Raw genomic sequence first — 57,671 nt, forward strand, 5'->3', positions numbered from 1 at the left:
GCAGAATGTCATGGTCATGGTGTTCAAATTAATACTTATACGGTTAATGAAACAGAGCATATTCAGATGATGATTGATGCGGGTGTTGAGCGAATTATAACGAATTATGTGGAAAGAGCCTTGGATTTAATATAAGTTCTAGCTAAAAAGAACCCTTCTGGATATCCAGAAGGATTCTTTTTAAAATCCAGGCTTTTTAGGGTGTTTGTCAACAATTGCTTGGTTATTTTTTAAAGCCTGTTCACCCTTTGGAGTGAGGTGATAGCCTCTCGTCTTAGTTAGGATTGCTAATTCTGTCTCGGAATATTCTTGCCGCACCGCTTTAAGGAGTTCTTCTTTCTTTAATTTAGAAAAGCCTGAAATGTTCTTGTCTTTGAGTAGTTTCTTCAAAAAAGGTGCTGTTTCATAGATTAAAGACTCCTTTGCAGAAAGAATACGGACATACTCTTGTTCAACTAACCAGTCAATATCATGACCATCAATGCCATAGTCATATTCAAAGTATTTAGTAATCCAATGTCCTACGGTATAAGTTCCATGACTGACACGCTATAAAAGAATAATATGACCTGGTAGAAGACCTTCTTCAGTTCGAACCATATTTCGCTTTGCAACCAAATGACTCGATTTCAATTCGATTTCGGCTAGCCATTTATCTATGTCACGTTCTGGTGAAATATAAGGAAATTCAGCATGGTTTTCATAGATTTTTTTTACTCTAGTAATTGCTTCTGGGCTCCCTTGCATTTGTATAGGGTGTTGTGATTTCATTAAACATCACCTTTGCTGATTGAATGTATAAAAAGACTATAGCTAAAAGCCACTTTTATTTTGCACAGTTTGACATAAGTTATTCTTACTAGCTGGTATCACGTATATATTTAATGTCAGATGGATTAAATTAAGAATGAGGAATGCATTTAAGGGGTGGATCATCAGTTGATGGTCCACCCCTTAATTGTGAATGCTTATTCTTTATCGGATAAGCCTTTTTTTAATCCATCAACGGCATCTTTAGCGTCTTCAATACCTTCTTTGACGGTCCCTTTAACTTTTTCTGCCATTCCTTCAGACTGTAATTCTTTATTATCAGTTACTTTTCCAACGGCTTCTTTAACGCTACCTGCTAATTTTTCCAATTTTGCATTTTTCTTCTCTTCTGACATAATAAATGCCTCCTTTATAGTATCTTTCCCAAATCATATAGGTTCGGTATTTTTTTTTCAAATTCTTTGACTCAAGGATTCAATATTTTTTTGATGAGTTTAATTAGTAAAAGGGTAAAAAGATAGAATACATTATTGATTCATAGTACTCGCAATTTCTTTGTTCACTAAAAGAACATTAACCGTTTCTTCGCCTAATAGGCCAAATAGTTGCTTTTCAGTATGATGAGAAATAATCTGTTCTATTTGATTAGCCGAGATACCAGATGCTTTTTCAATGCGAGGCACTTGAATCATCGCAGCTTGTAGAGAAATATGAGGATCTAAACCAGAACCGGAAGCTGTTAAGAGATCACTCGGAATATCCTTAGCTTCAACCGAAGGATTCAATTCAAGAAACTTCGCCATATCGAGGGAAACACGATTGGTTAAATTAGGATTAGATGGAGCGTAATTAGCAGAGCCAGAGGATAGGCCTATGAATGCTTCTCCATTTAGGTAGACTGGCTTACCACTCTCATCTTCTTTATAGACGTTATAATGATAAGCAGAAGGACGCCCCCATAAAAAATAGTTTTGAGTAAATTCTTGACCAACATTTTCAACGCCTATAACTTTTCCATCTACTTCAACAGTGCTACCTGAAGCTTGATGAGGGAATATAAGGGATGCTAGGCCTGTTAAGGTGAGGGGAAATAATAATCCACACATGACCATCATCACTAAGGTCAGTCCTATACTTTGACGAAAAGTTTGCCAGAATGACTTTATTTTTTTATTCATTTTTAACCTCCTAAATACCAATACCAAACAAGAGTGGACTTATTAGAATATCAATTAATTTAATACCAATAAATGGTGTGATGACGCCACCCAGACCATAAATCAGCATATTTCTGGCTAATAATTTTCCTGAGCTCATTGGTCGATAGTTAACACCTCTCATCGCTAAGGGTATTAAGCATGGAATAATGAGAGCGTTAAAGATTAAAGCTGAAAGAATAGCACTTTGAGGTGTAGCCAAATTCATGATATTAAGCACACTCAATTGTGGAATTGCAATCATGAACATAGCTGGGATAATAGCAAAATATTTAGCAATATCATTGGCTATAGAGAAGGTTGTCAAACTTCCTCTCGTGATTAATAATTGTTTCCCAATTTCAACTACCTCAATAATCTTAGTCGGATCGGAGTCTAAATCAACCATATTGGCAGCTTCTTTAGCCGCTGTTGTTCCACTATTCATCGCTAAACCAACGTTCGCTTGAGCGAGAGCAGGGGCATCATTGGTCCCGTCTCCAGTCATCGCAACGATTTTACCTTCTGCTTGTTCTTTTTGAATGACTCTAATTTTATCTTCTGGTTTACATTCAGCAATAAAACCATCAACTCCAGCTTCTTTAGCAATAGTTGCTGCTGTTAATGGGTTATCACCGGTACACATGATGGTTTTAATGCCAATGTCGCGTAAACGTTCGAAACGTTCTGCCATTCCTTCTTTCACCGTATCTTTTAAATAAATAACACCTAAAATTTTGTTGCCTTCACACATGACTAAGGGAGTTCCACCCAGACCGGATATGCGTTCTACTAAAGCATTTAAATCTTTTGGAATTTGCCCCCCTTGGTCTTTAGCGTAAGTGACAATTGCATCCATTGCTCCCTTACGCAATGATTGACCACTGTTTAAATCAACACCACTCATACGACTTTGAGCCGTAAATGGGACAAATTCTGCGCCTGTTTCATCTTGACTGTCATCGCCAAGTTGTCTAGCGAGCTCGAGCGTAGATTTCCCTTCAGGGGTATCATCATGCAAACTAGTTAAAGCCGCGCAACGAAGTGCTTCAGGTAATTTTATCCCTTCAACAGGGACTATTTCCGCAGCTAGACGGTTACCATAAGTGATTGTTCCTGTTTTATCTAGAATCATAGTATCAACATCTCCACATGATTCCACTGCTTTACCAGACATAGCAATCACATTAAAACGAGTGACACGATCCATACCAGCAATTCCAATTGCTGAGAGAAGACCACCAATAGTGGTTGGAATTAAACAAACCGTCAAAGCAATTAAGGTTGAAGTAGGAATTGATATTCCTGAGTACAATGCAATCGGGTAGAGAGATACAATCACAATTAAAAAAATAATGGTTAAGGAAACTAAGAGCGTGTTTAAGGCGATTTCGTTGGGTGTTTTCTTGCGAGAAGCCCCCTCTACTAAACTGATCATACGGTCCAAAAAACTATTTCCGGGTTCAGAGGTAATTTGAATTTTAAGCCAATCGGAAACTAAGGTTGTACCACCGGTAACTGAACAGAAATCGCCACCCGATTCTCTAACAACAGGAGCAGACTCTCCCGTAATTGCGGATTCATCGACTGAGGCGACTCCTTCGATTACTTCACCATCACCGGGTATGACCTCACCAGCTGAAACAAGAACAATATCTCCTTTATTTAACTGATTGGATAAAACTATTTCTTCAGAACCATCCTTAAGTAACCGTCTGGCTTCGGTAGCTTGTTGAGTTGCTTTAAGTGAAGCTGCTTGAGCTTTCCCTCTACCTTCAGCAATCGATTCGGCAAAATTAGCAAAGAGGATCGTAAATAATAGAATAAGGCTGACCAGTAAGTTATAAATTTGAAGGTTTCTATCATTAGTATTTTGTGAAAAAAAAGATGGGAAGAAAGTGGAAACAAGGGTTATGAAAAAGCCGATTTCGACGACGAACATTACTGGATTTTGAATCATATAGACAGGGTTTAATTTTTTAAAAGAGTCAATTAAAGCTGCCTGAAACATCTCTCTGGTAATTAACGTGTTACTTTTATGAGACATTAATTTTCCTCCTTAAACAAGAGTTAAGATAATAAAGTAAGGTGTTCAGCAATTGGACCTAAAACTAAAACAGGTAAGAATGTTAAGGCCGCAAATATATAAACAACCATTACTAATATGAAAGCAAATGAAATAGTAGTGGTTTGTAAACTTCCTGAAGACTGATTAATAAACGGTTTATGCATTAAAGATCCGGCAATTGCGAGTTGAATAATAATTGATAAGTAACGACCAAAGAACATGACTATCCCTGTGGTTAGATTCCAAAAAAGGGTATTATCGCCTAAACCTTCAAAACCTGATCCATTATTAGCAGTAGCTGAAGAAAATTCATAAAGAATTTGAGATAGTCCGTGATATCCAGGATTAGAAATTGCCTCTCTGCCCCAATTTGTACCAATAGCTAAGGCAGTAAAACTAAGAATTAATAGAGGATGAATGATAATGCAAAGAGCGGTTAGTTTCATCTCGCGTCCTTCAATTTTTTTGCCGAGGTACTCTGGGGTACGGCCAATCATTAAACCACAAATAAAGACGGAAAGAATGGCATATAGAACCATATTCATTAAACCAACACCTTTTCCGCCGAAAACGACATTTAACATCATATGTAATAAAGGAACCAAACCACCTAAAGGCGTTAGTGTATCATGCATATTATTAACAGTCCCTGTCGTAAAGGAAGTTGTAGTAGTGGTAAACAAGGCAGATTGGGCGATTCCAAACCGAAGCTCTTTTCCTTCCATGTTTCCCATGGCTTGATCTAATCCCAATCGGGCTAGGACGGGATTCCCTTGACTTTCAGCCCAGAAACAAAGAACTAAACCTAATGTGAATAGAATACCCATGGCAGTAAAAAGACTAAATCCTTGTTTACCAAATGCTCTATGAATGAAGGATGGTTTAACAGTTTGGTTGATAGGATTTATTTGATTGGTTGATTTGTTTTCGCTTACCATTTTTCCAAATGTAATAACACAAGCGCCTGGTAATAGCATCATGGAATAGAGTTCAATTAAGTTTGAGATAAGAGTTGGATTTTCAATTGGAGTAGCTGAATTGGCCCCTAAGAATCCTCCACCGTTCGTACCTAAGTGTTTAATTATTTCTAAAGCGGCCACCGGTCCCATTGCAATCACTTGTTTGCTTCCTTCCAATGTGTCTACTATTAAATTACCACTGAAATTTTGTGGCACTCCTTGCCAAACAAGTAACAAGCCACCGAGTATTGAAAAGGGGATCAAAATACGGGTAGTAATTCGAACCATATCGACATAGTAGTTACCCATATTATCTTTGGAATGACCTGCTAGTCCACGAATAAACGCTATACAAGCGGCATAACCACTAGCAGCAGAGACAAACATCATGAAAATTATAACCGTCATTTGTGATAAATAAGAGAGTCCGTTTTCACCAGCATAATGCTGTAAATTGGTATTTGTCATAAAACTGATAACCGTATTAAAAGAAAGCGACGGTTCCATTCCTTCAATTTGATTGGGATTAAAAATTGCCATACCCTGAATTCTCAAAATAAGATAGGTTAATAAAATCATGACTGCGTTTGTTTTAATTAAATTTACAGCATAACTTTTCCAATTCATGGAAGTATGAGGAGAGATGCCTGCCAATTTATAAATCCATCGATCGACGTAGTCAAAGACAGGATCAGCGAATGTCTTTTTTTGACTTGCAATACGGTACAGATAATTGCCTACCGGAATGACCAGCAGCAAATAAATGAATAAGGTAGCTATCATTTGCCACATTTTAAATTCCTCCTAATCGTTAGAACTTTTCTGGATTGACCAGAGCATAAATGAGATAAACAAAAAGTAAGATAATAATAACAATAAGAGCGATCAATTGAATTCCTCCTTAATCTAACCGATTAATTTGCCTTTGACACCAATTAATAAGTTGGATTAGGACAAATGTAGAAAATGTTAGAATGATAATCATTAAAAGATCATACATGAGAATTCCTCCTTAATATTTTACATTTATTAGTTTACTGCAAAGGTTATAAAGGTGATCTTAGTGCTTGGTCGATGAGATTAAGATTGTATAAAGGTCCTGTATAAGAAATCTGTACAATAAAGAAAAAAGTAATTTCAGAAAGGTGGTTGCTAACCTCATGCTAACCATCCAATCAAAAATTACTTTTTATCAGGTGAATATCAAGTATATCAATTTATCGTTTAATCATACGGTAACCAACACCAATATGCGTTTGAATATAAGCAGGATCAGAAGGATTTTCCTCTATTTTCTTTCTTAAAGTTGCCATAAAGACTCTTAATGAGGGAATATCTGCCTCGAAGCTACTGCCCCACACTTCTTTTAAAATATAATTATGTGTAAGAACTTTCCCAGTATTTTTAGCTAATACGGTGAGCAATTTATATTCAATAGGGGTTAAATGAATTTCCTCTTCATTCAGATAGGCACATCCAGCAACGTAATCAATTTTTAAATCGCCATTTTGATAGTGAGTGACTGGTGCTTGAGAATTACTATCTTCTGTTTGACTTCTTCTTAGGGCGACACGTAAACGGGCGAGAAACTCTTCAATACTAAATGGTTTAGTGAGATAATCATCGGCACCTGCATCGAGAGCCTCAACTTTATCAAGATCTTCGCTACGAGCACTTACAACAATTATCGGTACTTTACTCCACCCTCTCACCTTGCGTATAATTTCGATGCCGTCCATGTCAGGTAGTCCTAAGTCAAGAATAATGACATCGGCATTATAGGAAACAGCATCTAAAAGAGCTTCGGCCCCTGTTTTTGCAGTATGATATTGGTATGCTTGAGTGTCTAGGGTAGTACGTATCAAGTTAGTGATAGCAGGATCATCTTCGATAACTAAAATTTTAGGTTTAATCATTTTTTATGTGAACCTCCTCTAAAGGCAAAGTAAATGAAAAAATGGTTCCATTAGGTTGATTATCCTCAACCCCGATCTCACCTCCATGTGCTTCAATAATCGACTTGCATAAACTTAAGCCAAGACCTAAGCCCCGCCGGCTATCTGATTGGCCTAGATCAGCCGTGTAAAACATATCAAACAAATGAATCTTTGCTTGATCAGAAATGCCAGGTCCATCATCAGCAAGTTCAATTTGAACCAGATTGTCAACTTTTTTGGCAGATAAAATAATGGATGAACCGGACTGTGTATATTTAATTGCATTATTAATTAAATTGACGAGGACTTGAACAATTAAGCGTGCATCCATTTTTGCCACCAATAATTCATCCGTTAACTTAACTGAAAAATGATGATCTGAGATATTCCGATCAATGTGGGTAATGGCTTCATGAACAACATCTTCAATTAATTCTGCATTCAGAGTAATATTCATTGTTCCATTATCAAGTTTAGTGATGGAAAGGAGATTTTCTGTCAAATTAATGAGCCACATCGCATCATCATAAATACTACTATATAGATTTTGTTTTTTCTTCTCTTCTAATTGAAGGGTTTGATCCATTAAAACCGAGGCATTACCACTGATACTAGTCAAAGGCGTACGTAAATCATGCGAAATTGATCTTAGAAGATTGGAGCGTAATCTTTCTCTTTGTGTTTCAATCTCAATCGCTTGTTTTTCTTCTATTAAATGACGTCGCTCAAGCATTAAACCACAATCATTTAAAATGGACACGATTAGGTTTTTTTCGAAAACACTCAGAACGGGATAATACTTTATTGGGATACCAATTATACCCAGGGCTTCTTGACTACCACGAACCGCCATATAGAGGTTTTGGGCATGGGATAAAGTATTAGTTGTTGCGCCCGCGTGTTTGTTATTCTTAATCACCCAATTAGCGATAGCTAACTCATCTTGGTTGAGGGGTCCAATTATTTTCCCAAGGCCTGGTTGGTTTGTTTCAGAAAATTGTAAAGTAGATTCATTCTGGGTCAAAGCATAGAGAATAGGACGATTAATTAATTCAGCTATTTGACTAGCTGCAATCTGAATAATTTCAAATTCATGCTGTCCGTCGGCTAATTTTTGGTTACTATTCATAATAATTTCCATATGGTAAGCTCTTTGGGCAGATTGCTGGGCTTGTTTTTTGACTCGGGTTGCGAGTGAGCTAGAAAGAACACTAGCGACAAGCATAATCAGAAAAGTAACCGGGTAATCGGGAGCGTAAGCTTCTAAAGTAAATCGAGGAACAGTGAAGAAATAATTAAAGGAAATGACACTGAAAAGAGAGGCTAAGACCCCATACCAATGGCCTCGGGTCCAGACAGCTGTTAAGAGAACAGCTAGAATATAGACTGTGATAATATTTGCTTCCCGGAGTCCAACTTGGTAAAAACCAAAACTGATCAAGGTGGCTATAATATTCAGTCCAATTACTTTTACAAAGTCTTTCCAACTAAATTCTTGTTTAGTATTGCTGAATAATTTGAAGGATTGTCTTTGACGTGGTTGATCATCAGGAATAATGTAGATGTCTATATTGTCTACTAATTTATTTAATTTATCAGTCAAGGTTTTATGGCGCGTGAAGATGCGACCACTTTTATTATTTCTTCCCAAAACAATCTTGGTAATGCCACTAACTTTAACGTACTCTGCTATTTGAAAAGCAGGATCATCCCCATAAACTGTTGAAATTTGAGCACCTAATTGTTCAGCTAGACGCAAGTTATTTCTAAGTTGTTTTAGTTCTTCGGCTTTCAACGGTTTGTGATCAGAATCTTCAACATAAAGGGCAGTAAAATGGCTATGAAAGGCTTCCGCCATTCGAGCGGCGGTTCGAATGACTTTAGCATTACTCGGTGAGCTTGATATACAAACTAAAATATGATCGCTTGCGATATTGCTAAGAGGATTGCCTTGTTTTTGAGCGTGACGACTGAGATGATCCGCTGTTCGACGCATAGCAAGTTCTCTTAAAGCTCTTAAATTGTCACGTGAGAAAAAATGATTCAATGCCCTTGAAGCTTGTTCTTTTTTATAAATTTTCCCCATTTTCAAGCGTAAGATTAAGTCATCCGGTTCGATATCAATTAATTCAATTTGATCGGCTGCATCAAAGACGGAATCAGGAATCCTTTCATTAACTGCCACGTTGGTAACGGTGTCTACAACGTCTTTTAAAGACTCTAAGTGTTGAATATTCATAGTCGTGTAAACATCAATTCCAGCTCGCAGTAGTTCTTCGACATCTTGATAACGTTTGGTATGGCGGGACCCTTCAGCATTACTATGGGCTAACTCATCGACTAAAATAAGTTGCGGTTTGCGGTTTAACGCACCATCTAAGTCAAATTCTTTTAATGACAATCCACGGTAGGTTATCTCAATAGGCGACAAGCTTTCCAAACCATCCATTAATTTTAGCGTATCTGGACGGGTGTGCTGTTCAATATATCCAATGATAACATCAACACCTTGTTCTTTAGCGGAGTGAGCAGCTTGTAACATACTGTATGTTTTACCTACTCCGGCGGCATAGCCACAAAAGATTTTTAAGTGCCCTGGTTGGATATCGTTTATTGAATTATTTAATTGATAGCTAGCCTTTAAGTCTTGAACCATTTTTTCACCTACTTTCTTTATTCTCCTTATTATTTTACTTGATCTAGTGTTTTTAAAATATAAAAACTCTTTGAGCGGTATTAAGATTGTATAAAGATTCGGTCTTTATTTAATTTTAATACTGATCACGGTCCTTTAACACTATCTTATTAGCTGATAACTTATACTGAGTGTAGCTAATAGTAAAAAGGAGGTTGTTTAAAGTGAATCACTATCTATCAAACTATCCAAGACAGTCATCCTATTATCATAGAATGGATGGAATTAATTTTTCGAAGCGATTGAACATTCACTTTGCATTTATTATACAACTTGAGAAGAGCATGATCGCTTATTTAAAAACGCACCCCTTAATTTTAATATTTTTTATGGTAATTGGAATGCCGCTATGTATATTGTTAGCTGTCGCCACGGTTACAACTATTTTTTCTTTATTATATCTGTTTATCTTATAAAATTTATAAAGAGCTAGGGACTAAAGAGATAAGTCCCTATTTTTAATGGTATTCTTAAAGAATTACTTTTATGTTTTTTTAAATTGGAGTCCATCAGGATCATAAAGTAGTTTTTCAAGCGGACTTCAATTTTAAAAATCTATGTTTGATAAATTTTCTTTATAGGCCTGTTTGAAAAATAGATAGTGCTAACATTAAGTATGAACAATATAGTTTTCATTATATAATTAATTGCCTTATTTAGAATTGGATTCCATAAGTAAACTTATCGTATTAATGAAACTGAGTGTTATAATATAGTTAGCAAAGTTCTTTAAATTTTAGGAAAGGAAGCGATGTATGGATACAAAAAAAATTGAGGCAGTAATAAACAATTTTTATAAAGCTGTCTACTCAAACAATCGACAAGCGTTTTATGGAATGCTGGCCAACTCCTTTAAAGATCGAGTCAGTTTAGAAGAATTTAATCGCTACCGTCAATATCGCATGATCGATATTGGTCGACTTGAAAAAGTTGAAAAAATTCAAGAGGATGTCGATAAAATTCTAGTAACTTGCAAAATAAAAATTCGCGAAAACACAGTGACTCATGTTTATCATTTGATTGAAGAAAGGGGAGAATATTATCTAATACCAGATTCCTTTATGTTTGCTAAATAAATCAAGTAGAAAGGAAAGAATAGTATGAAAAAATTGATTAAGTTGCTGGTTACATTTTTGCTTACTTTAACGCTATTGGTACCATCTAGCCTTTCAATTTATGCTCAAACTTTATCAATGGAGGATACCCACTTAAGTTTAACTGAGAAAAAATCTTTAGACTTTGAAGTTGATTTCAAAGAAGAAATATCTTTAGACCAACTAAGTTTTAGTTTAGGTGACAAGCCTTTGAGTGAATGGAAAGCTTTCAATATGGAGACCGAAGCTTACGACTTAAAGCCTTGGATTCGGGTAGAAGATTTATCCATAGATGGTAATGTATTAAAAGGTAAATTAGTTAACTCGCTTCCTTATGGATTGGATGCGACTGATTTAAGACCTTATCCACGTTGGACTTTCGAAGAATTGTTAGGCACTTATCCTTTAGTTGTAAAGGATGAAGGTAGTGGGGCAAAAGCCTCAATCGATATTGAGATCCAGAATTATACTGGATTTCATAAATACGAAGAAATACAACCTGATTTGGACGCATTAATTGCGGCAGGAAATGAAAAAGGAGATCGTTTCTTTAAATATGAGTCGATTGGGCAGACGGATGAAGGACGAGAAATTCCCATGGTGATCGTAGCAAAAAATGAAGAAACCATTGATCATTATTTAAACAACACGCTGACCGAAGCTTTAAATGATCCTGCTAAACTAAGTGAAAAAATTGCACAAGACGACCCGACATCTTACCAAGTTCCAATTTTCATTAATAATACACATCCCGATGAATCACCAGGGATAGATGCTCAAATTGATTTGTTAAAAGACCTTTCCACTAAGGAGGAATTTATTTTTAATGGTCAGGAAAAAGATAGCTTGGAGAGATTAAAAGTAAGCGATGTGTTAGATAATTTTATTCTTATTTTCTGTGTAACATTAAATCCCGATGGTAAAGCTGAAAACCAAAGGGAAAATTCTCATAAGTTGGATATTAATCGAGATAATATCTACCAGACGCAAGCTGAAACAAAAGCTATGTCTGCAACTTTAGCGAAATATAATCCGTTAACTTTTATTGATTTACATGGATTTGTTCCGGAATTTCTTATTGAACCCACTACTCCTCCTCATGAACCAAATTTTGAGTATGATCTGCTCATGGGCGGCGAGATGGATCCTGATACTAAGGATGTTGTTGATGATAAACCAGGTGCGATAGGACATGCCAGAGCCATGGGAGATGTGGGTATTGCTAACTCTGACTATACGTCCTATATTATTCCAATGTTTGACTATGGAGATGGTTGGGATGATGCTTTCTTAGGGTATACGGCTGTATTCTCGCTTATTCATGGAGCGTTGGGTCATACAGTTGAAATTCCAGCTCAAAACCAACAATCCCTTTTAGCTGCTAAGCATGCCGTTTTAGGTTCCATAAAGTATGTTCTCGATAATAAAACCGTCCTCTATCAAAATCAATTAGAAATCTTTAGACGGGGTATTGAAAATGAAGATAATAAGGCTGTGGACTCGTGGCTTGTAAAGGCTGATGGGTCAGTTGGTGGGCGCCCTAGAGGAGAAAATGATAATTTCTTCCCAGATTACTATATTTTACCAATGGATAAAAGCCTACAAAAAAATGTTAATGAAGTTTATGATATGATCAGCTATTTCCTACGTAATGGTGTGAAGGTCTATCAATCTGACATAGAAGTGACATATAAGGATATTACTTATCCTGCTGGATCCATTGTGATTCCAATGAATCAAGCTAAACGTTCTCTTGCAAACGTATCCCTTTATCAAGGGACTGATGAATCTGATTGGGGAGCTATGTATGCAGAAATAGTCTTAAATTACCCTAAACTTCATGGCTTTGATAGTGTTGAAGTTAGACAAGCCGATCTTTTTGCAGATAAATTAACTGAAATAACAGAACCTTTATCAAAACCTGCCACAGATCAAAATATTGAATCGGATCAAGTTGTTATAAAGGCTAATAATAATGATGCTTTGATATTAGTCAATAAGATGTTAGCTGATGGAAAAGAAATACAAATTGTGAATGAGTCTAGTGACGAAATTGCAATGGGTGATTACTTGGCTAATACAGAAGACATGAAAGGTTATCTTGAAGGCCTTTTAGTAAACCTGGTAGAAAGCCCAGATTCAATTAAAGCGACTAAAGTAGAACCACCGAAGATCTATTTAACACCATCAAGCTCCAACTATGCCGAACTTGCTGATGAAACACGTTTTGTACTCAATCAATTAGGCTTTACCATTGTTGAAGATATTAAAGACGCTAACGTAGTAGTCGATTCATCAGGGGTATTTGAAAAAGATGCGCTTAAGGATAAGAATTATATTGGAATTGGTTCAATGGCCTTACAAGCAGTTAAGGATCAAGCACTTTATCCTTTAGAGATTCAAATGAATGAAGATGGTGGAGGAAATGAAGGTTTGCTCAAGGCGAATTATGACTTAACAAATCCTATTTCCGGCTCTTACCAAAGCGATGATATTGCTTATGTTTCATCAGGTAGCGTGATGAATCAGCCAAGACCTGAAGCAAAAATCTTTGCAAAAGTTGCCGATGATGATGATTTTTATCTTGAAGGTTGGTGGCCAGGACATGATTTTGTTCAGGGGCAAGTCTTAGGGTTTGCTGATTCAATGGAAGATCAAAATTTTGTGTTCTTCTCAACAGATGTAACGAATAAGGCGCACACAAGATACTTATATCGTTTATTAGCCAATGCAATTTATAGTATCAACTCTGAAAACTTTATAGAGGGAGAGGGCTTAAAGGTATCTGTTCCTAAGAAGGATATTCAGGTTGAAACGACTGAAGAAACAACCGAAGAACCTCGTTAATTGAAATTACTTACTAACTAAAAGCAATCTCAATAAGTATATCAATAAAAAAGAAGATTGAATGTCAGTAATATGACATTCGATCTTCTTTTTTTATCTTTGAAGCAAAACAATATTAGCAATAAAGTGATTGAGTATTATTAATCAAACTATTTCCATAATAAAAAGCACCCTTAAAGGATGCTTTGATATGATTAATTAAAGTTTAACAATATTGGTTGCTTGGTCGCCACGTGGGCCAGCTTCTACGTCATATGTTACTGTTTGACCTTCGTCTAAAGATTTAAAGCCGTCACCTTGGATGTTAGAGAAATGTGCGAATACGTCAATTCCATCCTGGCCTTCGATAAATCCAAACCCTTTGTCTGCATTAAACCATTTTACTGTACCTGTGTTCATAATGTAAATCCTCCTGTGTGCGTCTTAAGCACTTTGTATTGCAATAACAAAATAATTAAAAAGAAGATTTTACATTGTTGAATGAAAATGACTTAATTAACTTATTTCTTTACTACAAGACACAGTATGTTCCTTATTTGATGAATTGTCAACACTTATTTTAAAATATCAAAATTAACTGTTTAAACTTGCTATCTTTTGGAGGTCACAGTACAACTGAACCTCTAATTTTTGAGGGTAGATTTTCTGACACTCTTTTTCTAACTAAATAGAGTCATTATTCTCCATATTTAATGAAGTGTTTAAGATATTTATATATAGAAAAAAAAGAATACGGTATCACTATTACAAATACTGGAAGGGTTAAAAACCTAGTTTGAATACCATAAAAATCTAAAATATAAATGATTATTAAAAAGCTACCTACGAGTAAAGTAATAGACGAAGCTCCTAATGCACCTTTTTTTTGAATTTCAATCGGTTTGTCTTTAAAATTATTCCCAGCAACTATTCCATACCATTTTCCTCTTCTAAGTTGAATACCAATGATTATTAATAAAAGACCAATAATAATTAACAAGAACACCACTAGCACTTCCTTTTATCTTTAAATTAGCAATGTGTAAAATTTTTAAAATTCAATGTTCATAAACTTTCAAGTATATGAATAGAAGTTTTGTCACTCTGAATATACAAATAATTAACTCAAGATGGCAAAATAATTTTGTCAAGTAATATATAAAGCTGATTAGTGTATATCATCAAGAAATTTTAGAAGATATAACTCTTATTTTAAGAGAGAAATATTTGTTTTAATCGCATTTTTAGTTGGTTCTGGAGTTAATTTTTCTTTTCAAAAACAAATTAGCGCTAGAAACATTGATAAATCAAAATTTCTAGCGCTAAAATTGGTGTTAGTCAACACTACCTTCCAGCAAAAGGTTAGCTTTTTCCAGAGCTTCTGACAAGCTCTAATCGCTGGTATGACAGCATTCTAATTTTTCTGTGAATGCTGCGAAATTCTAGTGATTTTTGTCAATTGTAGTTAGTTTTGAGTTAGTTTTGAGTTAGTTTCAAACTGTTTTAACTAGAAAATTAGGATATTTTGGATGTTTTTAGTAAGAAAACTGCGAGCTGGAATAAATACTAAAACAATCAACCTGATTTTAATATCGACAAGCAATCCTAGAAGCCAATACTCTATTTTCAAAATAGCATATCGGCTTCTTTGTTTCTGATCATTCAGCAAGACTAATTAATCACTATTCGTTTATTAAAACTAAATCCTTGCACAGTTCTTTATATAGCTCATAATCTTCTGTATTCAATAACTCATATTTAGAATTTGAAAGTTCAATAATATTATCAAAACGTTCTTCTTTAAAGTCAGAAGTTGAAAATCCTATAGTAGAAACTATTAATTGACTATCTTTATCTGATTCTTCAAATATATACTTTAGTAAGGTATGTTTACTATCTCTATCAAGTTCTGCATTTGCAGGGCTATCTAAAACAATTGGTAAACGTATAGCATCCGGATTAAATTTATTTTTCACTTTCAAAAGATTAAAATACCAGACAATAGTATTTATTGGTTTATTACTTCCGCCTGCGCTTATATTAGAATCAAATTTTTTAAATTTATCAGAGTCCAGTTCTTCTAAGTTAAAATGAATTTTATCATTCAACATTAATTCATAATAAGTTTCATTTATTTTCTTTTTCAATTCTAAATATTCTTTCAAAATTTTTCTCTGTTATTTTAACGATTCCTGAGCCTGTTTCAAATTGACCTGACTGTTCCCAATATCCATAATCAGCTTATCTCTGACTTCCATTAATCCTTTATGCTTCAAAACATTACTAATTTCTTTTGAATTTAATGCTAATTTATCTTCATATTTTTTTAGAGTATCTAATAATTGCTGATATTTTTTTTCTTCTTTATAGATATTAGCCTCTACTTTCAAAGATTCTTTTTCAAGTTCGTTAGCTAAGAACAAAAAGTCCTCTTCATTGTTTAAAGTATTGATTTTCAATTCAAGATTATCAGTAATAATGGAGTGACACTTGGGACAAGTATGACTGTTTATCGTCTTTTTGTCTTTATCATTTTTTCTAATTATCTTCCTTAAATTGGCTAGTTCTTGCTTAACCTCATAATTATCATTTCGTTGATTAATCAATCTATTTTTAGTAAGCTGCAATGAATGTACAATTTTTTCATATTGGTTTTTCGTGCTATCAACTTCTTGTTGTAAAACATCAAAATTGGTAGGAAAGCTAACTTTATCAACAAGTTCGTTTTCAATTTTTTCAAGCATCTTATAAAATAGCTGGCTTTAATCATTATATCGAAAGCTATTGTTTCAGTAACATCTTTGTTTTCTCAAATCCAGAAAACCTAGATATGGGAGTGATGATTGAACTGCGTGGACAAGGCTGTCGAGAATATGAATTGGTACTAGAAGAACAAGAAGAAACTTGGACGACATTCTTTTGGCGGCTTTATCAATCGAATATTTTTGGTGAAGGTCTAATAATTGACACCAAAATTACACGAATTGATTTGGCTCTGGATGAACATCTATCTCTTCTTTATCCCAATTATGATTTATTTGAATTGAAAGAAAAAGTTGAACAAGGATTAGTCGATACCACTTTTCGCAATTTTGATTTTACAGGAGGAATTGTTGTTAAGAGTGGGCAGCGGCTCAACAAAGGACTCTCTCTTTACTTTGGTTCCAGATAGTCCCCATTTTATTTAAACTTTTACCAAAAAGATTATGAACTAGCAAAAAAAGAAGAAATCTCTGTTGATATGGCTCGGCAAAAATATGGCATTAAAAATCGTTATGAAATCCGTTTAGCTGACGAAAAAGCCTATCTCTTTGTTGAGTATTTACTTTCTACAGGAGAAACAATTGAATGGATCGTTAAAGAATTAATCGATACTGCCATTAAAGTATATGATTGTGACTCAAATGGACTGCGCACTCATTACAGTCAAAATTGGCGCATGGTCATTGAAAGCATGCAAGAATTGCGATTGACCATGAAGGGTGAAAAACCAAATTATGATAACGCGTTACGCTGGCTCTCAAACTATCTTGCTCCTACGCTAAAGAAAATTTGGATTATGGATCAAACATTTGGCAAAAATGAGTTAATGTCTAGAATTCAGCAAGCAGAGCTAAAAGAAAAAGATCAAGAAGAGCTGGCAAAACTTACAACAACAATAAAAGAATTATTGATACAAGAAGAAACTCAAACAACTACTTCCTCTTCTGTAACTGTTACACAAGAAGAAGTTGAACAACTATTAGCACAATTTTTATTTAATTGAGAGGTGAAACACATGATTGAATTATATATCGAAAATCTTCATACCAATAAAGGGCGATGGTTTGAACTACCGATTGATTGGGAAGAAGTCAAAGATAAAATTGAATTAGATGATGGACAGGAACATTTAATAACAGACTACATGGCACCATTTACCCTTTCTCACTATGAGAATTTTAATGAAATGAATGAAGTTGCAGAACAACTGGATGAGCATACTGGACACCAGCAATCCACTATTTAGGGGAACTTGTTGAATACGGATTTTTCAACGATATTTTAGATGCATTTGAACAAATTGATGAAATTCAAGTCTACTCTGACTGTTACTCCTATAAAAATTATGCAGAACAATTAGTGGATGATCTTGGCTATTTAGCTGGTGTTCCTGATTTAATCAAGTGGAATATTGACTATGAGGGAATTGGTGAAGATTTACGCCAAGATGGACGCCTCTATCAAGCAAACGACAATACTATTATTGAGGTATTGTCATGAATCAGGAATATCTCAAAGACGAACTCAAAAAATATGGCTTTTTCTATTTAGAAGGACAAATTCCTGAAAGACAAGCTCGGCAATTTCTTACTGTAAAAAAACTAACTCAACGAGAAAATCTGGTTTTTATTCCTAAAAAAGAAGTCTGTTTTGAACGAATTCTTTCTAACCACACTAGTCTTTATATTGAAGGGCTAGAGCGTTATAGCGATTCCGGTGTTTATCTTGGTTATTCGTATGATTTTTACAAAGCTACCTATCTATTCAATTCTCAGCCTAGTCGTTTAAAAATTTATGGTACTCAGCTTTCTGCAAAGGAACTCCTTTATTTGGTAAAGGGGTTCCCTTTTTTAATAATCGCAAAGGAGTAATTCAATGAAATTTATCAAAGAGAAAAAGAATCATCCCCCAGCTTTACCAAAAGAAGAAAAAGCCGCTAGTATCCGAACGACTCGTACCTTCTTTCTAATCCTAACGCTTTTGTTAATCAGCAGTGGTCCCTTTGCCTTTGTTAAATCTACCCAAATGCAAAGTCTTATTCGCAAAGAACAAACTTCATTAACTGAAACGATTCAGAAAGAATTAGCAAAAAATACAAATACATCTGTTACATCAGAATTGTATAAACAGCTTCTACAGCCTTTCATCACAGCTTACATTACTATTCCTACCGAGCAGCAAGCATTTGAAAAACGTTTTAATTCACTCCAAGAGACCTATTTCATGATCACTCTAGATGAAGAAAAGAATACAGGGACTGAACGAAAACTACTCTCTTCTAATTTTTATAATCTAGTCAACGAAAATGGACAATTAGTGGCTCAATACCGTATTGCTTATGAAATCAATGCTCCAGTTACAAAAGAACGTGATGTAAAGAAAAAGGAAGGTGATAAAGAAGTCGTTATCAAAGAAAAATATATTGATTACGAAAAAAATTGAAAATCGTGTGTTGTTAAATATCCCTTTTGTGCAATTAAAAAATCAATCGTTTAAAGTGACTGCATATCCTTATTTTACTCTTGAACCTTCACTAACTTCAAAAACTGAGCAAGCAAAAATGCCTGATATTTCTCAGTACCAACAAGTCGATAACAAAGAAGAAAAAGCGGTTATCAGTTTCATCCAGTCATTCCTTGATAAATATGTATCTGCTTCATTGGAAGATATGGCATTTATGATGAAAGAACCAGAAATTCTAACAGGTAATTATCAGATAAGCAATAGCCAAATTAAACCCTTCTTCAAAGACAAACAACTCTTTGCTTTTGTTACATTTGATGTTATTGATGGTGAAACAAAAATAGGACACAAGGAAACCATGACTTTATTGTTGAAGCAACGAGAAAACACTTATTTTATTGAAACCATTCATCATTATTTAGGAGGAATTTAAATGAAACAAAAGAAAATAGTACGCTCTCCTCAGCAAAGACAACTACTAACTGTCAAACTCACAACACTATTCAATAGCCTTTTATTCTTTTTCGCTCTATCTCCTGTCGCTTATGCTGATGCAAATGCTAAAGAAGCCAGTAACTATATCTTGAATGACTGGATTGCACCAATTTTTGGGGTAGTTGTTGTTTATTTAGTCATCAAAGAATTTCTAAATTCAAAATGGATTCAAGGTTTTGCAATCCTCTTTTTTGGCGGTATCATTTACGCTGTTATTAAAGACCCTACAGGCGTTCTTAATTCACTTTCTAATCTAAAAAGCTACTTTGGGTTATAGTCATGAATATAGAAAAATAGATATTAGACTATAGAGAGCCCTTCAATGCGCCCTATATGATCAGAGAAATTGCAAAAAATGTCCACTTACCTTTTGTCGTCTATGCACAGGACTTCACTGTTGCAACAGTCAGTTTTGCGATTGTGTTTAGTACTTTGTTGATACTTTTTGGAATGAATCAATTAGTTGTTATGATTTCTCTGGCGATTCCTTACGGATTAGTACAACTATTTAATCGAGTTGAGCCAGATGGAAAGAGAGCGGATATTTTTTTGAAAGATTATTTTCTTTATCTTCTGACCTTTGTATTTGGGTATAAATCACTGTATCATGAGCAACTTCACTCATTTAAACAAGAAAAAGTAATTTATGATCGCTGTACCGTTGAACAGGTTTCCATAAAAAAAGAAGGAGAAGTAAAAAAGAATACATTAGATGTTGACCAATTGAAACAAGAAATAAAAGAGAGTGTTGTTCCAGAACTAATCTATGAATTTGAATCTTTAAATGCAAGAGAAGAAGGCTTCTATGAATTGTTTGAAACAGATAATGAAGTATTACTAATGAAGAAAACACTTTTTCGACAATTTGCAGACGGAGTTATCCCGATGTCAGAAATTCCTAAATTAAAGGAACAATATCAGTCATTAATCAAGCAATCCATTCGTAAACGAATCACTAGACTATTATAGAAAGGTGGAAAAAATGAAGTTTAAACAGCCATTTCATAAGGTTTATCATAATTTATTGCTTACTACAGAAAATGAAGTTTGGGCATATTTTACTTGCCCTAGCGACTATGTCATTGGTCAAAATAAAGAAGTTCAAGAAAAACATAAACAAAAATGGAATCAATTTTTACAAAGCTTACGCCGTTTTGAGGACTTTGAATTATTTCTAAATCCGCATTCTTACAATCTTGGTGAGCGGTTAACAGCTTTCTCCGAAAATTTTGATGAACAAGCAAAATTAATGGGTGATAGTTTAGTTGATCGAACACTTTCCGAATTAGAAAATCAACTTCGAGTTCTCACAACGGAAAAATTTTATATTGGGGTTAAACTTTCTAGTTTATCTTCTGCAACAACCGTCAAAGGAAAAGCGATGGAAGTCGTTGACTATTACGCAGGAAAGCTATTATCCCTGAATCACTATCACCTAACTGTTGATGAAGATTTTTTTAAACGATACCGTTCAATAGAATCAGAAATTTTTCAACTTGTTGGAACGATTAATGGGCGTAGACTTACTGAACAAGAAGTGCTGCAAGCCTGTCGTTATCCCTATGTACGTGGAATGAAGACTTCCTTTGATCTTGATTTTGTGGAAAATAGCAGCTATTCATTAACAGATACTATCCTTGATCCTACAGAAGAACAAGGCTTATTAAAGCTAAGAAGCTCGGAAGGAACTAGCTACATTGCTCTGCTTCCTATTCATAAATTCGCCCCTAATTTGGCATTCAATCATATAGCAGAAGTGGTGCAAAGTCTCCCCTTTCCAGTAGAATTCCGACTCAAAGGGCATTTTGAACCCTTAAAAGGTGGTAGAGGATTAAAAGGAAAGTCCTCTCGTGCTGCCAAACGATTAAAAAATAGTGCAAAAGAGACAGTTTCTATGGGCGATTCCGAAATGAAATCCAGTCGCTTTAATCGTTATGCTTTGACCGACCTAAACAATAAAATAGACTTAAGAGTCCCTGTCATTAAATGGCTGGGACTTTTTGGTGTCTTTGGACAAACACCAGAGGAATGTCGTAGTCGGATTCGTACCATCATTTCTTTATGCCAATCTCGAAATGTTGAAATAGTCAAAGGCTTAGCCGATCAAGTGTTTCTCTTCCATCAATTTTTAGCTGGTAACAAACTAGGCCCTGAAAAAAATTGGCTTCACTACACCACAGTTGAAGGAATTAGTGAAATGTTATTGAGTGTTGAAAATCGGATTGGTGATAACGTAGGAATTCCTATTGGTATAGTCTCGGAATTGAAAAACACTCGAAACTTAACACCAAAAGAAGTTGCAAAAACGAGTCGAAAACCCATTTTCTTTAATCCATCTATTGGGAACCAAAATGATATCGCCGATAAAAAAGCCAATAGTCCGCACATTGCCATCACTGGTCCCACTGGAAACGGAAAATCCTACTTGGCAAAGTTTATTTTCTTCCTTTCAGTCTTAATGAATGGTAAAGGATTGTACGTTGACCCTAAATCTGAGTTCTTCGATTGGATTATGGAGGTTATCAATCATCCACTTTATCAAGAAAAGTATCCCGACACTTGTGCTTTCATTCAACAGCACTTCCACCAAGTGAGACTTGATCCAAATAAAACCAGTAACAAAGGCGTTCTTGACCCCTTCTGTTTTATTCCTAATCGAGTAGCTGCAAAAGATATGGCGCAAGACTTATTTGAAGAGCTTTATGATTTTACTAGTGCTAGAGAGAAAAAATCAAGATTGGCAATGCTAGAAGGAATCGAAACTGTATTAAAAAGAAGAGATCAAGGCGAACGAATAGGTTTACTTCATGTAGTTGACTTCATGCTGGAAAGTACACATGAGGAGGTACGAGATACAGCCAGTTTAATCAAGAAATCAGTACAAGGTTCTATTTTAGAATTAGCTTTTAGTTATGGCGAAAATGAAGGACTAAATCTTACGAACAAGGTGACTATTTTAGAAGTTTTGGGGTTAGAAATGCCTCGTGCAGAAACACTTAGCAGTGATTACAGTGCCACACAAAGAAAATCGGTCATGTTGATGATGTCTATTGGAAAATTCTGTGAACTTTTTGGTTTACGTGACCGAGAAGAAAGCACTGTTGTTCTATTTGATGAAAGTTGGATTTTTAATTCTTCTAAAAACGGTCGTGCGATTATCAAATCCATGCGCAGAGTTGGTCGAAGTTTTAACAATACCCTGATTATTGTCACTCAATCGGTTAAAGATACAGCCGAAGAAGATGATACAGGAAACTTTGGACGAATTTTTGCTTACGATGATAAAGATGAACGAGAAGATATTCTTCATCATTTAGGATTAGAAATCACTAATGAGAATATTGAGTGGTTAAAAAATCTACCAAAATATCATTGCCTTTATTTAGATTTACGAGGACATGTTGGTAAAATGCTTGTCTACTGTCCTTATGAAGAAATCCATCAAATGCTGCAAACGGTCAAAAAAAATACAAGTGCAGATGTGGAAACAACCTTTAGCGGTTAGAAAGGAGCTGCTATGTTACTAAAAGATTTATTTGATATTGACAGTTTCCAATCTTTTTTTGAAAAAGGCGGCTGGTTTAGCATCAATGAAAATTTACAAAGTGTGCTAAAAGCGTTGCTCAATATTGCCTTTGGCTTAATCAAATACCTTGTTCTGGCATTAGATTATGTGATAGACAAACTCTTTAGTTTAAATTTATTAGAAGGAGTATTACCAGATTTATTCTCTACTACCGGTGCTATTTACAACAAATTATTCAGTGTTGTAGGGATTCTCCTTTTTACATTTGTGATTGTCATTTCAGTGAAGGATTTTTTTGAAAAAGGAATCAGCAAGGCATTAATACGTTTTGGTATTTTCACCTTAATCTACGTTGGCAGTATGACCTTTTTTGCCGATGGTGCCAACAAAGTTCAAGAAGTGAATACCCTTTCTCAAAATGTGCAAGGACAGTTAGTTGATTTAACAAGTGGTAGTCTAACAAAAAACACTGGCAATATCTCAGAAAAGTTACTTGGATCAAATCAACAACTAGACGGAACAAGTAATATCCGAAATCTCATTTTTGATGAATTTGTTATTAAACCGTATGCTTTACTCAACTTTGGAAAAACAGACGTATCAAAAGAGGAATTTGAATCCTATCTCGTTAAAAGTGGCGAAACATTTGATCAAAAAAAGACAGACGAAATTGCAGATAAAATAAAAAAAGACTCCGAAAAAAATTCTTATCTCACCTCAGATCGTATGACCGAAAAAGTTGCTGTTTTATTAAATACATTTATTATGCTAATCGTGATTGGAACGGCTGTACTAATTATCGGAGTTGCAAACATTTTAATCCAGCTATTAATTTACGGCATCCTCTTTCTCTTTCCTTCAATACTATTTTTAGCTTTGATTCCAAATATGCACCATCTGTTAAAAAATGGCTTCATGTTATTAGGAACACTGTTTGCTTCAAAGATAGGGATTGGATTCGGTTTTGGTCTCTTGTTCTCTATTTTAAATTTGTTAGATACTTTTTTTGTTGTCACAAACATTGTCACTATGATTGTGGGACTGTTTGTCAAAGTTTTGTTGGGGCTATTTATCTGGAAGAATAAAGGACAGATTGTTCGTTCATTGACGAAAGGTAAAGCAGAGCTAAAAGACTTTTCTTTCAACCCAAAACAAGCTATTCAAGAAAGGCAACAACAACGAGCACAAAAAGAAAATCAGCAAAATCGCTATGCTGAACAAGACTATAAAACACAAACCGCAGAAAATGATTATCTTCGATCAGGTATAGAGCTAGATCACGGTTATCGTCAAAATGAACTACAGGATAATTTATTAGTGCAAGCTGGGGAGGAAGAAACTTCTCTTTATCAAACGACAATGCCTTTTGATAAACAACCAATGGAGTCCAAAGAAGAACCACTTCCTACCGATACTTTTGATGTAAACGACTCAGAAGAATCATTTAACTATCCTGTTGAGAAAACTCCTGGTTCTGTCTCAAATACAGAGCCATTACTCGCTGAAACCGCATTACCTACAGAAGAGGTTGATGATCATTTGCTTAGCCCAGATGCTTTAACAGATGAAACAGAAATACCTGTTGAATCATTCATTGAAACAAGCAATGTAAAGGACGACTCATCAGAAACAGAGCCACACCTCCCTTCTCCAGTTACAGAACAAGAAGCTCAGCAACTAGAAAAAGAAATCAGTCATCTAAGGAAAGAAACCTATACTACGCCAGAATTTAGTGAGGAACAAGCCTATGAAAATGCGTAAGTTATTTCCCTTGCTTTTTTTGGGCTTCTTTTTCGTTTTTTTTATGCTCATCGCTGGCAGTAGTTCTTCTACTACACACACAGCCTCCGAAGAAGGACAAAACCTGCCAGAAGTAGTGCTTCGTTGGAAAGATAAAGTCACAAAAGAAGCTACTAAAAATGAAATTCCAGAAGCGGTTCCTTACTTATTAGGAATCATTATGGCAGAATCAGGTGGAAATTCAGAAAAATATCCCGATATAATGCAATGTTCCGAAAGCCAAGGAAAACAACCAAATTCAATTCAAGATCCAAACGAATCTATTGAGGTTGGCGTAAAATATTTTGCAGATATGTGGAAAGGACATCGTGATTACGATGTTTTAAATATTGTACAAGCCTATAATTTTGGCGGTGGCTTTCTAAGTAATTCAGGTAAGAGCTACTCTCTGGATAATGCAATTCAATTCTCAAAAACTCAAGCAGGTGGAAAAACAATCACTTACACTAATCCTATAGCTGTCAGCTTAGGCTATGATTATCGTTATGCGTACGGCAATATGTTTTATGCTCAAATTGTTAAGCAATACATCACGTCTACTTCCAACAACAATAGTCAAGGGAATGCAGCAATTGTAAAGGCAGCACTTAAAGAATTGGATGAAGGAACACATGAGGGTGGAACGAAATATTGGCAATGGTATGGCTTTAATGGACGTGTAGAATGGTGCGCTATTTTTGTTTCTTATAATGCGGAAAAAGTTGGGGTTAAAATGGAACGTTTCGCCTATTGCCCAACAGGTATTGAAAACTTTAAAGCTAAAAATCAATGGCTAGAAGGAGGGAATCTTCCTAAAAGTGGTAATATCATCTTTTTTGATTGGGATGGTGATTCTATCAGTGACCATGTTGGGATTGTTGAGAAAGTAGAAAATGAAGTTGTTTACACACTTGAAGGAAATTCTGGTGATATGATTGCAAAACAAAATTATAAAAAAAACAGCCCTTATATTATGGGGTATGGGACACCTTGACTTTATTCACATAGTTTTTCAAAAGTTTTCAATTTAACATAAATTATTCATGTTCAATAAAAATAGCGCAAAATCATATAAAACCCAAATACCTCATGAGAAAATTTGGGTTTTACTTTTTATTCATTTTAGAATTTATGCATCTATCTATGATTTTCAGCCTTCGAAAACTTCTAATAAAATTGGATCTACATCATTATTTTGAATATCAGTTACAACTTTCAACATAATATCTTTATCTAATTTGCAAGACACAGTCATTCTGTTTTGATTATAGATACCATCTACAATTTCTTGATTTATTTTTACTTCATCATTTCTTGCTTCTGAAGTAATTTGATTATAATCACCTAATACAAATGCGATTGAATCCCACACCCAGCGATCCCGATCTATCGATTTTTCACCAGAATCAATGACAGAAGTATGATTTTGTATAATTAATGCTAACCATCCGGGAAGATAATTAGCAACAGTGTCAGGAAATACATGTCCGATTATTTCTACACTCATTGATTTATCTGAAATAGAAATATTAGAATCATAGTTTAATGTGTATCGATCTTTTGAAGCGCATACCATTTGACTCGTATTGTTATTGTAGTCTAAAGCCAGATATGATTTTAATAAATCATCGTCTTTAATGTGAACTACCTTTGGTGTTACCCAATAATCTATTGTTTCAGGAATTGATGATGCCGAAACCTCAGAAAATGGTATTAAAAGGAGTAATACTATCACAAACGCTAACAATGTGCTAATTAATTTTTTCACTATTTATTCACCTTCCTTCATTTTTTAGTGTGATAATCACGGTTGCTTGTTGATTTTCATTTTTTATGGAGATTAAACCATTCATTTTTTTTATCATCAAATCTGACATATATAAACCTAGCCCAAAATGCTCTTTTTCCCTTTGACATTTATCGGAATAAAATGGAATGAACTCCCCCTTTAAATACTCATCTGAAAATAGAGAATCTGTATTACTAATAGAAATTGTAGTTTCTGAAAGAGTTTGGATAACCGAACATTCAATTTCTCCACCTATGTCTACATGTTCAACTGCATTTGATAAAACATTTTGAATAATCCTTGTAATCATTAGTTGATCACAATATATGGTTATCAAATTGTCTTTGTAATTTTCTCGAATTTTAATTTCATTCATTTTACATAACGAAGAGAACTCTACTATAGTCGAATGTAAAATATCAATTATGTTAAGTTCTTCATATTTCAAAGTATAGCTATCAGTGTTTAAACGAGTTATTTTGAGCAACTCAGTTAATAATTTATCGATTCTAGAAACTTCAGAAGCAATCACAGAACATCTTTCCTGCACAGCGGAATCTTCTGATAACATCTCTAATAATTCAGTTTCAGCATTGATTATAGTTAATGGTGTTCTTACATCATGTGCAATAGAAGAAAATAATTGTTTCTGTACAATTGATTTTTTTCGAGATTCATCTAATAAATTGTTTAATTCAATCCTCATTTTATTGATCTGTCTAGATAATTCACCAAATTCTTTGTTATTAAAATCGGGTAGTGGCGTTGATAAATCCCCCTCTTCAATCTCTTTTAAATGAGTTTCTACTATTATAAATTTTGACCGAATCGCTCGATATAGTTTAGTAGTAAAAATGCTAAGAAAAATAATAAATAACATAAATGGACTAGCTACTATAAAATATTGAAATACAACATTTATATAATCTACTACCTGATTGCCTGTTGAAAAGGCAGGATAAATCATTAATATTTTGACAGTAGGATAATGATCAAATACTTTAAAAGAATACATTTCATTATTTTCCACAAATGAGTGAGTACCATTAGACGTTTCGTTCAACTTAATACCATTATTTGGAAAATCATCACTTTTGATTTGTTTCTTCCCATCAATAGTTATCAAATATTGAAATTTAGAATCTTTATTGGGAATATCCCTGTTTTCGCCTAATAAAAGATTGGGGATTTCTTTCTCTACAGATTTTAAAAAAGACTCCGAATAAACTTTTTCATAATAATTTCTAGGGAATACAGATAACCAAATTAACCAAAATATAAGTATTACAAAAAATAAAGCAACTGTAGATGTAACTACTTTTATGACCAATAAGTTGAATGAACGCTTAAGTGAATAGTTATTTTTCATATTTAGGCTCCCAAATATAACCCAATCCATATTTGGTCTGTATGTATGAAAAATTAGAATCATGTTCAGCTAATTTAGATCTAATTTTTTTGATGTGTTCAGTAACTGTACTTAAACTACTTTCGCTATCATATCCCCAAATTGTTTCGAAAATTTGATCTTTACTTATAACACTTCCGATATTACTAATTAATTTCTCTATAACTAAATATTCTTTCTTAGGGAATACAACAATAGTATCATTTACAACAATCTGCTTTTTTTCTTTATTCAAAACTACGTTTTGAGTACGGATCATTTTTCGGGGAAGATTGTTTCTATTTTCTCTTCTTAGATGGCTATCTATCTTTACTTTTAACTGCTTCAAGCTAAATGGTTTAGTAATGTAATCATCTCCACCACTTTCTAAACCGCTAATAATATCTTCTTCTAATCCTAAAGCGCTAATAAAAATAATTGGGTATGAAATAGTATCCCGGATACGTTTACAGATATTAATACCATTAATATTGGGCAGCATAACATCCAATAGCATTAAATCAAAATATGAAATATCTATCTCATCTAATTCCTGAAATGAATGAACAACAGTCACTTTATAGTTATTCATTTCTAAATATTGTTTTACCAAATCTGTGATTTGAATATCATCATCAACATAAATAATCTCAATCATAAAAATCTCCACCATTGCTTGCCTAATCAAGTAAAAATACTGCATCCCAATTGGTCTCTTTATTCCCTATCATAGACAAAATAGGAAGCAATACACCAGTTACACCATCAAGTATACCAATAGTATTAATCATTTTCATCTCTTGTTGATTTTGATCGTTTGTATTGTGCTCCCAATTAGGAAATCCAAATGGAAGTTTTTCATCGTAAAAAGATATAGTTTCATTCATCAATCGCTTAGACTCAAGATTGAACGCCTCAATTTTGGTATTTTCATAAAATTTCTTATAAATATATGAGACACCAATATAACCATGACAAAATGTTGGTGATATAAGCCCAATTTCAGAATCAATAGCTGCTTCCATAGTTTCACAAGCTATATTCAAAAGTTTCTTATTTTTTAAAGCTTGTGAAGCTTTCAATAAAGAATAAGCTACCCCGGGTCTACCATAGCACCAAGCATCTCGACTATCTTCAAATATTGTTTTTTTATTATTTAATTTTCGTATATCTATCATACTAGGCCAATTTTTATGTTTAGTATCTAGGTTTGATGTTAATAATTCACTTATAGATAAAATAGCCTCTCTAAGACCAGAGACTTGAATGTTTGAATTAAACGCTTTAGACATCACAATTAAAGGACCTGAGATACCATGAGACACTCCAAGATTAATTACCCCGTCTGGAAAGATATCCCTTTCTTCTTGCAGAAATAAATTTTTAGCAGATATATGCCAATAAGGAACATCAAACTCTTTATAATTATATTTTTTTGATAACTTCACAAAATAACGCAGAATATCTTTTATTTGCTTCACAAAACACGTTTTATTCAGATCATTTATCAACATATAATTAAGGATACCCGATAAACCTTGAATGGTATCGTAGTTAAACATCAAAGTTTCCTCATTCGAACTAATCAGTTCAAATTTTTCTTGAATTAAATCTTTTAGATATTCATCTAGACTTTCTTTAAATTTTCCATAATATTTCCCATTGTTTGAACTCTCATAGATAGCCAGACAAATTCCGCTACAACCAGAGAACAGTGACGGTTCCTCGATTCCATAAAGAGTTACCAATTCTATTAATTTTTGTATATATTCATTACAATAATCCATCCACCCTTCATTTGGATATTGCCGATCAAGTTCTGCATAAAGTAAGCATAGACCTGGAATTCCATGACTCATCGTCAAAGGAGCATTAGGAAACATCTTCTCATTTCCATAATTTAAATAATTATCTTTTTCTAATAATACTTGTTCTATATAGTCAAAATTTTTTAATTTAAATGCTATTTTCTTTATATCGGAAACTACCTTATTCATGCCTTTCCCCCTTTTAATAAGAAATTTCTTTTTCATAAAGTTCTCTATAAGTGGAACAAATAGATAAGAGTTGGTCATGGGTTCCTATACCAACAACATGACCATTATCTAGAACAATAATTTTGCTTGCACCTTTAGCAACCCCGATTTTATGCGTAATAAATACGCCAATTTTTTCATTTGGTAACTTGAAAAATTCATCAAATACTTTAGCTTCTGCAGTAGCGTCAAGTGCAGCACTAGGTTCATCTAAAAGATAGACATCACAATTCTTATAATGTGCTCGTGCCAATGCAATTTTTTGCCATTGTCCACCAGATAATTCTTGGCCATCGTTAAACCAATTACCTAATTGTTTATCAAGCAAATATTTATTTTTAAATTTACTTTTTTTTAAAAAATCAACTTCTAATTTACCTAATACTTCAGTAACCTTGCGACGATTTTGTTTATCTGGTAGTTCTCCTAAAGCGATGTTATCCAGCAAGCTCATTTCTAATTTCAAAAAATCTTGAAACAAAACTGACATTCTATCCCTATAACTATTTTTGTTTATAAATTCAAGTGAAATGTCATTAATATAAATTGCCCCAGAAGATGGCTTATAAAGACCAGCTAAAATTTTTAATAAGGTTGTTTTACCCGATCCATTTTTTCCTATAATCGCAACTTTATCTCCTTTTTCTATTTTAAACTCAATATTTTGTAATACATCAGTAGATTCATAAGAATATGATATCTGATCAAATTTGATCGACTGAATTTGATTTACCTCTTCCCCTTGATTTGTTGGATCACAAGGTAATTCCATAAAAAGATCAAGCAAATTCATATACATATTACTATTATAAATTGAGTACAAAGAAGTAATAATTGACATAGTATTATTTTGAATCATGCTAACAGACTTAATATATGAAGTGACATTACCAAGAAGAAGTTTTCCTTCAAATGCTTCTATGATTGCTAAAATCAGTACAGCAGAACTTACTAGCTCTTGCAATATATTGAATAGAATAGAAACAACTCCTTGTTTCTTGTTAATGGCATTTTCTTGATTAATGAAGTCGTCTTTTAAATTCCAATATTTAGTTAAAAAGAAATCTTTAAGATTATTTACCTTTATTTCTTTAAATGCAAAATCGTGTGTCATAAGATAGCTAAGATACCAACTTTCCCTCTCTTTATTGCTTCTCTTGTAACGCATTTCAAATTCTTCTTGTCCTATCTTCAAGTAATAAAACGCTGATATACAAGGAACTGCAATTACTAAAATAATTGTCCAAGGCTTCCATAAAAACAAAATAGAGGCAACTGATAATAAAGTGACTAGTGACGAAATGAAAGTGAGGATTGCTTGAAAAGTTTGATAGGGTTTAGTAGAAATATCATTTTCCAACCGTGTGATCTGATCATAAATATCAGAGTTTTCAAATTGTTCAACTGACAACTCACCACATTTTTCCATGACTATATAATTGAGCTTATAGTTTAACAATATTTGCAATTTACTTGAGTAATACGAACTGACACTACTTATTAAATCTGCAAATATTGAAAATAAGATATAAAACACAAATATTGTTATTGTAGTTTTCATTCCACCGGTTTGTATTTGTAAACTATTTAATAACGATTGGGATAATAGTACTGAAATAGTGGGCGCCAGGCCACTCAATATGGTCAAAACAAAAACAATTACTGATAATTTTTTATTAATTGAAAAAATCAAATAGATTGTTTTGAAGATGCGTTGGATATTACTTTTGATCCTTTTTTTCATTTTCTATCATCATCTTTCGTTTATATCTTTGCCCTTTTAGTGTATGGAGTGCAAAGAAATAAATTTTTCTTTCAAACTCCCTATCAGTACCAAATAGTCTGTTACAATGTAAATGAATTACACTCAGAATAATGTCTTCCAGATAATTTGTTAACTCATTACTATCACTTAATGATTTGGCATACATTTGAACTGTATTTTGACGCAAATCTATTAACTCAATTAGTTCTCTGTTCTTTGTATCGTTCTTAAAAACATCCCAATTATTATAGGAATCAAAATATTTAATATACTCATTTTTTAGATCTTTGAAATCTGATGTGAAATTATCATTGCCAACAGTTGTTTCTAATAATTCTATTTGGTCCTCAAAAGCTATTCCAAATGAATTGAGATAGTGCAGGACTGAGACCACACCAATTTTTTCTTTCTGTTCATCACTGTCCATCAATTTGACTACTACTTTGCTATCTATTTGAAATACTTTTTCAGCTAATGGCATTAACTCTTGACCACCATATCTTTCGTTTTCCGGATAATAAGTATCTATTATATACTTAGATACTAATTTTGAATGTCGTAGTGGAGAGATAAAGTTATTAAATCGCTCTGCTATTTCAAAAATATATTGCTTATCAGCCTTAATACGTAATCGTATATGTGGTAAAGGGTCCGAATACCTCATGAAGTAGTAAGTATCTATAGGTATATCTAACAAAAGTTCTTCTATAAAATAATTGATAGATTTAATCACTTCTTCTTCATTGACATCAGAACAGTATAGTTTATAAAATAGCCAATTTTCAAAAGGAGGAAATCCATTTTCGCCATTGTTTCTGTTACTCATTCTTGTATTTAGATTTGTTTCAATTGAGTCTTCAAGATTTCTTAAAAAAGGTATAACCACTTCAACTGGTTTCTCCCCATTACAAATAGATTTTAAATTTTCGCCTTTTTCAATTCCACGTATAATTATTTCCCCGAGCTGATTGTATTTTTTATAAATTAAATCAATATAAACTTGTTCATTAATATCTACTAAAATGCGATTATCAGCACTTTGTAAATAAAATACATCTGGAATATTCAATTTAGTTTTAATATCCATAAAGTGAATAATGAATTGTTCTTTTGTTAATTTGTTATTTGAAAGATTTAAAACATACTTATTTATCTTCCATAATTCAGTTTCAATCACTATGTTTTTATATTCAATTTGTGGAACATATGAAAATTGGCTATAAACTTCACTCCAAGGAAAACTGCTCCAAACTAATTCATCTTGTAATGAGATTTCTTGCATTAATCGAATACCATTGTCTGCAATTGTAGGATTTAACATATTATTACTCGTTATAAGTATTTTTTTATTATTCACACAATTCCTAAGGTAAAACTTACCATTTTCAACACCTACTAGAATATCTGTCATTTTAACTTCATTTTCTTTATCATAAGAATTAGTATGCAGAGAAATGTTCTTATTGTTAATTGTAAAATCTCGTGTCACATTTCCCGATCTTATATTTTTGGGAAGATAAACTAATTCATATACTTCTTCTTTGCTTGAAGCATTGAATTGATTATCAAATTCTTTTATAACTTCTAAATATTGATTGGAAAATAAGCAAATCGACCAAATGTTTTTCCAGCTTTATTTGACCCTATATTAGGTCCAAGATAAAACTTTTTCTTATTTTCAAATTCTTTAACGAAAAAATTAAGTTCCAGGCTTTTAGGAATAATTTTATTCTCTTTCTTTTCGATATAAGATGATATATCTTCAAAATCTAATGTAATGGAGGTATTCAGTTTAATAGATTGAATATATTTATTCAGGAAATAATCCTTTAAATCATTTTTATCAGTTAAATTTTCCAGAGGAGTCGTATAACGATTTTGAGGTTGTGAATAATTCGATGGTGCACCAATACCTAAGGTTTCATCTAGCAATTCATATATTGGAACATCAATATATTCGCCATACCTCTCTAAAAATCTTAATTGAAATTCATCTAGATATTTATTTCTTTGATATTTGGCTATTTCTAATAGAAATGATGCAAAATCCTCCAGTTGATTCATATCTTCCTTAGCCAAAATTAAAGAATTTGTTTGAACTTCACAGTCTACTTGGAGATAACTTTTAGAACTAATTTCTTTTAAGCTTCTCATTTTCCCTACAATATTTTTATATAATGTTATGCCCTCTCCAATTTCGGTATTTTGATATAAATTTATATCCTTTTGGATTTCTATTAGTAAATCCCTATAATGCTTAGTTGATGAACTACTATTCATTTTATTTATTACCCAAACTAATTCATCTACATTAGTAAGAGGTGGACGTAGACTTGAAATTAAAAACTCCTTTTCTACTAATGTATTTAAAAATGATTGAAATACTTCTTTATTGCGTTCTGGATATTCCGCTTGTAAATAAGTTACTAATTTATCGAAACTTAGAAAGTCTTCTTGAAGTAGCTTACTATAGATTATTTCAAAGGGTCTGTTCAAATTAATACTAACCTTATCTGTTTTTGAATCTGTATTATAAGGTAAAAAAACTCTATTTCCAATAATGTATAAACTACTATTCAATCGAAAATCTAAATTTGAAGAGTAGTTTATTTCAATATATTTAACAAAATTTATTAACCATTCAAGATCAATTCTAGCATGCTTAATAAACTTGGTTTTTTCATTATTCAAATCACTTAATCTATTTTTATTTATATCAATTAATCCAGCACCTGAAAATAATCCAAAAGGTGTTGTACGCGTAGCTGATCTATTTATATAGCTTGTCATGGAGGTAACAAAGTTTCTCTGTTTTTTTGAAGAAAGCTCTTCGAATTTATTTTTTTCGAATAATTCAAATAATGATTGCGAAGCAATTAATAATTGCTCACAAAAAATAGAATTTCCCATCAGTACATCTAGATTGTTCTGTATATCTAAAGCATTCCTTTTAAATTGTTCATCTTGAAAAGGTAAACGTATCATAAATTTATTATTAGCAAATACTAATTTCTTCATATATAATTCACTCCTCAAAAAAGCGGATATGAAATCATATTCATATCCGCTAAGTCATGGCTTAACAACCACCTAGAGAACAGATAATTGAACCACCACAACAATTTGATTTCAATGTGGAATCACCTTTACAAGTATTATTACATGTTCCTGGTGTACACCAAAATAAACTAGTAACACGAGCTTCCTTATTTGGAGCAGATACATTTTGTTTTAAGTTTAGATCAAAATCATCATATTTCGGCATTGCTTTTTCCTCCCCTCATTTTTAAGCACAAGTCCAACAAGTTTTAGTAACACAGACATTAGAACACAACCAATTTGTGTTTGGACATTTGTTATTGCATGTTCCTGGTGTACATAGTATAAAACTAGTCACTCTAAGATTTTTTTGATTTGAACTAGAAGTTTGTTTTAGATTCAAATCAAAGTCATCATACTTAGGCACTTTGATCACTCCTTCACATTTTTTTATATCAGTAACCGGTTACAATTTGAAGTATAAACATAGAATGTAAAGTTTTTATAAACTATCTCTTTTTTTATTTGTTTATAAAAAAGTTATTATTTGTTGTTAAACTAAAATCACTCAATTAGGAGAGGAGCATTGAACATATGGGTTTACTATTAAAAACAGAGAGTTTAACAAAAGAATTTAGCAGACAAGTCGTTGTTAATTCACTCTCTATAAGTGTAAAAAAAAATTCGATTTATGGTTTAGTTGGGCCAAATGGAGCTGGAAAATCAACAACTTTAAAAATGCTAACAGGTAGTTTAAAACCTACAAGTGGGGAAATAATAATTACTGAAGAAGCAAATAATATTCCTACAATTGGATCATTGATTGAAGATCCTGCATTGTATAAGAACCTAACAGCTGAAGAAAATCTTTTAGTTTTAGTAAAACTTTTTGGGTTGAAAAAAGAGCGAATTAAAGAAGTTTTACATCTTGTTGATTTAGAAAATACTGGGGAAAAAATCGTTGCTAAATTTTCTCTAGGAATGAAGCAACGACTAGGCATTGCAGCCGCATTAATAAGACAACCTGAATTACTCATTTTGGATGAACCCACAAACGGTTTAGATCCCATTGGCATTAAGCAACTTCGAGATTTAATTAAGTCCTTTCCTAAGCTTGGAATTACAGTTATAGTGTCCAGTCATAATCTAAATGAAATTCAGCATATGACTAACTACGTTGGAATTATGAATGCTGGTAGTTTGAAATATGAAGGGACGATACCTGACAATACTAATTTAGAAGATTTCTTTCTGGACAGAATAGACTCTGAAGGAGATGTGGTGAAAACAAAATGAAAAACTATATAGCCGCTGAATATATCAAGGGAAAACGTTCTTTCAGTCATTTTTTCTTTATGTGGTTCCCACTGATGGTTGTACTAATCTGTATTCCATTTTCTCAATTTATGTATTTCGATATAAATTTTTTTGTACCCCTCATTTATAACTGGTGGCCAACACTTTTTTTACCCATAGGATTGGCAGTTTTGGGTTATCAATCAATACAAAGAGAAAAGGAAACTCACACTCAGAATTATTATTATTTGTTAAACCAAAATATGTTCTGGAAAACAAAATTAATTACCTTAGCAACTTACTCATTGACAGCTAACATTTTGATAGCTCTTTTGACCATAATTTTAGAGTTCATCATGTATGATTCATCAAATATTATCATTACGAATGTATTATTAGCATCACTAGTTCTCTGGATCACTACATTATTTATTATTCCACTCTCAATTTTATTGGCACAACTAACAACACCAATTTTATCAATTATTGTAAATCTTTTTGGTATTGTAACAGGCATTTTTACCGCGGTAGGAAACCATTGGTATATAAGTCCTTGGGGATGGTCACTACGTTTGATCACTCCAATAATTAAAACAAATCCAAATGGCACGTTACTACAAGAAAATGATCCGTTAAACTCTACTTCAATAGTCTACCCTGGGCTTGGACTTGCTCTTTTGATTTTCATTATTCTTTATATAAGTGTTCCACTAATCTTATCTCGAACTAGGGAGAGTGAATAATAATGACTTTTTCTTTTAGTGCCGAATGGCTTAAAACAAAAAATTCACTTTTTAGAACAACTTTGTATAGCTCTCCAATCTTGTTTAATCTATTAATTTTTGGATACATCTTTTTTACACATCAAAGAGTATCCGAAAGTAGCTTTTATTCTAATTACTTTTCTATTCTCAATTTCTTATTACCTTTTACTGTAAGTTTCATAGTAGCATTGATGAATAACTGTGAGCGAGAAGCTGGAAACTTCAAAAACATCTTTGGATTAAATCATCACTATTACTTTTTATTATCTCAAAAGTTTATCTTTTCGTATTTAGTGATTAGTTTTGTATTTCTATTTAATTCGTTCCTCACAATTATGTTACTTAAGTTTACATTCAATGTATCTTCTATTGTTTTCTACTCTCATTTTTTTTACGGTTTTGCCTTAACATGGATATCTTTTATAACTTCATATATAATATACTTTTTCCTTAGCATCATTTGTAGTCTTATTACGACTCTTTTTATAGGATTGATCTCCTCGTTATTAACAGCTATAGTAGGTCTAACAGCCTTAGGCAATGGAATTTGGATACTCTTTCCTTTTACATGGGGAATCCGCTTTATTACAATAAGCATTAACAATAAATCCCTAGTTGATTTTTTTTATGAACACACTAATTTCAGCTATGTTCTTTTGGTCTCCCCAATAATTTGCTTTCTTGTATTCATAATTATTTGTGTATCTTTATTCAGAAAATAGTCTGTTGATATAAATAACTATCGTCATCTAATTTTAATTTAATGAAACAGCCAAAAGACTATCAAAATATAATTGATAGTTTTTTTGTTGTTATTAGATAGCTTTAAAACCTTTTATTAATAAAGAGGTGATTATTTTGAATTTATTAGAAGAAAAAAGAGCGTTGATGAAGCTTATAGTTGAACTGATCCATGAAAGAAAAGCAATTACCAGTCTTTATGGGGCAATCGAAAAACGATTAAACCAAATAGAAGAAATTGAAAATACTATTTCTGAAGGACCACCGTACACTAAGACGACTATTATTCCAAAGAAAGAAATTGATTACGCAAAATTTAATGATCAAAAAATAAAGCCTTCTTCTATCCCCTATGACATTATTTCTAAGGATATTTGCTATGTCCTGAAAACTTCTGGTATACCAATGAATGCCTCACAAATTTATTCTGTAGTCACTAAAAATCTACATTTCAATTTAGGTTATAAAAACCTAGTAAATAACATTTTACCAAAAATGGTAGACGATAATAACTTGCCTGTTGAAAAAGTTCATAGAGGTTTTTGGCAGTATAGACATACGGAAAAATCACATAGATAAAGGAGGTAGTTTACATGGCCAGTACTCCAAGCGATAACAAACTAAAAAAATACATTCATATAGGTATACACTATCATGCAAACAACTATTATAGAAAAAAGAGGAACTACTCCACTCGACTACTCCTTACCGATTTTCAAGATATCATGCTCGATTCTTCTTACACAGATAACTATTTTAATATTACCAATATGCCATTACTTGACTTGAAAAATCTTGAAAAGTATTTTGAAAATGAAATGCTTATGAAAGCAATCAAACAACTTAATATTAAAGAAAAGAGATTTCTGCTAGAAAAATATGTTATAAAAAAAGTGATACTGAACTTGCACAAGAAAAGGAAATATCACAGCAGGCAATTTCTATTTACAAGAAAAGGTTATTAGAAAAGTTAAAGGGGTTAATGAAAAGATAATCTCCGATTCGTTCATATACGAGCTCCCCCCTCCCATAGAAAATTAATAAATTACCTATGGGAGGAATAGAATATGGAAACTCTTACTTCTTTAGCAATTAAAGCTCAAAAAGGTGATCGTGAAGCAATGGTGCATTTATACCAACAGTTTCAATCACTATTATTAAAAGAGTCTACACGAGATGGTGGGCTCGATTTAGATTGCTATCAAGAATTATCAGAACACTTTATCAGGTTGATAATGGATTTTGAAGTTCGATAATGAAAATATCAAAAATTCACTTCCAACATACCTTTGATTTAAACTAAGAAAAAGTGGCTGAGATTGCAATCTCAGTCATTTTTCTATATTCAACAAACAAAAATGTTGTGATTTTTTATTCGATAAACCTCTTATTAGTATATAAGCAATACTGTTCTTTGAAAATTGAATAACTTATTCAAATACATTTTTGATTACAATGAGCTAGGTAAACAAATTCGCAATGACGTTGAAAAATTGAGCGATTATTATTTGATTTACACTCTTCATTTAGGAAATTGAAGAAGCCAAGATTTGTATTCAATATAATGATACTCCTACCTTGAACGCTTCACGGCATTGGGTAGCTTCTCCAAGTTTGAGTTGAGGTGAAAATCCTGTGGACTTTCCTAGGTCGCTTGAATAAGTAATAATAGCTAACAGCCTTTGAATCAATTCTCCTTTTCCAGATTGGTATAGGAAAAAGATGCTTCACGTATTATAATTGAAGCATAGTATTTGATTCTAGCTCGCAGCATCTTGAGGCAAATACACTCTTTATGAAGAAAGGATGATTACTAATTTTTTTCGATAATAATATGCAAATAAATTTCACAATCCGTCTATTGTGTAAAGAAGGGTAAAATCGTATGAATATACCTAATAAAACACCGCCTATTCTTGGAAGATATATTAATCAACAAACTTGATGAAAGAATTGCATATTGGCTATGATACGTTAAAAATACTTCGTCTAAATGGATTAGAAGTAATTATGATTGGTCGACAACATTTGTATGATCTTGAAGATGTAAAAAATATTTTCAATCAATTAAAAAATGATTCACCCGATTAAAGCCTCAATCATTAAAATCTTACTAAAAAACAAAATATCCTAATTCATTATTTGGATTAGGAAGGAAGATTTTAATGTCTGTTTCTTTTAAACAATACACAAAATACAATAAAAAACTCTGGAAATTCCAATGCTATCTTGGAAAGACTGAATTTGGTGAAGAAGTCCGTACCACTAGAAGTGGCTTTCAAACCAAAAAAGTTGCGCAACAAGTTTATCGACAATTGCAGCTTGATTTTGATAAAAATACGCTCAAAATGAATGGTAACATTACTTTTAAAGAGCTTTACGAAGAATTTATTGAACAATACCGCTTGAAAGTGAAACCTTCTACTATCATGATAACAAGAAGAGCGATTGAAGATCATGCATTGGAATATTTTGGTGATAAAGTGCTGAAAGATATTTCCGTACGATTTTGTACTCAAGTCAATCGGCGTTGGATTAGAGATGGATATAAACAAGCCTATTATTTTCGGCGAGCTGTTGCTCAGATTTTGCAATATGGCGTACAGCAGGAACTTATCCATGAAACCCAATGCGAAAAACCGAACCAATCAAACGTCAAGAAATTGATGAAAATTTAGTGGCTACAGAAACAATGACTGTTTATACACCAAAAGAATTAGCTATTTTCCTAGAATCCTGTAAAAAACATGGCAACATGAAAATAGAGACTTACTTTCGTGTTCTATCTTATACAGGCGCCAGAAAGTCAGAAATACTTGCATTGGAATGGAATGACATTAATTTTGATAGTAAAAAATTGACGATCAGTAAAACCTTAGCTGAGGTTGAAAGCAGTCCTAATACTAAAGTGACTAAAGTAGCTAGCCAAAGTGCTAAAACAACTGCTGGAAAAAGAACAATCTCGATTTATACAGAGACAATGACAATGTTGAAGAAATGGCAAATCAGACAAAAATTCGAGTTTAATATTTTAGGCTTCAAAACAACCGATAAACATCAACTTGTCTTCCCAAATAGAGAAAATAAATTTTGTCGTCCTGGGCAAGCCAATGATTGGTACGATGTAATTGCAACTAAATACAATTTAAAACGAATTACTCTTCATGAATTTAGAAAGACACATTTCTCTCTTTGCGCAATGGCCGATATGAGCTTAGAGGATATTATGTATCGTGTCGGTCATAAAGATTCTAAAATGACTCGTCAGATCTATAACTACTTCTATCCTGAACGTGAAGAACGAAGTGCAGATCGATTCGCACAATTCATTGAAAAAGAGAAATATTTGTTTTAAACGCCGTTGTAGTTAGTTTTGTAGTTAGTTTGCTTTTTCTAAAAAAAGAAACGTTAGAAACATTGATAAATCAACATTTCTAACGTTAAAATTGAGATTACCCAACACTGCCTTCCATTTCGTAAGCGATCAAGCGGTTAAGCTCAACAGCATACTCCAATGGCAATTCCTTGGCAAAGGGTTCAACAAAGCCCATGATAATCATTTCAGTTGCTTTTTCTTCACTAATACCGCGACTCATTAAGTAGAAGAGTTGTTCTTCAGAAATACGAGACACTTTCGCTTCATGTTCTAATGAGACATTAGAATTATGGACTTCATTAAAAGGAATGGTATCTGATTTAGATTTGTCATCCATGATAATGGTGTCACACTCTACGTGGGATTTAGCCCCATCAGCTTCAGGTCCAAAGTATAATTGCCCCATATAATCCACATTTCCACCATCTTTAGCAATCGATTTGGAAACAATGGTTGAGGAAGTATTAGGAGCATTGTGATAAATCTTAGCTCCTGAATGTTGGTGCTGTCCCTCGCCGGCAAAAGCAATGGACAAGACAGTTCCTCTAGCCCCCTCGCCATTTAAGCGACAGGAAGGGTACTTCATCGTTTTATAAGATCCTAAGTTGCCGTCTACCCATTCCAAGGTGCCACCTTCTGCAACAGTTCCCCGTTGGGTAACTAAGTTATAAACGTTGTTGGACCAGTTTTGGATGGTCGTATACCGGCAAGTAGCATTTTTCTTAACTACGATTTCTACTACCCCAGTATGCATCGAAGTAGCGGAATAAGTAGGAGCAGTACAGCCTTCCACATAATGCACGCTCGCCCCTTCATCCACAATAATTAAGGTGCGTTCAAATTGTGCCACACTCGAATTGTTTAAACGGAAATAGGCTTGGAGCGGCATATCAACTTTAACGCCTTTAGGAATATAGATAAAAGATCCACCACTCCAACAGGCAGAATTTAAAGCTGTTTGAAAGTTTTCATTTGGATGAATCACTGAGGCAAAGTGCTCTCGAAACAACTCAGGGTGATCTTTCAAGGCAGAGTCAGTATCAGTAAAAATAATACCCAGTTTATCGACTTCATCTTTCATCCGTGAATAAACCGTTTCTGATTCATACTGTACACTTGTTCCTGCCAAGAAAGCGCGTTCGGCTTCTGGAACGCCTAGACGGTCAAAGGTTTCTTTGATTTTATCGGGCACATCATCCCAAGAGCGAACCGGTTGTTCAGTTGCTTTTAGATAGTAGATATAATCATCGAAATTTAAATCAGATAAATCAACGCCCCAGGTAGAGACTTTTTTATTGCGGAAAGTTTCATAAGCTTTTAACCGGAAGTCAAGCATCCACTCGGGTTCATTTTTTTCTTTTGAAATCGTACGGATGACTTGCTCATTAAGTCCTTTTCCAGTCGAAAAGAGGATTTTAGCATCGTCTTTAAAACCGTATTCGTATTCACCTAATACAGGAACTTCTGACATTATTCTTCTTCCTTTCTTTCTATGCCGTCTTGGTGGAGCAGTTGTTCATTGCGAGACTGGTCGAGTCCATATTCTACTGCTCGCCAAGAAAGAATGGCACATTTATAACGAGCGGGGAATTTTTTGACGCCTGCTAGAATAGCCGCGTCTTTTAACTGTTTGCGGAGTTCTTCTTCGCTTTTTTCTTCTTCATCCTCGCTGATGGTTCCACCAACCAATTGATTAAAGTCATGGACGAGTTGGATGGCTTCTTCGACAGTTTTGCCAACCATCAAATCGGTCATCATACTGGCTGATGAAATGGAAATAGTGCAGCCTTCTCCATTGAAAGCTATTTGTTCAATTCGATTATCTTTAACGACCATATCCACAGTAATCGCATCTCCGCAAGTCGGATTAAGTAATTGCATTTGGTGGGTGGGGTGATCGAGATGCCCTCTGTGATGCGGATTTGCAGAGTGGTCAAGGACAATCGAGCGGTATAGTTGGTCTAAACGACTAAGTGCCATAAGTAAAAAACTCCTTTATTTCTTTGGTCGCTTGAATAAAACGATCCACTTCTTCAACTGTATTATAAACCATTAGGCTGGCTCTTAAAGTAGCGGGTGTTTCTAACAAACGCATTAAGGGCTGAGCGCAGTGGTGTCCTGCTCTAACAGCAATTCCTAACTGATCAAAGCCGGTCGCTGCATCGTGAGGGTGGACACCTTGGATATTAAAAGAGATAATGCCGTGACTCATTGCCGATTCTGGTGTATAGAGGATAATGTCATCTAATTCTTTCAAACCATGATAGAGTCTTCTACCTAGCAATTGTTCTTGAGATTGAATGTTGTCAAAACCGATTGATTCGATCCAGCGAATAGCTTGTGTTAGACCAATAACTTGAGCAATTGCTTGTGTGCCGGCCTCAAATTTCCATGGGGCTTGCTTATAATTAGCATATTGATCTTCTACTAAGTGAATCATTTCGCCCCCAAAATTAACGGGTAAGCATGTATCATGATGTTCTTTTGCTAAGTAAGTAATACCCAATCCCATCGGACCATACATTTTATGGCTAGAGAAGGCGTAAGCATCTACTTGCCAATCATTTAAGTGTAAACGCGTATGAGGACTTGCTTGAGCACCATCGACAATTAGTAGCGCACCTTGTTGGTGGGCCCACTGACTTAAAGATTGAATTGGCTGCTCAACTCCGAGCACATTAGAGAAGTGTTGGATTACAATGGCTTTGATCGGTTGATGATCATACTTGGTAGCTAAGGACTTCAAATCGACTTGGAAGTCTTGGTTAAGGTCCATAAATTTTAGCTGAGCTCCCGTGCGTTTACAAACTTCTTGCCAAGGGACCAAATTGGAATGATGTTCTAAACGAGTGGTTAAGATTATGTCGGAATGTTTTAGACGGGGTTCAATCAGTCCGCGGGCTATTTTGTTGATACTGTCAGTCGTTCCTGAGCTGAATGAAATACATGCACTGGATTCAGCCCCAACAAAGCGAGCGATTTCTTCGCGGCCGTTTTCGTAAGCTTGGGTAGCCCGTTCACTGAGGGTATGGACACCGCGGTGAACATTTGCATGATCCTGATGGTAAAAAGCAACCATCGCATCAATTACTGATTGAGGAGTTTGAGAGGTGGCAGCATTATCAAAATAGATAAGAGGCTCGTCATTAACCACTTGGTCTAAAATCGGAAACTCATGACGTAAGTTCAATAGATCGCGATTAGTCAAGGGAATCACCTGTACTTATACTTTTGAGTTTTTGGTCGAGTGCATCAATCATCAATTGTCTTCTAGCTGGATCTTTTATTTGGTTAAGTGTCTTCATTAAAAAACCACGAATAACTAGATATTCTGCTTTAGATCGGTTTATTCCACGGGTCATTAAATACCAGAGTTGGTTGTCATCTACTTTAGAGACGGAGGCAGCATGACCGGCTGTAACTTCAAATTCATCAATTAAAAGAATCGGGTTGGCATCTCCACGCGCTTGGTCAGATAGCATCAATAAACGGTTTTCTTGTTGGGCATCCGCGTTTTTGGCATTTTTGAAAATCTTTCCTATCCCGTTCATCGTCAGTACCGCTTGATCAAGCGCTACACCTCTTTGATTAATATGACCGATTGAATGGTGACCATAATTGCTGATTTTAGAATCGAGGATTTGTTTAAAGTTTTGATTAGAAATTGCTACTTCTGATAAGTGAGCTTGTGAACCTTGGCCTTTAAGAATAGAAGCTAAGTCGACGATAGTCGCACCATCGTTAAATGATCCAATGGACCATTGAATATGCGCGTGGTCTTTAGCTAAAGCATGCCGGCGGATATAACTTGCTTGGTTTGTTTTTGTTTGGTCGATAGCCATGTAATGCAGATTAGCTCCATCTTCTAAAACAATCTCAACTGTGTAGCTTTGACTGTGGTCTGCAATATGGGATTGCTTTAATTTTTCAAAGAAGGTGAACCGGCTATTTTTACCGACGACAAGCAGTAAGTATTGATGGGCTCCGTGATCAAAATTTTGTTCCCATTCAAATACTTCGTCACTCTGGTAATTATCCGGTACATAGATTAACGTCCCATTATTTAAATGCGCCAGTTGATAGGCAGAAATTTTATCTTGATTAGCAGGAATGGCTTGAAACAAATACTTTTTTAAGAGCTGCTCATGGTCAGTTTGAGCTGTCTGCCAATCAGCAACGATAATGTCTGAATGAGAAGTAAGTCTTGTATCAATACTTGAAGGAATAAAGTTAGACTCAATGAAAAGTGGCCATGATTCAATTTTAGCTCTTTCAATTTCAGGAAGCTTTAATTGTTCAATCGTTTGTTGACTTTGGTCAAAGATATTCTTGAGCCAACTAACAGTGGGAGTGAATAATTGTTGGGTCATCTTTTCACCTACTCTTCATTTAATTCGATGCCGTTTTCTTGGGCGATTTCTTTATACCCCTTGGCTTCAAGTTCTAAGGCAAGTTCAGGACCACCCGATTTGACCACGCGTCCATCCATCATGATATGAACAAAGTCAGGATGAACATAATTTAAAAGACGTTGATAATGGGTAATAATTAAGGCCCCAAAGTTTTCACCGCGTAATGAATTAATTCCTTTTGAAACCACTTGGAGAGCATCAATATCTAGTCCAGAGTCAATTTCATCTAATAAAGCAAATTGCGGCTCAATCATTAACATTTGGAGAATTTCATTGCGCTTTTTCTCGCCTCCTGAAAATCCTTCGTTAACATAGCGTTCAACCATTTCTTCGGACATATCTAGAAGAGCCATTTTCTCATCTAATTTATCAAGAAATTCAAAAATTGGCATTTGATCATCTTCTTCACGCCGTGAGTTGATGGCTTCACGCATGAGGGTAGCATTGGTAACGCCTGAAATTTCACTTGGGTATTGAACCGCCATAAAAAGACCCGCTCTGGCACGCTCATCCACTTCCATCTCTAAGAGATCAACCCCGTCTAGGAGAACTTGACCTTGTGTTACGGTATAGTCGGGATGGCCCATGATAGCTTGTGAGAGGGTGGATTTACCTGTCCCATTGGGTCCCATAATGGCATGAACTTCATTGCTATTAATACTTAAATTAACACCTTTTAAGATTTCTTTCCCTTCAATTTCTACATGCAGGTTTTTGATTTCTAGTGTTGACATATCCTCGCTCCTTCTAATCATTTTCACAAGCTTTATTCTACCATAAATTGTGAAGATTATAATCTTCATTTTTAAAGTTAATAAGTGGATGATCACACAAAAGGATTCGCCAAAGAGCAACAATTTCGATATAATAAGTTTACTAAATGGAGGAGGCAATGAATAATGAGTTATCAGGCATTATACCGGGTTTGGCGACCACAATCTTTTGACGAATTAGTTGGACAAGAAATGATCGCGCAAACTTTGAGGAATGCGATTGCTAAAAAACAATTAAGCCACGCCTATCTCTTTTCAGGTCCAAGAGGAACGGGTAAAACTTCTGTTGCTAAGATACTTGCAAAAGCGGTCAATTGTCCCAATTCAACGGATGGAAATCCTTGTAATGAATGCTCTATTTGTGAAGGCATCTCTTCAGGAGAGATTAGTGATGTCATTGAAATTGATGCGGCATCGAATAATGGAGTTGATGAGATTCGTGAATTAAGAGATCGTGTCCGTTATGCCCCTACCCGTGCTAAAAACAAGGTATATATTATTGATGAAGTTCATATGTTAACGACAGGCGCATTCAACGCGCTTCTAAAAACATTAGAAGAACCACCAGCTAACGTAATTTTCATTTTAGCAACGACCGAACCTCATAAAATTCCAGCGACGATACTATCAAGAACGCAAAGATTTGACTTTCATCGGATTAAAGATGCTGATTTGATTGCTAGAATGCAGTATATATTAGATCATGATCAGCTGACTTATGACCTCGAAGCCTTAAAAATCATTGCTCGAGCGGCTAATGGCGGTATGCGCGATGCATTAAGTTTGCTCGATCAAGCTCTTTCTTATGGACAAGAGCATTTAGAGGTCGAGACAGCTCTTTTAGTATCCGGTTCTTTTGCTCAAGCAGTATATGTTGAATATATTCAAGCGCTTGCTAATTCCAATACAGAAGAAGCTTTATCAATTTTAAAAGACCAATTACAAAAAGGAAAACAAGCCGGACGCTTTATTGAGGAACTTATTTTGTTTGCGCGTGATGTTCTTTTGAGTTTCTTCTCTGCTAAGAATCAAACCCTTTTAACGGATGAGGAATTACAGCCTTTGAAGGAAGAAATTGAGGTTGAATTCTTTTATCGTTTAATTGACTTCTTAAATCAAGCGCAGAATAAAATGCGTTTTTCAACTCAACCAGAAGTTTATTTAGAAGTGATGACGGTGCAATTATCACAACTGGATCAAGGCGATGATGGGGATGATAAAAGTGATCAATTGGATCATGACTCAATCGGACACATGGAAGCTCAGATAAAATTTTTACAAGAGGAGCTAGAAAAGCAAAAAGACTTACTTTCTAAGCTAGTAAAAGACATAAGTAGTGACAAAAATATTACAAGTCAACCGGTCAATAAAGATACCGAATTAATTCCACGCAAAAAGCCTGATTTTGCTCAAAAAGATTATTTAATCGATTTACATGAGATTTATAATGTTCTAAATCAAGCAACTAGATCAGATGTTAGTCAGCTAAAAAAAGAATGGGAAGCGATTTTAGCAGAATTAGCGCCCAACCAAAGAGTTCGTTTAAATAATACTAAACCAATAGCAGCTGGTCCTCATTGCGGTTTAATCTCATTTGAAGACAAAGTCCTATGTGCTATCGTCCAACATGATGATAATTTAATTGATCAAATTAATAATATCAGTAGTCAGCGCTTAGGTCAGTCAATGCGTTTAACCTATTTGTGGCAAGGCGACTGGTCGAGGATTCGAAGCGATTATAAGGTTTTATTTGAACGCAATGGAAAGAAACCGATTGAATTACCTGAAAAACTTCTCAAGAGACAAGAAAGAGAGCTTTCACCAGTTAATAGTAACCTTATTGAGCATGCGGAAGATGATTTCTCAACGAACGAAAATCCAGATAATGCTAATGTTCCTTCGAATTCACAAGACAAAGCTAACCCAATGAAAGCAATTGATCAGGCAAGTTCTGACAATGAAGAGTTGGATATGATTGAAGCACAGTTGCCTGAACCGGTTGAAGATGTCGCTGCTCTATTCGAGCGCAGTCAGCTCAAAGCTTCAGAAACGGAAGAAGAGGATAGGCCAAGGATTCAACCTGCTGAGGGTCAAATCGGTTTCTTTGAAATGGAAAACACAAGTGAGGAAGAAAATCTTGCTGTGAGTAAGGCGATTGAAATTTTTGGTGAAGAAAACATTACAATCTATCCGGATCGTTAAAATTCAGTGATAGGTCTTTATTACAGTTATTAAGATCTTTTTATTTAAAAGGGATAGTTTTTAACAGGAGATTGAAGGTAATTTTATATATTTTGATAACAAAAGAATCCGACCAACAGTTTGTTGTTCAGATTCTTTTGTTACTATAAAGTTTTGATGTAATTTGTTTATTTATGAAAAAGATGAAAAAGTGAAGTAATATTAACAAATAATTCTATTAGTATAAGAGATCTTTTTGTTCTCGAAAGAAGCCGATGGAGTATGCTATAATTGAGTCATAAGAATGATAAATACTAAAGGGTATTTAAAATCATTTACAAAAGTGTGAGAGGAAGCAAACTTATGATGCCAAATATGGGAAATATGATGAAACAAGTTCAGAAAATGCAGAAAGAAATGGAAAAGACACAAAAAGAGTTAGAAGCCAAAGAATTTGTGGTCGAAGATGCACAACAACTTGTTAAAGTGGTAATGAACGGTAAAAAAGAAATCAAAGAACTAACTTTAAAGCCCGAGCTAGTAGACCCTGAAGATATTGAAATGTTACAAGATTTAGTCTTAGCGACCGTTAATGAAGCCATTCAAGAAGTGGAACAGACTACACAAGACCAAATGGGACAATTCACAAAAGGGCTAAACTTGCCTTTCTAGTATATAGGAAAGAAAGGAGGAGGTCGGAATGGATTATCCTTCACCCATCGCAAAATTAATTAATAGTTTTTCAAAACTACCTGGCATTGGGTCTAAAACCGCCGCTCGTTTGGCTTTTTATGTTTTAGAAATGCCGGAAGCAGATGTCTCTTACTTTGCTCAAGCTTTAATTAATGCTAAACGGGATTTAAAGTATTGTTCAGTATGTGGAAACATAACTGACACGGATCCATGTATGATTTGTAGTGACAAGGGCAGAGATCAGTCCACTATCTTAGTGGTCGAAGACAGCAGAGATGTGATGTCTATGGAAAAAATGCAAGAGTATCATGGTTGCTACCATGTTCTGCAAGGCGTTTTGTCACCAATGGAAGGGACTGGCCCTGAAGATTTGAATATCGCTTCGCTAATTAAAAGATTACAAAATGAAGAAGTGAAAGAAGTGATTGTAGCTACTAATGCAACTGCTGAAGGAGAAGCAACAGCCATTTACTTATCACGATTGATTAAGCCAGCAGGCATCAAAGTGACACGTCTAGCTCATGGTTTATCGGTAGGATCCGATATTGAATATGCAGATGAAATGACTCTTTTTCGTGCAATTGAAGGGCGACGGGAGTTATAAAAAAAGGAGTATCAGATGTCAAAAGGGAAGTTTATTGCGATTGAAGGCCCCGATGGATCGGGGAAAACCTCAATCATAAAAGCCTTAGGGAAAATGCTAGAAAACGAAGGCATCCAACCAGTCTATACGAGAGAGCCAGGTGGAAGTCCGATTGCAGAGCAAATACGCGAACTTATCCTGGATGTAGATAATACTGCGATGGACTATCGAACAGAAGCTTTGCTCTATGCCGCAAGTCGTCGGCAACACTTGACAGAGACTATTTTACCCAACGTCCAAGCAGGACGCTTAGTGATCAGTGATCGGTTTGTTATGTCTTCATTAGCCTATCAAGGAGTCGCAAGAAAGATAGGCATTGAGGCAGTTTGGCAGATTAATCAATTTGCCATTGAAGATCATTTACCGGATTTGACCATTTTGATTGATGTGCCTGCTGAAATAGGTTTAGAGCGGATTGAAAAAGCTCGTCATAGCCGACAATATGATCGGCTCGATCGAGAAGCGTTGGCCTTCCATCAGAAAGTTCGACAAACGTATTTGGATTTAATTCCTGAATGGGAAAATATTGTAGTCATTGATGGGAGTCAAAGTATTGAGCAAGTAAGCAATGAGTGCTTCGAAAGTTTAAAAGAACATGGTATGATTAATTAAAAAAATGTTAGGAGGATCACTATGAAATTATTAGTAGCAATTGTGCAAGATCAAGACCAACAGGGTTTGGGGAAAGCTTTTTTAGAAAATGATGTACGAGCAACTAAGTTATCGTCAACTGGAGGTTTCTTACGTTCAGGTAACACCACCTTTTTAGTAGGAGTAGAGGATGAGCGAGTGGAGGAAGTATTAGAAGTCATTAAAGCTTCTTGTCAATCGCGCGAACAATATATTTCAACTCCGATTCATCTGGATATGAACTTAGAAGTGTCGAATACTTATCCATTAAAAGTCGAAGTGGGTGGAGCAATTGTCTTTGTTTTACCAATTGAAAGTTTCTTCCATTTTTAAAATTTAAGAAGTTGAAAGAGGGAGTCTATGCGGTTAGAAGCTGCCAAAAAGCATTTTAATCAGTTAATACAACATAAGCGACTCGCTCACGCTTATTTATTTACGGGCGAATTAGCCCAAGCCAAAAAAGACTTAGTTCAATCAATTGTTCAAGCCCTAGTTTGTCAGCATTGCGATGCAGAAGGAGGGGCTTGTTTAAATTGTGTGGATTGTCAAAGAATCAACAAAGGGCAATTTGCTGATCATATGACAATTGAACCTGATGGTCGCAGTATTAAGGTGGATCAGATCCGCGAATTAAAAGAATGGTTAGGTACAAGTCCTATTGAAGCTGATTTTAAAGTAGCCACCATAGAACAAGCAGATTTGATGGGGCCTGCAGCTGCCAATGCTCTTTTACTCTTTTTAGAAGAGCCAAGGTCCAACGTTTACATCTTTTTATTTAGTCAACAAGCTGAGCAATTACTGCCGACTATTCAATCGAGAGTGCAAGAAGTTACTTTAGAGGAAAATAATGATCATTCTCGCATAGACCAAATGCGGCAAGAAGGCATTCGTGATCAGCATGCTCAAGTTATGTTAAAATTATCCGTTAATCGTTTAGATCATTTAATCGCTGATTATGAGGCAGAGGCTTTTGAAGCTTGGCTAAAAGCTTTAGAATATTTTTATTATTTATTATTAAAAGGAGATCCCCTTGCTTTTGTTACTATTCAACAGCATTTAAAGCCCTATCTTAGCTTTAACCAAGGTCAAGATGGCTTAGATTATTTGAATTGGTTAAATGCTCAACTTCTTTTGAGTCGGTATCGACCTAGAGATGAGGAACTGGGTAGCTTAAAAAGTAGAGTCAATAATTTCAAAGAAAAGAATGTTTATCAAGCGTCTCAAACACGATATCATCAAATTAATCAAGCTTTGATGGACAGTAAAAAGTTGCTTATATCCAATGTTACACCTCAATTAGCCTATGAGCGCTTGGCTATTTTGATGTGTCAATGGGATTAATGAAAAGAGAGGTGTTACCATGTCTGATATAAAAATTGAAGAACTTCTTAAGCAAGTTAACCAAGAGCTGAATCAATTGTTCGAAACGGTTAACACCTTGTCCGAAGAAGTAACACGTTTAACTAATGAAAACAATCGTTTGAGAATGCAGCAATATCAAGCAGTTGAACAGATGGAACTCAATTCTTTAAAAGATAAAGAAGACCAGGATAGCCAAACAATAAGCCAGCCTGAACAGACTTTAAAAAACCGTCAGAGTGGACAGGCCCGTCTTCAAACATTCTACAATGATGGGATCCACATCTGTCATCATTACTTCGGAAGCAAACGTGAAACCAATGAAGAGTGTATTTTCTGTCAAGATATTATTGACTCGTTAGGTGAACAATAAATGAAGCAAGTAAACACGATGCCAAAACTAAGCCCTGAACAGATGAAATTACTAAAAGATGGAGAACGAGTCGATTTTCTTGTCCGAGAAAACCGTTATATTATTCAAAATTCCAAATTCTTTCCTTTTTCTGTTGATGCAGTTTTACTTGCAAGTTTTGCCACATTTAATCAGCGGTCTCAATTAAAAATAATGGATTTTTGTACGGGAGGGGGGATTATCCCCTTACTACTATCTCATCGAACTAAAGTCAAGATTCAAGCGATTGAGATCCAAGCGGAAATTGCAGATATGGCGAAACGATCTGTTCAATTAAATCGCTTAGAGGACCAAATTGAAATTATTCAAGGTGATCTACGCCAGTTAAAAGTGACTAATCAATTTTTGGATGTTATTACATGTAATCCACCCTATTTTACACGCAATGAAGCGGCTGAATTACATTCTAATCCTTACCATGCGATAGCCCGTCATGAGATTCATTTAACATTAGATCAATGGGTAAAAAAAGCAAGTCAATTACTTAAACAAAAAGGCAAATTGTTTATTGTATATCGACCGAATCGTTTAGATGATTTAATGATGAGCTTATTAGAACATCGTTTTGCCATTAAACGTCTTTGCTTTGTCCATCCTAAAAAAGGAGAAAATGCCAATAGTGTATTGATTGAAGCGATTGCTCAAGGCGGAAGACAAGGTGTTCGGGTAGAGCCAGCGATTATCGTTCATCAAGACGATGGATCTTATACGCCCTTAATGCAGGAGATTTATTATGGAAATCATTGAAGAAGAGGGTTACTATTTTTATGTTTTATATTGTCAAGACCACACCCTTTATGGAGGTTTTACCACCAATCTTAATCATCGATTAAAAGCGCATAATGCTGGTAAAGGAGCAAAATACACACGTGTAAGAAAAAGACGACCATTAAATCTGATCTACGCTGAAAAATGGTCTAATAAATCATTGGCTATGTCCGCAGAGTATCACTTTAAGAAATTAAATCGTTCTCAAAAAGAGTATTATTTAGCTAAAAACGGCGTCCATCTTATTAATAGTAAAGATTATGTAATAGTGGATTTTAGTCAGTATCTATTTTGTAATATTTAAAGGAATAACCAAGGGAAGGGAGTGTGAGCGTTTTGAATATTCAAAAGAGTTATCAAACAGAAGGACCTTGCTTGTACTTAGTCCCAACTCCAATTGGTAATTTGGAAGATATGACTTTCCGAGCGGTTAGAATTCTGCAAGAAGTAGATTTAATCTTAGCTGAAGACACTCGAAAAACAGGTGTTTTATTAAAGCATTATGCTATAAAAACGCGAATGATGTCTTTCCATGAACACTCGAGTCAAGCAGAAGTAGAGAAATGGGCTGATTATATTCATGTGGGGCATTCTATTGCTTTAGTTTCTGATGCGGGTATGCCCTTAATTAATGATCCAGGACATCCGCTCGTACAAGCCTTACTAGCTATTTCTTTACCAGTAGTCAGTCTACCCGGAGCCAATGCAGCAACTACTGCCTTAGTAGCCTCGGGTTTGCCGGCGAACACCTTTACCTATTATGGCTTCTTCCCAAGAAATAAAACGGAACAAGTGCAGTTATTAAATATGATTGGAAAACGTGAAGAAACGGCAATTTTTTATGAGTCCCCTTATCGCTTGAAACAGTCTATTCAACAAATTGATCGGGTCCTAGGACCTGAGACAAATATTGTGATTGCACGCGAAATTAGTAAAAAATTTGAAGAATATCTGAGAGGTTCATGTCAGGAGTTAATCGATTACTTTGAAAAAAATGCTTTAAAAGGGGAGTGTGTGCTTCTTTTGCGACCTAGTCGTTTAGTAAGCCATTCCAAAACGCAGGAGAATTCGGACTTGAGTTATAAAGACCAAGTTCTTGCCCTGATGGATGAAGAAGAAATCTCAGCTAAAAGGGCGATCAAGAAAGTTGCTCAAGCTATGCAAGTAAAAAAACAAGAAGTTTATGCAGCTTATCATGACTTAAATCTCGACAGAAAGGACTGAATTGTTTGTTGTATTTTCTGTCTCTTTTTTTAATTTCTTCATCTATTCTTGTTGCCATTATGAAATGGCGCAAAGTTTCTTTGATAGCTTTAATTTATTTTTCCTTATTAACAGCTATTTTGGTGATAATTAATGAATCACATTGGTATCCCTTCTCGCTCATCCGCTATTTATTATATATATTGAGTTCAGGTATCGCACTTCTGATTCCTTTTTTCCTATTATTGTTGGCCTATCTCATGTTAAGCCGCATAGAAGATGATCGCTCGCTTTCGGGGATGCGGATTTTTTTTAATTTAACTATTTCCATAACTTTTATTGGGATTGTTATTTTCACAGCTTGGGTGGTTATTCAAAAAAATTATTATATGACTCGTTTTTTGGCCATCTATACCCTAGTAGCTATGTATTTGATCATTAATTTATTTCTCTTTATCATTCTTAATCTTTTTTTACTTTTATTCAGATTTAATGTTCGCTCAAAAGATATTTTGCTCGTTCTCGGCGCTCAACTGACGACAGATGGAGAAATAAGTGAAACCTTGATCTATCGTCTAAATAAAGCACTCAAGCTGTTTAAACAGGCGAAAAGAAATGGTCAAAAGTTACACGTTATTGTTAGTGGAGGTAATAGCCGAGAAAATGTTGTTTCAGAAGCTGAAAAAATGGCAAAATATTTAATTGCTAATGGTATCGACCATCACTGTATAACAATAGAAGATCAGGCACGCTCTACACGTGAAAATCTCATGAATATTCAGTCTCTATTAAAAAATCGTTTTCCAGATCATAAAAAAACACTCATCATCACAAGCTATTTTCATCTTTTAAGGACTTATTTTTATGCTTGGCGATTTGGTTACAACTTGCGAATCATCGGGGTAAGAACTCAATTTGGACATGGTTTTTTTGCCATTCTAAGAGAATATCTTGCTTTCTTTGTATTAACCAAAGAATTAAACTATTTTTTTATGATTGCCTTGTTAATTCATGGAATTCGTCAAGTTCTCTTGATTTTTCAATAGGAGGTCAACATGAAAAGATGTCAATGGGTAACTAATAAGCCCGATTATTATCTTCGTTATCATGATGAGATATGGGGGAAACCGGAGCATGATGATTTGCAACTTTTTAAATGGTTGATTCTTGAGAGTTTTCATGTTGGGTTATCATGGCAATTAGTCTTATCTAAAGAACACGCATTTGAATTGGCTTTTGATCAATTTGATTATTGTAAGATCGCACACTATCAAGAAAATAAGATCGAAGCTTTATTAGATGATTCGAAAATCATCCGACATCGTGGTAAGATCGAAGCAACAGTAACGAACGCACAAGCCTTCTTGAAAATTCAAGAAGATTATGGGAGTTTTGACCGCTTTATTTGGCACTTTACTGAAGGAGAAGTTATTTTAAAACCAAAGAATCAAGAAGCATCTGACACTTCTACTGAATTAAGTGATCGAGTCGCCAAAGCCTTAAAAGAATACGGCTTTAAATATGTGGGTTCAGTGACAATTTATTCGTATCTACAAGCTATCGGAGTTGTTAATGATCATGACTATGATTGTTCATTTCGGTAGGATAATACCCCCTAATTACTTATTAGAGTATTTAGGGGGTATTATTTATTGGTATAAATTTAACAAATGAAGAGATACAAGAGCGTTAAGTCCGACATTAGGTGTAAGTTGAGTCCACTTGCTTCGCTTAATCGATTCAGACGATAATTAAGAGTATTACGATGAAGATATAAGTCTTGGGCCGTTTTACTGATATTGCCTCCATTTTGAAAGAGTTGCCGAATTAAGGTGCGATCTTGTTCATCCGGGATGGTTTGGGAATAGTGAGAAAAGTTCGCGAGTGAACTTTCTTGCAAATTCTTTCCAACCTCTTGTAAGAGTAAACTGCTTATCCGATTAATGGTATTTTGTTGAAGAAGGTAATGTTTTTTTTGGATTAAAGATAGATCGAAATAAATTTGGTCTTCAATCATCTCGACCCTAGTAAATAGAGATCCTGTGATAACAAAGACAGATTGACCAAAGTCGTCATTGAGGGTTGTTAGAACACCCTCCATTATCTCGTGGCCTTGATTCATCCAGAAGGAATTATGAATAACATAAATATAATGATCTGAATTCAGTTTGATATAATCAATGATCTCTTGACTGCTTGATTTGAGAGTCGACAACCACAAGGCTTGATCAAAATCTGCTTGTAATTTATCAAAGCAGATATGGAATAAACAGTAACTCTCTTGTACAGAAACGTTTAATTGAAGGATAGAATCAGGTATTTGAATATATCTATCATTTCGCATTGCCGGCCTCCCTCTAAATAAGCAGTTTGAAAAGATTAGTTAATTAAGCGAATAACATGTTCACTTTCTTTGTCAAAGAAGTGAATTTTGTCCATATCGAAGGCAAGTTCAATGGATTCACCGGGGGTGTACACTTCTTGCGCATCTACTTTAGCAATAAATTCGTCAGATCCGATTGTTAAATAAAGCATGGATTCAGATCCTAATAACTCAGCGACGGTAATTTTAGCTTTGATTAGAGCATTCTGGGAATCTTCGATGATTCTTGACTCAGCATGAATATCTTCAGGACGAATACCGAGGATGACTTCTTTACCTAAATAACCTTTTTCTAACAATAATTGCTCATGATAAGGGGTTAGTTTCAAATTAATGCCTTGTTCATTTGTTAGACTTCCTTCTTCAAATGTCACTGAAAAGAAGTTCATGGCAGGTGATCCGATGAAACTAGCTACAAAAACATTGTTCGGTTTATTATAAACTTCTTGTGGTGTGCCAATTTGTTGAATATAGCCATCTTTCATAATAACAATCCGACTAGCCATGGTCATTGCTTCTGTTTGGTCGTGGGTGACATAAATAGTTGTTGTTTTGAGTTTTTGATGTAATTTAGCAATTTCAGCACGCATTTGGACTCTCAATTTGGCATCGAGATTAGATAACGGTTCGTCCATTAAAAAGACCTTAGCATCACGCACAATTGCCCGGCCTAAAGCTACTCTTTGTCTTTGACCACCAGAAAGGGCTGCTGGTTTACGGTTTAAGAATTCAGTAAGTCCAAGTAATTCTGCAGCATGATTAACGCGTTGTGCAATTTCAGTCTTATTATATTTACGTAACTTCAAGCCAAATGCCATATTGTCATATACAGTCATATGAGGATATAGGGCATAATTCTGGAAAACCATAGCAATATTACGATCTTTGGGAGCTACATCATTCATTAGTTTACCATCAATGATTAATTCGCCTTCGGTAATTTCTTCTAGGCCCGCGATCATTCTTAAAGTAGTTGACTTGCCACATCCAGAAGGACCAACGAACACGATGAATTCTTGGTCAGCAACATTCAAATTAAAATCCGTTACTGAGTTGTTTTTAGCTCCTTCATAACGTTTGTTAATCGACTTTAAATTAATTTCAACCATTTTAATCCTTCTTTCTTACTTGATAAATCTAGCTTAACTGAATTTTATAAATTATACGATAGGCAATGTGCACAATAAAAGATAAAAAAAAAGAGAAGTGTAGCTTCTCTTTTTAACTATCCGTTAAAAAATTATTTATTCATTTTTAACTCAGTTAAAATTTCTTGTAATAACTCAACTTCTGAAGGGCCTGCTGGTTCTTCATCTGGAGAAATAATCTTTTTGTTTTGTGCCTTTTCTAATGCCTTAAGCGTTAGGAATAAGAAGCCTCCAATTAAAATGAAATTGATAATTGCTTGAATAAATGATCCATAGCCAATTTCTGCACTGCCAATTTTGA

61 protein-coding genes and 2 pseudogenes (2 of these 63 running past the window's edge) are annotated in these 57,671 nt (G+C 34.4%); 33 read left to right on the forward strand and 30 right to left on the reverse strand.

Annotated elements, in window-relative coordinates; genetic code table 11:
- Nucleotides 1-135, forward strand: partial view of a glycerophosphodiester phosphodiesterase gene (locus HF969_RS05580; protein WP_090289809.1) — the end only. Its footprint begins 600 nt before the window's first position; the window shows 135 of its 735 coding nt (coding positions 601-735); the start codon falls outside the window, past its left edge; the stop codon is at nucleotides 133-135.
- Nucleotides 136-180: 45 nt separating this feature from the next.
- Here the strand turns inward: HF969_RS05580 and HF969_RS09850 are convergent, their stop codons facing one another.
- The 9 genes from HF969_RS09850 to HF969_RS05620 form a co-directional block, all read right to left on the reverse strand.
- Nucleotides 181-390: a hypothetical protein gene (locus HF969_RS09850; protein ID WP_245694830.1), complete on the reverse strand. Its 210-nt coding sequence runs from the start codon at nucleotides 388-390 to the stop codon at nucleotides 181-183.
- 159 nt (nucleotides 391-549) lie between these two features.
- Nucleotides 550-771, reverse strand: a complete 222-nt coding sequence (locus tag HF969_RS09855) for a hypothetical protein (RefSeq protein ID WP_245694829.1) — start codon at nucleotides 769-771, stop codon at nucleotides 550-552.
- Between the two features lie 197 nt (nucleotides 772-968).
- Nucleotides 969-1,166 carry a CsbD family protein gene (locus HF969_RS05590; RefSeq protein WP_090289808.1) on the reverse strand — a complete coding sequence of 66 codons (198 nt, stop codon included), beginning with the start codon at nucleotides 1,164-1,166 and terminating at the stop codon, nucleotides 969-971.
- A 132-nt stretch (nucleotides 1,167-1,298) separates the two neighbouring features.
- On the reverse strand, nucleotides 1,299-1,949 hold the full coding sequence (gene kdpC, locus HF969_RS05595) for a potassium-transporting ATPase subunit KdpC (RefSeq protein WP_090289807.1): 651 nt from the start codon (nucleotides 1,947-1,949) through the stop codon (nucleotides 1,299-1,301).
- A 10-nt stretch (nucleotides 1,950-1,959) separates the two neighbouring features.
- Nucleotides 1,960-4,014, reverse strand: coding sequence for a potassium-transporting ATPase subunit KdpB (gene kdpB, locus HF969_RS05600; RefSeq protein ID WP_090289806.1), 2,055 nt, complete (start codon nucleotides 4,012-4,014; stop codon nucleotides 1,960-1,962).
- A 23-nt stretch (nucleotides 4,015-4,037) separates the two neighbouring features.
- Nucleotides 4,038-5,786, reverse strand: a complete 1,749-nt coding sequence (gene kdpA / locus HF969_RS05605) for a potassium-transporting ATPase subunit KdpA (RefSeq protein ID WP_090289805.1) — start codon at nucleotides 5,784-5,786, stop codon at nucleotides 4,038-4,040.
- A gap of 19 nt (nucleotides 5,787-5,805) precedes the next feature.
- Nucleotides 5,806-5,883, reverse strand: a complete 78-nt coding sequence (gene kdpF / locus HF969_RS10190) for a K(+)-transporting ATPase subunit F (protein ID WP_143406555.1) — start codon at nucleotides 5,881-5,883, stop codon at nucleotides 5,806-5,808.
- Between the two features lie 328 nt (nucleotides 5,884-6,211).
- Nucleotides 6,212-6,910: a response regulator gene (locus tag HF969_RS05615; RefSeq protein WP_090289804.1), complete on the reverse strand. Its 699-nt coding sequence runs from the start codon at nucleotides 6,908-6,910 to the stop codon at nucleotides 6,212-6,214.
- Complete coding sequence (locus tag HF969_RS05620) at nucleotides 6,903-9,587, reverse strand: sensor histidine kinase (protein WP_090289803.1); 2,685 nt, start codon at nucleotides 9,585-9,587, stop codon at nucleotides 6,903-6,905. The genes HF969_RS05615 and HF969_RS05620 overlap by 8 nt, the downstream gene beginning before the upstream one ends.
- A 794-nt stretch (nucleotides 9,588-10,381) precedes the next feature.
- On the opposite strand from HF969_RS05620, the gene HF969_RS05625 reads away from it, so the two are divergent.
- Nucleotides 10,382-10,702: a hypothetical protein gene (locus HF969_RS05625; protein ID WP_090289801.1), complete on the forward strand. Its 321-nt coding sequence runs from the start codon at nucleotides 10,382-10,384 to the stop codon at nucleotides 10,700-10,702.
- A 24-nt stretch (nucleotides 10,703-10,726) separates the two neighbouring features.
- Nucleotides 10,727-13,567, forward strand: coding sequence for a M14 family zinc carboxypeptidase (locus HF969_RS05630; protein ID WP_090289800.1), 2,841 nt, complete (start codon nucleotides 10,727-10,729; stop codon nucleotides 13,565-13,567).
- A gap of 198 nt (nucleotides 13,568-13,765) precedes the next feature.
- Here HF969_RS05630 and HF969_RS05635 read toward each other — a convergent pair whose 3' ends face one another.
- From HF969_RS05635 to HF969_RS09865, 4 genes are all read right to left on the reverse strand, one after another.
- Entirely contained in the window at nucleotides 13,766-13,966 is a 201-nt protein-coding gene (locus HF969_RS05635; protein WP_090289799.1) for a cold-shock protein, read from the reverse strand.
- 277 nt (nucleotides 13,967-14,243) lie between these two features.
- Nucleotides 14,244-14,555 carry a hypothetical protein gene (locus HF969_RS05640; RefSeq protein ID WP_143406553.1) on the reverse strand — a complete coding sequence of 104 codons (312 nt, stop codon included), beginning with the start codon at nucleotides 14,553-14,555 and terminating at the stop codon, nucleotides 14,244-14,246.
- Nucleotides 14,556-15,228: 673 nt separating this feature from the next.
- Nucleotides 15,229-15,711 carry a hypothetical protein gene (locus tag HF969_RS09860; RefSeq protein WP_245694828.1) on the reverse strand — a complete coding sequence of 161 codons (483 nt, stop codon included), beginning with the start codon at nucleotides 15,709-15,711 and terminating at the stop codon, nucleotides 15,229-15,231.
- 12 nt (nucleotides 15,712-15,723) lie between these two features.
- Nucleotides 15,724-16,290, reverse strand: a complete 567-nt coding sequence (locus HF969_RS09865) for a hypothetical protein (RefSeq protein WP_245694827.1) — start codon at nucleotides 16,288-16,290, stop codon at nucleotides 15,724-15,726.
- A gap of 2 nt (nucleotides 16,291-16,292) precedes the next feature.
- Here HF969_RS09865 and HF969_RS05650 point away from each other — a divergent pair.
- The 10 genes and pseudogenes from HF969_RS05650 to HF969_RS05690 all read left to right on the forward strand — a co-directional run.
- Nucleotides 16,293-17,312: pseudogene (locus HF969_RS05650) on the forward strand (replication initiation factor domain-containing protein); the annotation flags it as partial.
- A gap of 12 nt (nucleotides 17,313-17,324) precedes the next feature.
- Nucleotides 17,325-17,555, forward strand: a complete 231-nt coding sequence (locus HF969_RS10050; protein ID WP_281241372.1) for an antirestriction protein ArdA — start codon at nucleotides 17,325-17,327, stop codon at nucleotides 17,553-17,555.
- Nucleotides 17,556-17,617: 62 nt separating this feature from the next.
- Complete coding sequence (locus tag HF969_RS10055) at nucleotides 17,618-17,809, forward strand: antirestriction protein ArdA (protein ID WP_281241375.1); 192 nt, start codon at nucleotides 17,618-17,620, stop codon at nucleotides 17,807-17,809.
- Nucleotides 17,806-18,180, forward strand: a complete 375-nt coding sequence (locus HF969_RS05660; RefSeq protein ID WP_090289797.1) for a hypothetical protein — start codon at nucleotides 17,806-17,808, stop codon at nucleotides 18,178-18,180. The genes HF969_RS10055 and HF969_RS05660 overlap by 4 nt, the downstream gene beginning before the upstream one ends.
- A 4-nt stretch (nucleotides 18,181-18,184) precedes the next feature.
- Nucleotides 18,185-19,205, forward strand: a pseudogene (locus HF969_RS10120) (conjugal transfer protein).
- A complete protein-coding gene (locus HF969_RS05670; protein ID WP_090289796.1) occupies nucleotides 19,206-19,544 on the forward strand; it encodes a TcpD family membrane protein in 339 nt (112 codons plus the stop codon).
- A gap of 20 nt (nucleotides 19,545-19,564) precedes the next feature.
- Nucleotides 19,565-20,236 (forward strand): TcpE family conjugal transfer membrane protein, encoded by a 672-nt coding sequence (locus HF969_RS05675; RefSeq protein ID WP_281241374.1) that lies wholly within the window; start codon nucleotides 19,565-19,567, stop codon nucleotides 20,234-20,236.
- Between the two features lie 13 nt (nucleotides 20,237-20,249).
- Nucleotides 20,250-22,772: an ATP-binding protein gene (locus HF969_RS05680; protein WP_090289795.1), complete on the forward strand. Its 2,523-nt coding sequence runs from the start codon at nucleotides 20,250-20,252 to the stop codon at nucleotides 22,770-22,772.
- A 12-nt stretch (nucleotides 22,773-22,784) separates the two neighbouring features.
- Nucleotides 22,785-24,554 carry a CD3337/EF1877 family mobilome membrane protein gene (locus tag HF969_RS05685; protein WP_090289794.1) on the forward strand — a complete coding sequence of 590 codons (1,770 nt, stop codon included), beginning with the start codon at nucleotides 22,785-22,787 and terminating at the stop codon, nucleotides 24,552-24,554.
- Complete coding sequence (locus HF969_RS05690; RefSeq protein WP_090289793.1) at nucleotides 24,541-25,566, forward strand: lysozyme family protein; 1,026 nt, start codon at nucleotides 24,541-24,543, stop codon at nucleotides 25,564-25,566. Before HF969_RS05685 ends, HF969_RS05690 begins: the two co-directional genes overlap by 14 nt.
- A gap of 156 nt (nucleotides 25,567-25,722) precedes the next feature.
- Here HF969_RS05690 and HF969_RS05695 read toward each other — a convergent pair whose 3' ends face one another.
- From HF969_RS05695 to HF969_RS10195, 9 genes are all read right to left on the reverse strand, one after another.
- Nucleotides 25,723-26,340, reverse strand: coding sequence for a hypothetical protein (locus tag HF969_RS05695; protein ID WP_090289792.1), 618 nt, complete (start codon nucleotides 26,338-26,340; stop codon nucleotides 25,723-25,725).
- A 7-nt stretch (nucleotides 26,341-26,347) separates the two neighbouring features.
- Complete coding sequence (locus tag HF969_RS05700; protein WP_090289791.1) at nucleotides 26,348-27,730, reverse strand: HAMP domain-containing sensor histidine kinase; 1,383 nt, start codon at nucleotides 27,728-27,730, stop codon at nucleotides 26,348-26,350.
- Nucleotides 27,720-28,406, reverse strand: coding sequence for a response regulator transcription factor (locus tag HF969_RS05705; protein ID WP_168427168.1), 687 nt, complete (start codon nucleotides 28,404-28,406; stop codon nucleotides 27,720-27,722). Before HF969_RS05705 ends, HF969_RS05700 begins: the two co-directional genes overlap by 11 nt.
- A gap of 22 nt (nucleotides 28,407-28,428) precedes the next feature.
- Nucleotides 28,429-29,745 (reverse strand): lanthionine synthetase C family protein, encoded by a 1,317-nt coding sequence (locus tag HF969_RS05710; RefSeq protein ID WP_168427169.1) that lies wholly within the window; start codon nucleotides 29,743-29,745, stop codon nucleotides 28,429-28,431.
- A 13-nt stretch (nucleotides 29,746-29,758) separates the two neighbouring features.
- Nucleotides 29,759-31,528: an ABC transporter ATP-binding protein gene (locus tag HF969_RS05715; RefSeq protein ID WP_090289788.1), complete on the reverse strand. Its 1,770-nt coding sequence runs from the start codon at nucleotides 31,526-31,528 to the stop codon at nucleotides 29,759-29,761.
- Complete coding sequence (locus tag HF969_RS10125) at nucleotides 31,506-33,170, reverse strand: lantibiotic dehydratase (protein WP_345719098.1); 1,665 nt, start codon at nucleotides 33,168-33,170, stop codon at nucleotides 31,506-31,508. The genes HF969_RS05715 and HF969_RS10125 overlap by 23 nt, the downstream gene beginning before the upstream one ends.
- The gene (locus tag HF969_RS05725; RefSeq protein WP_090289786.1) at nucleotides 33,134-34,567 is read right to left on the reverse strand and encodes a lantibiotic dehydratase; all 1,434 of its coding nucleotides are present in this window, start codon (nucleotides 34,565-34,567) and stop codon (nucleotides 33,134-33,136) included. The genes HF969_RS10125 and HF969_RS05725 overlap by 37 nt, the downstream gene beginning before the upstream one ends.
- Before the next feature lie 61 nt (nucleotides 34,568-34,628).
- The gene (locus HF969_RS05730) at nucleotides 34,629-34,814 is read right to left on the reverse strand and encodes an FDLD family class I lanthipeptide (RefSeq protein ID WP_090289785.1); all 186 of its coding nucleotides are present in this window, start codon (nucleotides 34,812-34,814) and stop codon (nucleotides 34,629-34,631) included.
- 21 nt (nucleotides 34,815-34,835) lie between these two features.
- On the reverse strand, nucleotides 34,836-35,024 hold the full coding sequence (locus tag HF969_RS10195) for an FDLD family class I lanthipeptide (protein WP_425591396.1): 189 nt from the start codon (nucleotides 35,022-35,024) through the stop codon (nucleotides 34,836-34,838).
- Nucleotides 35,025-35,182: 158 nt separating this feature from the next.
- Here HF969_RS10195 and HF969_RS05735 point away from each other — a divergent pair, with 158 nt between their 5' ends.
- From HF969_RS05735 to HF969_RS10250, 8 genes are all read left to right on the forward strand, one after another.
- Nucleotides 35,183-35,884 (forward strand): ATP-binding cassette domain-containing protein, encoded by a 702-nt coding sequence (locus tag HF969_RS05735; protein ID WP_090289784.1) that lies wholly within the window; start codon nucleotides 35,183-35,185, stop codon nucleotides 35,882-35,884.
- Complete coding sequence (locus tag HF969_RS05740; RefSeq protein ID WP_090289783.1) at nucleotides 35,881-36,627, forward strand: lantibiotic immunity ABC transporter MutE/EpiE family permease subunit; 747 nt, start codon at nucleotides 35,881-35,883, stop codon at nucleotides 36,625-36,627. Before HF969_RS05735 ends, HF969_RS05740 begins: the two co-directional genes overlap by 4 nt.
- An 879-nt stretch (nucleotides 36,628-37,506) precedes the next feature.
- Nucleotides 37,507-37,968: a hypothetical protein gene (locus HF969_RS09885; protein ID WP_180363664.1), complete on the forward strand. Its 462-nt coding sequence runs from the start codon at nucleotides 37,507-37,509 to the stop codon at nucleotides 37,966-37,968.
- A gap of 14 nt (nucleotides 37,969-37,982) precedes the next feature.
- Nucleotides 37,983-38,354: a hypothetical protein gene (locus HF969_RS05750; RefSeq protein ID WP_090289781.1), complete on the forward strand. Its 372-nt coding sequence runs from the start codon at nucleotides 37,983-37,985 to the stop codon at nucleotides 38,352-38,354.
- A 102-nt stretch (nucleotides 38,355-38,456) separates the two neighbouring features.
- The gene (locus HF969_RS05755) at nucleotides 38,457-38,645 is read left to right on the forward strand and encodes a helix-turn-helix domain-containing protein (protein ID WP_090289780.1); all 189 of its coding nucleotides are present in this window, start codon (nucleotides 38,457-38,459) and stop codon (nucleotides 38,643-38,645) included.
- A 688-nt stretch (nucleotides 38,646-39,333) separates the two neighbouring features.
- Complete coding sequence (locus HF969_RS05760) at nucleotides 39,334-39,480, forward strand: hypothetical protein (RefSeq protein WP_425431569.1); 147 nt, start codon at nucleotides 39,334-39,336, stop codon at nucleotides 39,478-39,480.
- Between the two features lie 74 nt (nucleotides 39,481-39,554).
- Nucleotides 39,555-40,067, forward strand: coding sequence for an N-terminal phage integrase SAM-like domain-containing protein (locus HF969_RS10245; RefSeq protein ID WP_245694823.1), 513 nt, complete (start codon nucleotides 39,555-39,557; stop codon nucleotides 40,065-40,067).
- Nucleotides 40,019-40,744 (forward strand): site-specific integrase, encoded by a 726-nt coding sequence (locus tag HF969_RS10250; protein WP_245694822.1) that lies wholly within the window; start codon nucleotides 40,019-40,021, stop codon nucleotides 40,742-40,744. Before HF969_RS10245 ends, HF969_RS10250 begins: the two co-directional genes overlap by 49 nt.
- 97 nt (nucleotides 40,745-40,841) lie before the next feature.
- Here HF969_RS10250 and sufB read toward each other — a convergent pair whose 3' ends face one another.
- Genes sufB through sufC form a run of 5 tightly spaced genes read right to left on the reverse strand, consistent with a single transcriptional unit; the run spans nucleotide 40,842 to nucleotide 45,911 of the window.
- Entirely contained in the window at nucleotides 40,842-42,236 is a 1,395-nt protein-coding gene (gene sufB / locus HF969_RS05770; RefSeq protein WP_090289779.1) for a Fe-S cluster assembly protein SufB, read from the reverse strand.
- A complete protein-coding gene (sufU, locus tag HF969_RS05775) occupies nucleotides 42,236-42,745 on the reverse strand; it encodes a Fe-S cluster assembly sulfur transfer protein SufU (protein ID WP_090289778.1) in 510 nt (169 codons plus the stop codon). The genes sufB and sufU overlap by 1 nt, the downstream gene beginning before the upstream one ends.
- Nucleotides 42,735-43,973, reverse strand: a complete 1,239-nt coding sequence (locus HF969_RS05780; RefSeq protein ID WP_090289777.1) for a SufS family cysteine desulfurase — start codon at nucleotides 43,971-43,973, stop codon at nucleotides 42,735-42,737. The genes sufU and HF969_RS05780 overlap by 11 nt, the downstream gene beginning before the upstream one ends.
- Nucleotides 43,966-45,135, reverse strand: coding sequence for a SufB/SufD family protein (locus tag HF969_RS05785; RefSeq protein ID WP_090289776.1), 1,170 nt, complete (start codon nucleotides 45,133-45,135; stop codon nucleotides 43,966-43,968). Before HF969_RS05785 ends, HF969_RS05780 begins: the two co-directional genes overlap by 8 nt.
- A gap of 8 nt (nucleotides 45,136-45,143) precedes the next feature.
- Nucleotides 45,144-45,911: a Fe-S cluster assembly ATPase SufC gene (gene sufC / locus HF969_RS05790; protein ID WP_090289775.1), complete on the reverse strand. Its 768-nt coding sequence runs from the start codon at nucleotides 45,909-45,911 to the stop codon at nucleotides 45,144-45,146.
- A gap of 165 nt (nucleotides 45,912-46,076) precedes the next feature.
- Here sufC and dnaX point away from each other — a divergent pair, with 165 nt between their 5' ends.
- The 12 genes from dnaX (at nucleotide 46,077) to HF969_RS05850 (ending at nucleotide 55,443) form a co-directional block, all read left to right on the forward strand.
- Entirely contained in the window at nucleotides 46,077-48,152 is a 2,076-nt protein-coding gene (gene dnaX / locus HF969_RS05795; protein ID WP_090289774.1) for a DNA polymerase III subunit gamma/tau, read from the forward strand.
- Nucleotides 48,153-48,497: 345 nt separating this feature from the next.
- Complete coding sequence (locus HF969_RS05800; protein WP_090289914.1) at nucleotides 48,498-48,803, forward strand: YbaB/EbfC family nucleoid-associated protein; 306 nt, start codon at nucleotides 48,498-48,500, stop codon at nucleotides 48,801-48,803.
- A gap of 28 nt (nucleotides 48,804-48,831) precedes the next feature.
- Complete coding sequence (recR, locus tag HF969_RS05805) at nucleotides 48,832-49,428, forward strand: recombination mediator RecR (RefSeq protein WP_090289773.1); 597 nt, start codon at nucleotides 48,832-48,834, stop codon at nucleotides 49,426-49,428.
- 15 nt (nucleotides 49,429-49,443) lie between these two features.
- The gene (tmk, locus tag HF969_RS05810) at nucleotides 49,444-50,079 is read left to right on the forward strand and encodes a dTMP kinase (RefSeq protein WP_090289772.1); all 636 of its coding nucleotides are present in this window, start codon (nucleotides 49,444-49,446) and stop codon (nucleotides 50,077-50,079) included.
- Nucleotides 50,080-50,100: 21 nt separating this feature from the next.
- Nucleotides 50,101-50,430 carry a cyclic-di-AMP receptor gene (locus HF969_RS05815; RefSeq protein WP_090289771.1) on the forward strand — a complete coding sequence of 110 codons (330 nt, stop codon included), beginning with the start codon at nucleotides 50,101-50,103 and terminating at the stop codon, nucleotides 50,428-50,430.
- Between the two features lie 27 nt (nucleotides 50,431-50,457).
- Nucleotides 50,458-51,438: a hypothetical protein gene (locus HF969_RS05820; protein ID WP_090289770.1), complete on the forward strand. Its 981-nt coding sequence runs from the start codon at nucleotides 50,458-50,460 to the stop codon at nucleotides 51,436-51,438.
- Between the two features lie 19 nt (nucleotides 51,439-51,457).
- Nucleotides 51,458-51,829, forward strand: coding sequence for an initiation control protein YabA (locus HF969_RS05825; protein WP_090289769.1), 372 nt, complete (start codon nucleotides 51,458-51,460; stop codon nucleotides 51,827-51,829).
- Nucleotides 51,830-52,615 carry a tRNA1(Val) (adenine(37)-N6)-methyltransferase gene (locus HF969_RS05830; protein WP_090289768.1) on the forward strand — a complete coding sequence of 262 codons (786 nt, stop codon included), beginning with the start codon at nucleotides 51,830-51,832 and terminating at the stop codon, nucleotides 52,613-52,615.
- Nucleotides 52,602-52,940 carry a GIY-YIG nuclease family protein gene (locus tag HF969_RS05835; protein WP_090289767.1) on the forward strand — a complete coding sequence of 113 codons (339 nt, stop codon included), beginning with the start codon at nucleotides 52,602-52,604 and terminating at the stop codon, nucleotides 52,938-52,940. The genes HF969_RS05830 and HF969_RS05835 overlap by 14 nt, the downstream gene beginning before the upstream one ends.
- Before the next feature lie 32 nt (nucleotides 52,941-52,972).
- The gene (gene rsmI, locus HF969_RS05840) at nucleotides 52,973-53,860 is read left to right on the forward strand and encodes a 16S rRNA (cytidine(1402)-2'-O)-methyltransferase (protein WP_090289766.1); all 888 of its coding nucleotides are present in this window, start codon (nucleotides 52,973-52,975) and stop codon (nucleotides 53,858-53,860) included.
- Between the two features lie 5 nt (nucleotides 53,861-53,865).
- Complete coding sequence (locus HF969_RS05845) at nucleotides 53,866-54,885, forward strand: YdcF family protein (RefSeq protein ID WP_090289765.1); 1,020 nt, start codon at nucleotides 53,866-53,868, stop codon at nucleotides 54,883-54,885.
- A 9-nt stretch (nucleotides 54,886-54,894) separates the two neighbouring features.
- A complete protein-coding gene (locus HF969_RS05850; RefSeq protein WP_090289764.1) occupies nucleotides 54,895-55,443 on the forward strand; it encodes a DNA-3-methyladenine glycosylase I in 549 nt (182 codons plus the stop codon).
- A gap of 59 nt (nucleotides 55,444-55,502) precedes the next feature.
- Here HF969_RS05850 and HF969_RS05855 read toward each other — a convergent pair whose 3' ends face one another.
- The 3 genes from HF969_RS05855 to mscL form a co-directional block, all read right to left on the reverse strand.
- Nucleotides 55,503-56,183 carry a helix-turn-helix domain-containing protein gene (locus tag HF969_RS05855; RefSeq protein WP_090289763.1) on the reverse strand — a complete coding sequence of 227 codons (681 nt, stop codon included), beginning with the start codon at nucleotides 56,181-56,183 and terminating at the stop codon, nucleotides 55,503-55,505.
- A 35-nt stretch (nucleotides 56,184-56,218) separates the two neighbouring features.
- On the reverse strand, nucleotides 56,219-57,331 hold the full coding sequence (locus HF969_RS05860) for an ABC transporter ATP-binding protein (RefSeq protein WP_090289762.1): 1,113 nt from the start codon (nucleotides 57,329-57,331) through the stop codon (nucleotides 56,219-56,221).
- 131 nt (nucleotides 57,332-57,462) lie between these two features.
- Nucleotides 57,463-57,671, reverse strand: the 3' portion of a protein-coding gene (mscL, locus tag HF969_RS05865; protein WP_090289761.1) for a large conductance mechanosensitive channel protein MscL. 169 nt of this gene lie beyond the right edge of the window; the window shows 209 of its 378 coding nt (coding positions 170-378); the start codon falls outside the window, past its right edge; its stop codon occupies nucleotides 57,463-57,465.

It is taken from the genome of Facklamia miroungae, assembly GCF_012396555.1.
In the GTDB taxonomy this organism is placed as follows: domain Bacteria; phylum Bacillota; class Bacilli; order Lactobacillales; family Aerococcaceae; genus Facklamia; species Facklamia miroungae.

Bases quoted from the DNA above. Each gene is read 5' to 3' on its own strand.
- HF969_RS05750 (WP_090289781.1), top strand. From the start codon at position 37,983: ATGGCCAGTACTCCAAGCGATAACAAACTAAAAAAATACATTCATATA.
- HF969_RS05800 (WP_090289914.1), top strand. From the start codon at position 48,498: ATGCCAAATATGGGAAATATGATGAAACAAGTTCAGAAAATGCAGAAA.
- HF969_RS05725 (WP_090289786.1), bottom strand. From the start codon at position 34,567: ATGAAGAAATTAGTATTTGCTAATAATAAATTTATGATACGTTTACCT.
- HF969_RS05710 (WP_168427169.1), bottom strand. From the start codon at position 29,745: ATGAATAAGGTAGTTTCCGATATAAAGAAAATAGCATTTAAATTAAAA.
- kdpB (WP_090289806.1), bottom strand. From the start codon at position 4,014: ATGTCTCATAAAAGTAACACGTTAATTACCAGAGAGATGTTTCAGGCA.
- HF969_RS05855 (WP_090289763.1), bottom strand. From the start codon at position 56,183: ATGCGAAATGATAGATATATTCAAATACCTGATTCTATCCTTCAATTA.
- HF969_RS05835 (WP_090289767.1), top strand. From the start codon at position 52,602: ATGGAAATCATTGAAGAAGAGGGTTACTATTTTTATGTTTTATATTGT.
- HF969_RS05755 (WP_090289780.1), top strand. From the start codon at position 38,457: ATGGAAACTCTTACTTCTTTAGCAATTAAAGCTCAAAAAGGTGATCGT.
- HF969_RS10250 (WP_245694822.1), top strand. From the start codon at position 40,019: ATGCGAAAAACCGAACCAATCAAACGTCAAGAAATTGATGAAAATTTA.
- sufB (WP_090289779.1), bottom strand. From the start codon at position 42,236: ATGTCAGAAGTTCCTGTATTAGGTGAATACGAATACGGTTTTAAAGAC.
- kdpA (WP_090289805.1), bottom strand. From the start codon at position 5,786: ATGTGGCAAATGATAGCTACCTTATTCATTTATTTGCTGCTGGTCATT.
- kdpC (WP_090289807.1), bottom strand. From the start codon at position 1,949: ATGAATAAAAAAATAAAGTCATTCTGGCAAACTTTTCGTCAAAGTATA.
- sufU (WP_090289778.1), bottom strand. From the start codon at position 42,745: ATGGCACTTAGTCGTTTAGACCAACTATACCGCTCGATTGTCCTTGAC.
- HF969_RS05715 (WP_090289788.1), bottom strand. From the start codon at position 31,528: ATGAAAAAAAGGATCAAAAGTAATATCCAACGCATCTTCAAAACAATC.
- HF969_RS05625 (WP_090289801.1), top strand. From the start codon at position 10,382: ATGGATACAAAAAAAATTGAGGCAGTAATAAACAATTTTTATAAAGCT.
- HF969_RS09855 (WP_245694829.1), bottom strand. From the start codon at position 771: ATGAAATCACAACACCCTATACAAATGCAAGGGAGCCCAGAAGCAATT.
- HF969_RS10050 (WP_281241372.1), top strand. From the start codon at position 17,325: ATGATTGAATTATATATCGAAAATCTTCATACCAATAAAGGGCGATGG.
- sufC (WP_090289775.1), bottom strand. From the start codon at position 45,911: ATGTCAACACTAGAAATCAAAAACCTGCATGTAGAAATTGAAGGGAAA.
- recR (WP_090289773.1), top strand. From the start codon at position 48,832: ATGGATTATCCTTCACCCATCGCAAAATTAATTAATAGTTTTTCAAAA.
- HF969_RS05860 (WP_090289762.1), bottom strand. From the start codon at position 57,331: ATGGTTGAAATTAATTTAAAGTCGATTAACAAACGTTATGAAGGAGCT.
- HF969_RS05830 (WP_090289768.1), top strand. From the start codon at position 51,830: ATGAAGCAAGTAAACACGATGCCAAAACTAAGCCCTGAACAGATGAAA.
- HF969_RS05850 (WP_090289764.1), top strand. From the start codon at position 54,895: ATGAAAAGATGTCAATGGGTAACTAATAAGCCCGATTATTATCTTCGT.
- HF969_RS05620 (WP_090289803.1), bottom strand. From the start codon at position 9,587: ATGGTTCAAGACTTAAAGGCTAGCTATCAATTAAATAATTCAATAAAC.
- HF969_RS10245 (WP_245694823.1), top strand. From the start codon at position 39,555: ATGTCTGTTTCTTTTAAACAATACACAAAATACAATAAAAAACTCTGG.
- HF969_RS05635 (WP_090289799.1), bottom strand. From the start codon at position 13,966: ATGAACACAGGTACAGTAAAATGGTTTAATGCAGACAAAGGGTTTGGA.
- HF969_RS05685 (WP_090289794.1), top strand. From the start codon at position 22,785: ATGTTACTAAAAGATTTATTTGATATTGACAGTTTCCAATCTTTTTTT.
- HF969_RS05590 (WP_090289808.1), bottom strand. From the start codon at position 1,166: ATGTCAGAAGAGAAGAAAAATGCAAAATTGGAAAAATTAGCAGGTAGC.
- HF969_RS05690 (WP_090289793.1), top strand. From the start codon at position 24,541: ATGAAAATGCGTAAGTTATTTCCCTTGCTTTTTTTGGGCTTCTTTTTC.
- HF969_RS05615 (WP_090289804.1), bottom strand. From the start codon at position 6,910: ATGATTAAACCTAAAATTTTAGTTATCGAAGATGATCCTGCTATCACT.
- HF969_RS05825 (WP_090289769.1), top strand. From the start codon at position 51,458: ATGTCTGATATAAAAATTGAAGAACTTCTTAAGCAAGTTAACCAAGAG.
- dnaX (WP_090289774.1), top strand. From the start codon at position 46,077: ATGAGTTATCAGGCATTATACCGGGTTTGGCGACCACAATCTTTTGAC.
- HF969_RS05680 (WP_090289795.1), top strand. From the start codon at position 20,250: ATGAAGTTTAAACAGCCATTTCATAAGGTTTATCATAATTTATTGCTT.
- tmk (WP_090289772.1), top strand. From the start codon at position 49,444: ATGTCAAAAGGGAAGTTTATTGCGATTGAAGGCCCCGATGGATCGGGG.
- HF969_RS05785 (WP_090289776.1), bottom strand. From the start codon at position 45,135: ATGACCCAACAATTATTCACTCCCACTGTTAGTTGGCTCAAGAATATC.
- HF969_RS05705 (WP_168427168.1), bottom strand. From the start codon at position 28,406: ATGATTGAGATTATTTATGTTGATGATGATATTCAAATCACAGATTTG.
- HF969_RS05760 (WP_425431569.1), top strand. From the start codon at position 39,334: ATGAAAGAATTGCATATTGGCTATGATACGTTAAAAATACTTCGTCTA.
- HF969_RS05700 (WP_090289791.1), bottom strand. From the start codon at position 27,730: ATGAAAAATAACTATTCACTTAAGCGTTCATTCAACTTATTGGTCATA.
- HF969_RS09865 (WP_245694827.1), bottom strand. From the start codon at position 16,290: ATGCTTGAAAAAATTGAAAACGAACTTGTTGATAAAGTTAGCTTTCCT.
- HF969_RS05820 (WP_090289770.1), top strand. From the start codon at position 50,458: ATGCGGTTAGAAGCTGCCAAAAAGCATTTTAATCAGTTAATACAACAT.
- HF969_RS05735 (WP_090289784.1), top strand. From the start codon at position 35,183: ATGGGTTTACTATTAAAAACAGAGAGTTTAACAAAAGAATTTAGCAGA.
- HF969_RS05815 (WP_090289771.1), top strand. From the start codon at position 50,101: ATGAAATTATTAGTAGCAATTGTGCAAGATCAAGACCAACAGGGTTTG.
- HF969_RS05730 (WP_090289785.1), bottom strand. From the start codon at position 34,814: ATGCCGAAATATGATGATTTTGATCTAAACTTAAAACAAAATGTATCT.
- HF969_RS05630 (WP_090289800.1), top strand. From the start codon at position 10,727: ATGAAAAAATTGATTAAGTTGCTGGTTACATTTTTGCTTACTTTAACG.
- HF969_RS05670 (WP_090289796.1), top strand. From the start codon at position 19,206: ATGAAACAAAAGAAAATAGTACGCTCTCCTCAGCAAAGACAACTACTA.
- HF969_RS05740 (WP_090289783.1), top strand. From the start codon at position 35,881: ATGAAAAACTATATAGCCGCTGAATATATCAAGGGAAAACGTTCTTTC.
- HF969_RS05660 (WP_090289797.1), top strand. From the start codon at position 17,806: ATGAATCAGGAATATCTCAAAGACGAACTCAAAAAATATGGCTTTTTC.